Origin of the sequence: Pantoea sp. IMH, from assembly GCF_000599885.1 — a bacterium.
Lineage (GTDB): Bacteria > Pseudomonadota > Gammaproteobacteria > Enterobacterales > Enterobacteriaceae > Erwinia.
On record NZ_JFGT01000007.1, the window covers coordinates 229571 to 284539 of the forward strand.

The following is a 54969-nucleotide window of genomic DNA, read 5'->3' on the forward strand; positions in this document are numbered from 1 at the left end:
GTGCTTCCTGTACAATACTTTTATCACTCATTAACTCGCCCTCTTTTTCGGCAGCTCATCTTGCTTTGCAGAAGCGTTGCGTAATAAACGGCTGGATAACAGAATGCCCGTGTGGATTTGCTGAAGATCGTCCACGCGTGACTCCTGAGTCAGGCGGTTAATAGTGGTGTGGTCATTAAAACGGAACTGACAAATCAGCTGATTTGTTTCAGCGAGCTTGACCATTTCTGGCAGTGTCAGTTGAGCCAGTACATCGGCCATCGCTTCGTCAATACCCAGCCGGAACATGGCCGAGGCTTTTTCCTGGTTAATAAGGCGTTGTGCAAGCAACAAATAAGACAAGTTGATATCGTAAATATGTTTGAGTAATTCTGTTGTACCCATTTCTGTTCCGTCCTGACTGACACTACATAAACGTTTGCGGACAACGCCGCTACCTTGGTTGCTGCTAGGTAAAGCTAAAAATGGCAAAAAAATTAGTGGCAGAAGCCAAACGTTTGCGAAGCTGTAAGGTGCCTTAAGGCGTCTCACAGAAAGTAGTCATTAACCCATTTTGCCAGTTACTGCTCCTGAGGTTTTCCGGCTCTTCCCTATCGTTTTCTTACGCTCTTTTAAGACTAATCCGAAAACAAGGCAACTCTATCTGCTCTGATTTCGACATACAACGTGAGCCACCCTTAATTTTAGATAAAGTGTGATCCAGATCACACTTTTTGGCGATCTTTACTAAAATAACCCTTCAGCAATACTGTTGATTAGTACGCTAAGTAATCAAAAACCGCCCAATTTGTTAAAAATTACCTGTTAACGCACTTTTACAAATGAAAATCATTCATTTCACGAGCTTTGTACGGTTTAGAAATGTGATGGCGATCTTATTTAGTTATTAATGCTAGCTTACCTTAAATTATAGGGGTTAAATTCTGATAACAACCCGGCGTAACGCATATTAAATAATCACTAAAGGTGACAATTGAGGAGGTAAAAGAAGACAAAAATGTGACAGACATCAACAATTGCTGGGAGGGTGAAAAGGTTTTGTAAAGCCCGGCAGGCTTGTGTTTACGGCCTGACAGCAAATGTAACAGGGGGTATATTAAGGATATGAATGTTTGGGATGAGGTTTGAGGTAACCGGGGTTAGTATCGGCGTCTGCGCTTAATTCTTTAGTAAACAGACATTTTTTTACTTTTTTCTTTTAAAATGGCCCTCTTTTGCCTTTGTCATGCGGATTTCCCACAGGTGAACTCACAAAAAAAGGCGATCTGAGATCGCCTTTTGTGTATACATGGCATGGCTTATGCTAGTCGCGGAAAGGTGGCCACTTTACTGGCCTCTCCTTGCTCTTTCGTCCGGACTGGAATAGCCAGCAAATCTTTCATATATGACTTACGCCAGTGGGTTATATCGTTCTTACGCAGTATCGCCATCATATCGTTATAACGAGAGATACGCTCATTCAGCGGCATCGTGGCTGCCTGATTAAGGGCAGCGGCCACTTCGTCGCGATCGTAAGGGTTAACGATAAGGGCCGAGGTCAGCTCATTCGCTGCACCGGCGAAGCGGGAGAGCACCAGCACGCCGGGATCTTCCGGGTCCTGTGCTGCCACATACTCTTTAGCCACCAGATTCATCCCGTCACGCAGCGGCGTTACCAGGCCGATATCGGTCAGGCGGAAAATTTTCATCAGCAGACGGCGATCGAAATGCTGATTAAGGTAGTAAAGCGGCGTCCAGCCCAGCGTGCCATATTTACCGTTAATACGGCCGGCTTCCGTTTCAAGCTGATGGCGGATGTCCTGATAGGCCTGCACATCGCCACGGGAGGTCGGTGCGATCTGAGAGTAACGGATATTGCCGCGATGCTCAGGATAGTTTTCCAGCAGCGCTTCGTATGCCAGGAAGCGTTCCGGCAGGCCTTTCGAGTAGTCCAGGCGTTCGCAGGCGATAATATTTTTTGCATCGCCCAGTTCGCGTTTCATCGCGGCCATTTTCGGCGGTAGCGGGCCTTCAGCCATCTCTTTGATGCTGTCTGGCTCAATGCCGATCGGATAGACTTCTGTCGCGAAACTGTTGCCAAACGCACGATGTTTTTTCCCGTCACTCTGCACCTGGGTCAGCAGCGAGAGGCTTTCAAGAAACGCGGTACGATCGCTTTCCGTCTGGAAGCCCAGCAGATCGTATTCACACAGCATTTCCAGTAATTCTTCATGGGGCGGTAACGCGTTGAAAATTTCCGGCGTTGGAAAAGGAATGTGCAGGAAGAATCCGATACGGTTATTCACGCCCAGCTTGCGTAACGCGGCGGCGAACGGCAGCAGATGATAATCGTGTATCCATAAGACATCATCCGGCTTGAGTAACGGCAGCAGGCGCTGGGCCAGTTGGGTATTTACGTCACAATAGCCTTCCCACGCCTCGCGCTGGAAGTTAACCAAATCGAGTCTGTAATGGAAGGCAGGCCAGATAACGGCGTTGGAGAACTGCAGATAGTAGAGATCGTAATCGTGCTGATTGAGTGCAAAGGAGGCGTAAGTCACATTATCCTGCTCAAACAGGTTCAGCTCCTCGCTTTCTTCCTCACCCTCGTTGATATCGCCGTTCCAGCCGAACCACAATCCTCCGGTGGTCTTAAGCGCATCCATAATGCCCACGGTCAACCCGCCCGCGCTGGTTTTGGAACCGTCAGGAACTGCGATGCGGTTAGATACGACTACTAAGCGACTCATAACCTTGACTCCTTACCGACGATTTATCGTCTTGATCTAATTGTAATAATGTTTGATTTAGCCAGTGATGGACCGATGCGACGTCAGGTAGCCGGTATGCCGCCTGTGTCTCGCCCTCACCCACTTTAATAGAGATCCCATCCATGGCATTGACCGTATTAAATCCTGCCTCATCGGTCAAATCGTCACCAATAAATACCGGCGTTCTGCCGGTAAACGGCGCCTGCTGCATAAAATCATTCAGCGCAGCGCCTTTATTCACACCCTGCGGTTTGAGTTCCACCACGCATTTCCCCGGCTGGAGCGCCAGCATGGGATAGCGTTTGGTCATTGCTTCAGCAAGTTCACATATGGCTTGCTGATAGTGTTCGGCCTGACGGTAATGCAGTGCAAAGGCCATCCCTTTTATTTCAAGCTGCGTGCCCGGCATCTGCGCCAGGGCGTCGCCGAGTAACACTGCAAGTTCGCCACACACGTTATCCGGTAGTGAAATACATTCGGTTTTGCCATTAATATCACGTCGTTCGGCGCCGTGAACGCCCGCCAGCGGAAGCTGAAGCGGCGCAACGAGCTGATCGAGTTCGGCGATTGGGCGGCCAGAGACCAGCGCCAGCGCGCCCTCATTCACTTCAGCCAGTTCTTGCAGATTCGCGATCACGCCTTCAGGGATAAATACGTCATCCGGGCGAGGCTGGATAGCCGCAAGTGTTCCATCGACGTCGAGGAAGAACGCATAGCGCTTGTCCCGGAGAAGCTGGGGGCCAGCATCTTTCTGGATGTTCACTGGATTCCTCCTGATTGAAGGGTTAAAGAAATAACGGAGTTGACGCTGGCGTCCTGGGCTGATCGTAAAAGTGACCCTGGCAGAGGAAGGTAAAGAAAGGCGGTTATATCATTCATCGTTTATCTGGAACAAAGTCCTTTCCGTTGCGGATTGCTGTCTGAGAGCAGCAACTCCGTCGCATTATCCACACGCCATCGCGTAACCATTTCAGCCTCAAGTATAGTCGCTGATCCGCACTCTGCCAGACGAAACGGCGGGAAGACGCACTCTGCGGGGCCATTAGCCTGCCAAAATACCGGCAGAAAAGCGCCAGGAATATGATGAATTAATCTGAGTATTTTGATGGAATGGGCAGGAATGAACAGGGAAGCCGCCCGCTTTTGTGCGGCGGAACGAGTCCGCCCTGAGGTCACTCAGCAGGCGATCGGCTGCATCCAGAGCGCGTTGATGTCGATATCACCCCAGTTACTCTTTTCTTCCGGTCCGCTGATGCTGTCCCAGCAGAAACGATCGGCCAGGTCAACGATCTCGGGCCGGGTGCGCTGATTGCTGGCAAGCGACCAGAATACGCAGACTTTTGGCGTTAACAGGGAATCATCGCCAGGCTCGGCCACAACGGCAATACGTCCTGACGCCAGTCTTACGACCGACCCTGGCGGATAAATGCCAACGGCTTTAACGAAGGCGTAAAACACCTTGCGATCGAAGTGTCCGTTCCAGCTCGCCATTTGCCGCATCGCGCTGGCAGGGTTCCAGCCGCTTTTATAGGGGCGATCGGAGGTGACCGCGTCATAGACATCACATACCGCTGCCATTCGCGACAAGAGCGAGATGGCTGGCCCTTTCAGCCCGTGCGGGTAGCCTGACCCATCGATTTTTTCATGGTGATGCAGCGCCACATCCAGCAAGTCATCATCGCCACCGCTTTTGCGCAGCAGCGCTTCACCCAGCACCGGGTGCTGTTTCATAATGCGGAATTCGTCATCGGTCAGTTTGCCCGGCTTGTTAAGGATTTCCAGCGCAATTCCGGCCTTACCGACATCGTGCAGTAGTCCCGCCGTACCTGCTCTGAGAACCAGTTTTTCATCCAGGTTAAGCTGTCGGGCCAGCGAGATCATTAGCGCGCAAACCGCGACAGAGTGCAGATAGGTATAATCATCATGTGTTTTGAGCCGCACCACGCTGAGTAACGCGGCGGGATGGCGGCTGATAGAGCCGCCGATCTCGTCCACCAGCGGCAGTGTACTGACCGTATCAATGGTTTTGCCGAGCCGCGCATCGCTGAACATGTCCATCACCTGCCCTTTTGCATTGAGGCAGATCGCCTGCGCCTGCGCCACTTCTTCACAGAGATTGCGACGTCCGGAGACCGCCGTCAGTACAGGCGGCGTTGACGGCCCGGTGCGTTCCGGGTGGACACCTTTATCCAGATCGATCCAGACTTCTTTAATGCCGCTCTCGATGATTGTCTGAATCTGCTCCTGTTGCGTGAGCAGCATATCATTATGCACCTGCGCGTGTTTCAGCCAGAACACCTCCAGCTTGTGCACATACATGCCGGTGCGTAACTCCGCTACCGGAATCAGCTGTATCATTTTTTCTCTCCCGCCTCCCCTGTCTGTTACTCCTGTTATCAGTGATATCGGCTTATCCGGATAAACCTTCACCCCCAACAACGAGGATCGGCGGTTTTGCACCGCTTTTTACAAATCCCGACGGAGGTAGGGATTAGAAACGGTGGGAGTCGCGAGGCGGTTGAACGCCCAAAATCCGTTTACGCTGCTGGTTTTACACATCGGCTTACCGGTCTTTTACGTCTTTCTTTCATCAGATCTTTAATGAGGCTACAGGAAAACGTCTTTGATATGACGACTCTGCCGTTTGGCGTTTTACTCGCACACAACTGAACCGGCCAGGGTGACTGCCCCCTGGTTAAGCAGCGGTTTCACCACATCCAGCGGCTGCGGCGCAGTAAAAGATAGCGCCGAAAAAAAGATGTTCAGAGAATTATCTTGAGATAAAGCTTGCTAATGCGGCTCAGGCATGACTAAATAGCGTCATCGGTTTGGAAGACAGACCTTATGAAAGCAGTTTTAGTAAAGCAGTTCTCAGTTCAAGCGTTATCCACAGATACCCCTTCTTCGTGAGCCTCCTCCTAAGTGCCCAATAAGTTATCATCTGCTGTACAGGCCATCTCTGCCGCTTACGTGGCTCAAAATTAAGGAAGTATCTATGTCTGGTAAAATGACTGGTTTAGTAAAATGGTTTGATGCGGGTAAAGGTTTTGGTTTTATCGCGCCTCAGGACGGCAGCAAAGATGTGTTCGTTCACTTCTCTGCAATTCAGGGTTCTGACTATAAGACCCTGGACGAAGGCCAGAGCGTTGAATTCACCATCGAAAATGGTGCCAAAGGCCCTTCAGCCGCTAACGTTGTTGCCCTGTAAGGGAACATCGTCTGTTACCTGACTTACGATAGCGATGAAGGCATCAGCCTGAGCAGTTAAGTTAAGGTAACGAATAAAACCCGCCAAGGCGGGTTTTTTTGTTTGTCGATAATGTGCGTCTCTGGAAACCACGCCTTTTCGCCCTCTTGCTGCTCAAGGCTTTGCGGGTAGATGACCGACGCAAATGTCGTGCCTGCACTTTGCGGCATCGTCGCTCAACGGTGACAGACAACGAAAAGCCCGCAACCTTTGAGGGTGGCGGGCTGTATACTGTCGTTCACGGTTAACCGGGCACTTTAGCTACGGCCGCTGGACTTACCGCCTTTTTTGCCCGCTTCAGAGGCTTTTTCAGGATTATCTTTGAAATTCCCGCCGCCGCTACCACTACCGCTGCTTTTGCCGCCTTTTTTACCGGCTTCTGATGCTTTTTCACGATCTTCGGCAAAGTTGCCGGAATTACCACGATGCTGAGTCATAAAAACTTCCTATTCGTGTTTAATTTATTCCACCGAAAGCGCAGGACGTTAATAATTACGTCAGCCATCGGTAGCCGTGATGCCTGAATAATTGTAGTCAGGCTGCGCTATTCACGCCATCAAAGCGGCAGAGTTATTTCGATAATTCCGCAAAGGTAATTTAACTCACTGTGAATTAACGCGTTTAATATTCTCCCGTTTCGCTTTATCGGCTGGCGGGTCCATCCGCTATTAATCTGCCTTTATTTCACTTCGGGCTAAAAAATAATCTCCTATGATTCAAAGCGCTGCGAAATAATGAATCCTTTAATGGCGGCTGTGCGAGGCCGCTCTGGTTTTTGCTTCAGAAAATACCCGTCCCGCCGCCTGACTGACCGCCTTAAAATGCGTTCTGCCAATTGCCCTTCGGGCTCCAGTAAGCATTTTAAGGTTTAGTTGCGGCAACACGTTCAAACTCCAGCGCATCGTGACTGCAAAACAGTGTCAGCCCTTCTGTATGTGTGCAGGATAGCGCCCTGAGCTTCTGCTGGTTGAGGCGACGGGCTTTATTGTCTTGCGCCATAAACCATTGATAGAAGCGCAGGCCTGGCGTGCAATGTCGCTGCGCCTGATGCATTTCCCCGCGAAAAAACCAGGCATCTCCGCCATGCAATGTCCAGCCGCTGGCGGTGCGTATGGCAATCCCTGCATGGCCTGTGGTATGTCCGGCAAGCGGGATCATCAGAATTTCCGGCGGCAATCCGTTCAGCTGATTTACCGCGTCAAACCCAAACCATTTTTCGCCGGTGGCCTGATAGCCCTGCCATCCTGATATTCCTCCCCATTGCGCGGGTCGGTAGCGCTGCGTTGTCAGCCAACTGTGCCGCTGCCGGGCGGTGTTTATCTCCTCTTCCATCAGATGTACCCTGGCATGAGGAAAGTCGCTTATTCCCCCAGCGTGGTCGAAATCGAGATGGGTAAGGATGATATGCCGTACGTCCGCTGCATCAAAGCCGAGCGCCTGAATTTGTGATAGTGCGGTTAGCGACCTGTTTCGCTGAATATTATTGATTGCGCGGAAAAAGGGTGACAGGGTTGTGGCCGGCGCCTGCATATCTTTATGACCAAAACCGGTATCTACCAATACCAGCCCGTCACGGTCAGTCTCGATCAGCAGGCAATGGCAGATCAGCTTCGCTTTTAATCCCCTGCTGAACCCGTCATACAGCGCTCCGCCAGCAGGACACATGCAGCCGCAATTAAGATGGTGGATTTTCATGCAGGTATCCTCGCTCAAGTGAATCAATTTGCTTTGGCCGGTAATTATAGACAACACTTTCTGGATGCGATTACACGCCTTGCAGAAAGCGAGCTAACTTATTGAAATTGGTCTCCGTCTGGTCCTTTTCTGCCTTTCTTGTTTTTCTGGAGTCCATGTGCCAGTTTTATTTATATCGGGAAAAGCTGGCTAAAGGTTATTTGAAAATTCTGGTTATCTGTGCCTTACCCGCTCCGGGGGCCTGCGCCGTAAGAGTTAACTTTTTTTCATTAACAGGGTGATGACGATAATGATCCAGGATCCAACAAGAATGGTATTACTCTATTTTATTCTGCCGCTGTGGCTGCTCGCCGGGTTTTGCGACTGGCTTTGCCACCGCGCGACCGATATTGCGCATACCACCGGCAGGAAGGAAACGTTAATCCACTTTCTGATGTTTGCCGAAGCGGGTATTCCGCTTATTGCAGCCCTGCTTCTGGAAATTAACGCGCTGATTATTGCGGTGATGATCGTTCTGTTTTTTATTCATGAAATGACGGCCTTGTGGGACGTTAACATCGCCATCGCTTCCCGCTACGTTTCTCCCTATGAGCAGCATGTTCACAGCTTTCTCGAAATGCTTCCACTGATGGCCGTTCTGCTGGTCTGCATTTTACACTGGCCACAGTTTCTCTCCCTGTTTGGTGCGGGCGATGTCCCGGCTGACTTTACGCTCAGAATGCGCGAGGAACCGCTGCCTGTGTTCTATATGGTCAGCATCTTTCTTGGCATTATTCTTCTTGAACTGATCCCTTATGCAGAAGAATACCTCAGGGGGCGTCGGGCCAAAAAAGGGTAACAACCGGCACGAGCCGGGCAGGACGTTCGTGCCGGTTTTATGCTTACGCGGCCATTTTGCGGCATGCATCGGCGCAGTGGTGGCAGGCTTCAGCACATTGCTGACAGTGATCGTGCTGATGCTTCGCGCATTCGTCACCGCATTTCTGGCAAACTTCCGCGCACAACTGACAGAGCGTGGAAGCAAATTCGCTTTCCAGCGCCATAAACTGAGCGGCAAGGCGGCAAAGGTTGGCACACTGGGTATCAAGGCGTATGCACTCCCGCATCATTTCCAGATCCTCTTCCTGCAGACAGGAGGCGGCACAATGATCGCACGCTGCGGCACAGCGATAGCAGGCTTCCAGAGAGTTCATATAAGATTCGTTCATTTCTCCTCCTTCATATGAGCTAACGTTACCCTGATAAGCCTGGATCATCTTCACGGTGCTTTCCAGAAAAGATCGCCCGTTTAATTTTTGTTTCACCTGAGGCCCATCTTTTGGTGGATCGGGATAAGCCGCTCCCGGACGCGAAACTGAAAAAAGCAGGCTTTGCACGCGCGTTTTTTGAGGTGCAGAACGTTTGCCCTGTTTCCCGTTTAGCTCCCGACGCCGGGGCCACTAACATCTATGGTTTTCAACAGAATTCCCGTTATGTGAGTTAAAGAAACAACCAGAAACACTCTGAATTATTATACAAATAATTCCCTGGTAAACTGAGATTTTTTTATTAAATCCTTTTAAAAACATCAAGTTAACTATAACAAATATATTAATTAAGTCGCAGCCGGTGTCTTAATTCTTAACTCTATTCCTAAAATAAAACCCAGGCTGCTTTTTTGTTTTATGCTTATAAACGCAAACGTGAGATTTCTTTTTGTTAAACATTACGGAGGTCTCAATTGACTATTACCGAAGACGAAAAAAAACAGCAGGTTATGATTGGGGAGGCGACACTCAATCTTATATTTAACCACCAGGATGTCACTCCCCTGTCGCTTGTTGAGCAGTTATATGCGATGGCCGATCGCGAGCAGGATGACGATCGCCTGCTCAGTATCTGGCAAGCCAGAAAATGGCTGCAGATCTTTACTAAGGGCGCACCTTCCGGACGCCGTCCGGACTGGCTGCAAGAGATGATGTCACGCGCCTGTCAGGAGACTGTCATTGCAGCTGACGACGGGCCCGTTTCCCGTCCTTCATCGCGTTAACCGTACGACTGACCTGACCAGCAAATGCGCTTCTCCGCTGGTCAGCGTCATAAGGCTCTGCCGCCTCCGGTTGATAATCTTCATCCTCTCTTTTACATCTTGTACATGCCTTCCCCCTGCAGACCTGCAAAACTTGTCTCGTAAACCTTGTTAACTCACTGAATTCCAGTATTTAGCACTTTTTGCCAAAATGTTAATTCTTTTAAAATTCACTATTACTGTACAAGTTAACTAATTCTGTATAACTTTAGCGCAAATCATTGACTTTCAACGACCAGAGGCACAGACATGCGTAAGGATGGTACTAACCCGCAGGCAGAGAACGACATTAGCCGTTACTTCAATGACGCGGCCCTTCCTTCCCAGCAGGAGACGCTTGGTCAGGTTGCTGTCGAAATCCTGCGTTCTGGCAGACAAATTACGCGTAAAACGATCTGTACTAAACTGTTGAGACGCCTTGCGCTGGCAACCTCAGCAGAGCAGGAAAAGCATTATCAGGCGCTGATTGGCATGCTGTTTGGCCGGGGTGATTGACCGTACGACAGCCGGATGCTTATCCGGCTGATATCGTCACCCAGCGAGGATATCGCGATCAGGCTGCTACTGCTTTCTGGTCACGTTGTCTGTCCGGCTTGTGGCGGGATTACGCCTGATAGCTGAGGCTTTCTGGAAATGCGCCTGAAAAACTGATTCAGAGATGTGGGTATGTATCAAAACGATGAAGATAAACTGACCGATATTGTTCTGGGGGAAGCGATTCTTGCTCTGTTGCGGGGAGACGCCCCTGTGAGTAATGCGTCATTAATACAACAATTGCAGCAAATGAGTGCCGTCGAGAAAGATCCCGCCAGACTACGTGCCTGCCAGCTTGCTATTGCGGAAGTCAGAAATAATCGCCCTGCTTCGCCCAAGTCCGTTACGCACCGCGTACGCGATCGCGATAACATCACGCACCTTTTTACCAGCGAAGGCCCACCCGACGGCACCAAGAAGCATTAAGCCGCATCAGGTTAACGCAACGGCAGGGTAGCTGAGCAGAGGGTTTAGTATTCAGATAAGGGCAATGGCGTTAAACATTGCGCTTTATGCAGCGTATGAAGCGCGCAACTACGCCTGTTTCAGGTTCAGGCGGCGCTAATGGGTTTATTCAAGCAGCCTGCGAAACGCCATCTGGTAGATGGCTTTCTTTCCTTCCTGCGTCGACTGTGCGCTGTGAACCTGCAGCGTGATCAATATATTTTGCTTGCCCAGCGGCTCCCCCGCTTCAATCAGTTCAGAGACAGCGCGGCCTATCACCGCGTAGATAGCTTTTGAATACTCATGATCTTTGCCGTGCACACACGTTCTCACAGAGGCTGGTCATACATACAGCTTATCACTTTGCCGGCTCTATTGCATCCTGGCAATATGCCCTGATAATAGCCATGGGCCACTGTTTATCCGCGGTTATTTTATATTCCCGGCTTAGTTACATGGGTAACTTTTGAGCACATCCCGTTCAACTGGCGATTCACCTCCTGCCATGGTTCGGGGAGTATCGTCGCTGGCATGGCGTAATGCATGAACATGGCGGGCGAAGTCCTCCTGGACAGCGGGGCTGTGGATATTCACGGACGCGCCGCCATCTTCATCAATTAAAATGCGTTCGCCGTCATCTTTTTCCTCCTGCATATCTTTTCGTGACATCACATTTAAGAGGCGTTCGGGGCTGCTGAACAGGCTTTTTAACATTCTGTACATAGTTTTTTTTGAAAATGTAAGGACGGCCGGCGGGCCGTCACAGGGGATGGTCAGGATTTTTTGGCTGGCGCCGAGTCGTTTTCAATTGGCGGCACAGCACCAATATCGGTTCCGGTGACCGGGTTAACCGAGGGATCGGATGCCGTACGTTTAATCATACTTTCCAGATTAGCCTGCTGCTCAGCAGGGAGCTGCACGCTGGCCAGACCGTCGCCGCCATCCACTGCAGGAGAAGGATCGGCAACATAGTTAAAGTTTTCATCTGAGTTCCAGCTACCACGTACTTCCCCACCTTGAGACATGTTGTAGTAGTTGTTGGCGTATTGCTCGATAGGGGGCAGCTTGCCTGGCGGGAAGTTATTGCGAATCGAGTAGAGCGCCTTCTCAAAGGAGATCTGGTGCGCCACTTCGCGCGTCATCAGAAAGCCCAGCGCATCTTTTACGCCTGGATCGTCCGTCATATTGATCAGACGTTCGTAGATAATCTTCGCACGTGCTTCCGCAGCGATATTGGATCGTAAATCAGCGGTTACTTCACCGATAGTGTCAATATAGGCCGCCGTCCAGGGAACGCCGCCTGAGTTGGTCAGCGCGGGACCGCCGCCGTACAGCAGGGAGGTCAGATGACTGTCATTACCGTTTCCGGTAATGTTGCGATACATCTCGCCTTCCTGCTCGGTGCCCTCTGCCAGATCGCCTTTAGCACCTTTATTCAGCATTCCAACCAGCGAGCCGATGATTTCAAGATGGCTCAGCTCTTCAGTCGCGATATCCATAAGCATATCGCGGCGGCCCGGATCGTCATCGCTCAAGCCCTGGGTAAAGTAACGACAGGCAGCGGCCAGTTCGCCCTGCGGCCCGCCAAACTGCTCCAGTAATAAGTTTGCCAGACCTGGGTTCGGACCGGCAACGCGTACGGTGTACTGCAATTGTTTTACATGTTTAAACATGGCTCACTCCGGTTTAATAAAGGTTCCTGCTGGCCTGCCGGGAGGCAGGCCTTTCGCTGGTGCTGCGAATTATTTTTTTGCTTCCACACCGGGCGCGGCGGAGCGCACCAAGAACTGCTCTGTGACATCCGGCAGGTGATTCAGACACCAGTCCGCCATTGCCACCTCTTGCTCACGGATTTGTGCAAAGATGCGTGCACCTTCCTGATCGCCAACAACCTCAGCGGCTGCGATCAGCGAGGTATAGCTGGCTATTTCGAGGTTTTCGAAAACATAGCCGCTCATTGCCCCTTTCACGACTTCATCGTCGGCCATCATGCCACCCATCGCCTGACCCATGGCCGACAGTTTGCCCATGGCATCCTTAATGGTGGAGCTTGAGGTGTCATACCGGTCAATAACGGACTGCACCAGCGCCTGCTGATGGCGCGTTTCCTCAATATGCTGTTCAATACGGGCTTTCAGATCGGGATAATGCTCAAGCCGGCCTGCCATTTTTTCCAGCATGCTTTCTGCCTGTTTTTCCATCGCATGGGCATCTTTTACCCAGTCAAGGTAGTGTTCTTCATTCGTCATGCTGCACCTCTTACATTAGGGTTATCTTGACGTTCACGGGACTATTGCTGTTCCGCAATTACGGTCAGTTTCTCATCCGTGGTTTTTTCTTCATTCAGCGTTTCGGTCAGCAGTTTTTCCGCTTCCGTATAGCCAAGTCTCGCGGCCATGGCGCGCAGCGTGCCGTAGGTGGCAATTTCGTAATGCTCGACTTTCTGCGCGGCACCGATTAATCCTGCATCTCTGACCGGACCAGCCTCAACAGAGTCAATAATTTCCTGGGCTTCTTCGACCAGACCTTCCAGCGCGTGGCATTTCATGCGTTTGATTCGCACGCCTTCGGTACTTTCAACCAGCTGATCCAGACGCTCGATCTGCCCCTGAGTCTCTTCCAGGTGTTGTTTGAAAGCCGCGACCAGTTTTTCGTCAGTTGCGGCACGGGCCATTTTTGGCAGGGCGCGGGTAATCTGCTTTTCTGCACTGTAAATGTCAGATAAGTCATGGATAAACAGATCTTCCAGGGTCTTGATAGTCATCATTCTCTCCGTCTTTGAAATAGATAAAGATTACGAACGCATGAACGATAATCCATTTTTTAACATTACTAAGCGTAGATGCAATTCCTTGAATTTCCAGCGATGAGCATGATGAAAATTTTAATATTAAGAGTAATCTTAAAACACAGGATTTGTGAAATTACAAGGTTGAGGGAAATATTTCATTTAACATCGGCACTTAATTATTTACGTATTATCGTCAGGTAAGTACGCGAACTCATGATGTTGAAAGTCGGACTGGCATCAATCAGCATGAGCGTGAGTTTTGTCAGGTAGTGTTAATTAAATGATAAAAAAGTTGTGCTAAAAAAACCCGTTTCCGGGCATGGAAACGGGTCATATTCCGGTATGTCAGTACCGGGCAGGCCTTAGCCGGTAGCGGCGGAATCAGTCACGGCGGCTGTTCTGCCCGCCCTTCTTACCCGCTTCGGAGGCTTTTTCACGGTCGTTCTTAAAGTTACCGCCGCTGCTCTGCCCCCCTTTTTTACCTGCTTCAGAAGCCTTTTCACGATCCTCGGCGAAGTTGCCGGAATTACCACGATGCTGAGTCATATAATCTTCCTCTTCGTGTTTAACATTTTTACCAAAACGATCCCACTGCGATAATACTTTTAATCGGTAAAATTACATTAAAGGATCCAGTAAATGTCGTGCATGAATAACTCTAGCAATAAGCCTCGAGGTTTCAATAAAAGTTTGATTAAATTTACCTATTAAAATACCTCTCTGAGTAAGCTACTGAGTAGAATATAATTTTAAAGGCCAATAATTCTGGCGTACGTTTACTGGGTAATAATCAGCGCAGTTGCGCAACCAAATGTAAGAAGATATTTTTCCGCTAACTCAATAGAGAACTTTTATTAATTTCAGAGCCGGGCAGGCCTGATAAACGGGTGTCGGCCTGCCCGGTCAGAGCGCCTCAGAGAGTGGCGCTGCTAGCCCCCATTCCCGGTACCAGGATCACCTTGCGGCACTCCTCCTGGCGTTTTTCAAAAATCTCATAGCCCCGGGCCGCCTCTTCAAGAGGCATATGGTGCGTCACAATCTCTTCAGGCTTCAGGTGCCCTTTTTCGATCAGCGCCAGCAGATCGGGCAGGAAAGCGTGAACGTGGGTTTGGCCCATTTTAAAGGTCAGCCCTTTATCAAAAGCATCTCCAAACATAAAACTGTGAATAAAGCCTGCATAGACGCCCGGCACGCTCACCACGCCGCCCCGCCTGACCGCCGCAATGCACTGCCGCAGCGCCTTGCCGCTGCTTCCCTCAATTTTTAGCGTGGTCAGTACGGTTTCCGTCAGGCTGCCTTTCGCTTCAAAGCCCACCGCGTCAATGACCGCATCCACGCCGCGATGACCGGCACTGTTTTCGATAATCCAGGCGGCAGGATCGTCATTTTTATCAAAATTGATGGGGATGACGCCGTAGCGCTCTTTTGCGAAAACCAGCCGGTAGTCGTTATGGTCAATCATAAATATCTGCTCTGCCCCTTCCAGCCGCGCGCAGGCTGCACAGAGTAAACCGACCGGCCCGGCCCCGAAGATAGCCACGCTCGATCCCGGCTTGATCTCCGCGTTTTTCACCGCCTGCCACGCCGTCGGCAGAATGTCCGACAGGAACAGCACTTTTTCATCCGGTAAGGTATCAGGAACTTTGAATGGCCCCGTATTGGCCTTCGGAACGCGGACATATTCCGCCTGACCACCCGGTATACCGCCGTAAAGATCGCTGTAACCGAACAGCGCTGCGGGCGGCGTGATATTTTTCCGGTTGAGCGTGGCGCCCTTGCCGCTGTTGGTGTTTTCACAGGCCGCATACTGATGGAGATGACAGAAAAAACAGTCGCCGCAGGCGATCACAAAGGGAATCACCACGCGATCGCCTTTTGCGACGGCGGTGACCCCTTTCCCGGTTTCCACCACTTCCCCCATAAATTCATGTCCGAAAATATCGCCATGATGGGTGCCGGGGATTTTGCCGCGATAGAGATGCAGATCGGAGCCGCAGATCGCGGTGGCCGTGACCCGCAGAATAATGTCATCCGCCGCTTCAATGGACGGATCGGGCATAGTGTCCACACTGACTTTGTGTGGCCCATGATAGGTAAGCGCTTTCATCGACTTAACTCCTCCAGATATCAGGATTGACTGCGGGATGAGGTATTACAGCGTGCCGGTTCCGCCATCGGAGCACCAGACCTGGCCCGAGGCGTAGCTGTTGCTCAGGTCGGCGAGCGTGACGTAGAGCGGCGCAATTTCGGCGGGCTGCCCTGGCCGTCCCAGCGGCGTGGAGCCGCCAAACTTTTCGATTTTCTCCTGCGGCTGGCCGCCACAGCACTGGAGAACGGTCCAGTAAGGACCCGGCGCAACCGCATTAACGCGGATGCCCTCCGGCCCAAGCTGTTTCGCCAGCGATTTGGTAAACGCGGTGATAGCCGCCTTGGTCTGGGCGTAATCCAGCAGAATATCGCTGGGCTTATCCGCCTGAACGGAAGAAGTATTGATGATGGAGGCTCCGCGCGGCAGATAATCCACCGCAGCCTTGGTGATCCAGAACATGGCATAAACGTTAGTTTTAAAAGTGGCGTCGAAAGATTCGGTCGTCAGATCGCGAATCGACTCACTGTACTGCTGCCGGCCAGCATTGTTGACCAACAGATCAAGTCCGCCCAGCGCTTCCGCCGCCTCTTTCACCAGTTGCTGACAGAAAGCCTCCTCGCGAATATCACCCGGCAGCGCCACCGCTTTACGCCCTTCGGCACGAATGAGCGCAATCACTTCCTGAGCATCCTCTTCCTCTGCGGGCAGGTAATTGATGGCAACATCGGCGCCTTCCCGGGCGTAGGCGATAGCCACGGCGCGGCCAATTCCGGAATCACCGCCGGTGATTAACGCCTTGCGATCCTGCAGACGTCCGCTGCCTTTGTAGGAGGTTTCGCCATGGTCGGGTCGCGGCGTCATTCTGCCTGCCAGCCCAGGAAAGGGCTGCTTCTGATGTTCAAAAGGAGGTGACGGAAAGTGCGCTGAATCAGGCTGATTAAGGGAGGAGGCTACGTGATGTTCTTTAGTCATATTTTACTCCTGCATTTTTGACGGTTTTCGTTTCTAAAGCATAGAACGTTGTCATAAATTCAGATCGTGCTTTGTCGCAGAAGCGTAAATGGCGAGGGCTGAACGCCCGGAGTATTTCGCCAGTGGCGCGGAGGACGGCAAAAAAAACATTCTTTATTCAGGCCATTACAGGAAAAGCGCGGCGGCCAACCCGATCGTTAAAAAGCCTTACCAATACGGTAGACACACAGACAAAACTGAGAATAGTAACGATGCAGTTTATACGCCTTCCGGATAGAGGCATGGCGCTGTCGCTGTTTATCGGGCGTGTCCCTTGCGGTTTGCTCAACCCCACTCAGGACGCTACTGAAGAGCGGCTGGACTGAGTACGCTGGCAATTAGCATCCCAGCGCCACCTGTTTTGTGAAGGTCTACGGGGATGCCATACGGGGTGTCGGCATCACCGATGGCGATCTGCTGATCGTCGATCGCTCGCTGACGGCACAGCACGGCGACATTGCCGTGGCCGTGGCCGTGGCCGCAGAATTTACCGTTAAGGCGCTACGGACCCGGTTTTTTTGCAGCTTATTTCCCATTATCGCCACTACTTCCCTGTTACATGTCAAGACGCAGAAGAGCTGGAGATCTTTGGCGGGGTAAACCTTGCTTTTGCCGCTTATAAAGTCACTTTCATCCGGATCTGTTACCCGTGATCAAGAGGTTCGTGTTAGGCGGGCCTGGTGAGAGGCAGGCCCGTCAGCAAAGGGGAAAATAGCGTCTGGAGGCGCACACTTAAAACGTCCAGCGGACGCCTGCGTTGTAGTGCCAGCCTTTGGCACCGTTTCCGTCGATCTCTTTGCGGTAATCCGCTTCGGCATAGAGTGAAACGTCATTCCTGAATGTTGTGGTGCCCCCCACGCCGACGTCCCACATCTGGCCGAGTTTTCCGCTGGTAAATGCCTGGCTGCTATTGCTGTCGGCGGCGCCAATCTGAGTTTTCGCCGCGCCGCCCCAACTGTGGTAATAATTGGTCCGGATGTAGGGCGTATACTGGCGCTGGCCCTCATCCTGCCACGTCTGTTCCATCCGTGCGCCAAGACGACCCACGGTCTGGTCATAATCCCCGTACGAAACAAAAGTCCGGTCACGGTCGGTGAAACTGTCCAGATTGACTTGCAGATAGGTCAGCTGCGCCTGCGGTTCAATGCGTAACCCATTACTGAACGTAAACGGATAGCCCGACTCCAGCGAAGCGGTCCAGCCCTTACCCTTCGGCGACGCCACCGCTTTCTGACGCGCAATATCGGTTTCGCCACGATGCCAGTTCCACGCCAGCGAGCCATCAACATATAAGCCGCTGTTGCGTTGCCAGGTACCGTAAAGCGCCAGACTGTCGCTGTCAAAAGCGGTCGAGCTGTAACCATCTGCGGCGTGCGGACGAATCCGCGTATTGCCGCGCGTATAGGCGATGCCGCCGCGCAGACTCTCCTGCGCCCCGTCTATCCGGACAAGGTTGCCGCCAAGTTGCACGGCGCTGTAGTCAAGATCGACGTCATAACCGTAATCGCTCAGCCCCCGATCGCTCTGATATTTCAGGTTCGAGCCCAGGTAACGAATAAACATCTCACCGCTGGCCGCATCAGAAGTTGCCTGCTGATGACGTAACTCGCCAAGGCGTTTATGCAGATCGTCGGTGGTCATCAGCTGGTAATACGCCAGGCCAACGGGGGTGGAAAGATATGAGGGTACCTGTGGTGTGACGGCGGGTCGGGCGGCGGTCCTGTCGCTGCCGGTCTGAGGCTGACACAGCGAGCCATCTTCGCAGACGAAGGTGTTAGCAAGGCGGTAATCCCAGAAATCATCGCCGTTGCCGCTGAGCTGACGCTGGCTGGCGTCGCTACTGCCAGGCGCAAAGCTATAAAGGCTGTATTGCCATGGTCCTGATGCCACATAGCCCCGACTCAGGGCAAAGCTACCTGCAGTGGCGCTGCCTGAAACCTGAGCCAGCGTAACCCCTTCCGTCGCGGCGATGATACCGTCGCGATTGTTATCCATTAAAGGGGCGCCGGTCAGCGCGTCTTCGATAAGCGTGGTACCGCTGACATTACCATTGACGCGCATGGCATCACTCTGCGTGGCCGCTGAATTGAGCCGCAGGCGACCAGTAGCCGAAACCAGATCGCCGTTGATGGTCAGCGTATCATCCGCCGCATTGCCGCCGTTGGTCAGATCCAGCGTACCGGCGTTATTAACCACGAGGGAGGTATTTGTTGCCCCTTGCAGCTGTGGATTAACGCCATTCCCGGCAAATAGCGTCGAGCGCCTGTCAACGTTAATGGTACTGTGCGCCAGCTTGATGTCGTCCGTTAAGGTCCATTCTGTATTATAGAAGTTGAGCGTGCTCCAGCCCGCGCCAAGGTTAGTACCTTTACGCCTATCATCATCAGCGAATGAACCGCCGCGCGCCCTGATTTCATTCAGATTCAGCGTGCTCCCTTCCCCATTTTCGGTCGTGATGTGACGGGTGTTTACCAGGCTGACATTCTGCACCGTAGCGACATTATTTATGCCGCTGCCCATCGTCAGGCTACCCTCAAGCGTTCCGCCAGAGACAAGCAGTGAATCAGTGCCGTTGCCGGTATCGACATCACCGATCACTTTTCCTTCCAGCAGGGCGATGACGTCGCTGGTCGCACCGCCAGCGACGACCACAGTGTCTGGATTCGGTGCGGTAATCGTGCCTTCATTAATAAACACTGACTCGCCACCGCGCAGATCGATGATAGGTGCCACCACACTTTGTGAAACGATCGTGCCCTGGTTAATCACCTGGCTGGCCGTGCTGGTGACAATCGCCGGGCCGCCGTTGGCCGCCTGAATATCGATAGTGCCGCCAGCAATTACCCTGCCGGTCGTGTTAGCACTTATGCCAGTACCTTCACCGGGAACCACGATCGTATATCCCTGTCCGATAAACAGATCGTTACTGGTCGTCGAGCCATCTTCATGGGCAAACAGATAACCGGTCCCGCCGCTGCCGACGTAAATCTGTGCGCTGCCACCCGCATCGAACGAAACCGCCGAACGGATACCGGCACCGCGTCCCGTTTCAAGCCGGACATTTTGCAGCGCTATCCCGTCAGTTTCAGCACGGTTATTGATCGCATTGCCGCTACCGTAAGCGCCAAGCGTAATGTCGCTGGCCTGAAACCATTGCGCCCCGCTATCAAGCAGTAAGCCATCCGCGCTGCCGTTGGCGCTCAGCGTGCTGTAGCCCTGCCCGTCGCCATTAACTGACAAGCCTGCGCCGCTGCTGACGCGCAGCGCAGCGATGCCGTCATCAACACGCAGCGTGCTGTTATCAATCGGGTTGTAATAGCCATAACCGCTGGTGGCATCAATACCGATGCCCGATGCCACACGCACACTACCAAGGTTGAGAAAAGTACCGCCATCATGCACGCGGGCGCCGGTGCTGTCAGGACCGGTTAACGCCACCACGCCCTGATACTGATTAAAGATTGCGCCATAGTTGCTGACGTCAAATGCCGTGATATTGCTGCCGTTTCCGGTAATCTGGGAAGCGGCATAGATTGTGGCCCTGTCTCCTGCACTTACCGCGCCAGTGGTATTGTTACCATTGAGCACAATAGCGTTGCCGATAATCGCCTCCCCGAGATCGTAAACGCGTATCGCCGCCGCGCCGCTGCCGTTAACGTTATAAACATCGCTACGGTAGATGAGTGAGCCCTCACCGGAGACGGAAACCCCAGTACTGTCGGCACCGTTCAGCGTCACAGTGCCCGGCTGTAGTGCATAAAAATCACCGCCGTTACTGAGCTGGTACAAGGTGGAACCGCTGGTGCTGACGTTCGTGTTGCCGCCGTTGCTAAATATAATGCTGTTTCCGCCCGTGACCCGATAACCGACCTGATTATCATTATTGAATACCAAATTACTGGCAGACCCCGTGTAGATCTCTGCATTACCGGCGACAAGCGCGCCGACAGCATGCTCACCGTAGAGATTAATGGTGCCGTTCTGGTTAAGCACAGCCCGCTCGCCGCTCGCTACCGCACCATATGTCGGCTGAGCGCTGTCAGAGGTGCCGTAAGCGTTCAGCGTCCCGCTGTTAGTGATCTCGGTGGGGACCGTATTGTCTTCGGCGAACGCATATCCCTGCGAATATAAACCGATGCCGCCACGCATCACGCTGATATCGCCGCTGTTGGTCACTTTGGCACCATAGCGTGCGGCAATGCCGGTTGCACCTTCACCGCCTAACGTAATATCGCCAGTGTTAACCAGCCTCCCCTGCGCCAGCGCCAGCAGGCCAAGCTGTGAGTTTGCCAGACCGCTGATGGCGGCGTGGTTTGTCAGTAATGTGCCGGCATCAGAAGCCTCATCCGGATTAATAACGTAGCCGCGCAGATCGTGCTTATCACCATCAACCATGGCTGCGCTGGCGCCTTCTCCCGTCAGGCGAAACCGGGTGCCCGCATCAATTGTGCCCTGGGCACCGCCTTCAATCTTCACGCCCGTTCCGTAGGCGCCGATAGTAAACGTCGCGCCATCAGTGAAAATATCGCTCTCTTTGCCACTACCGACGATGCCAGTCGCGCCAGGCGCATTAAGCGAAAGCGTCATATTTCCGGCACTAAAATCCGCACCGTCGAGTAAACGGAATAAGGTGCCATTTCGGCTGGCGGTGACATAGCTGCCGTGAGCGGGCAGATTGATAGTGGCATCCGGGCCCGTGATGAAAAAACTGATCTGATGCTGGCCGTCCGCCGAATGCGGCACCGCGCTGGCCGCCACGTTAACGGTGGCATTTCCTTCTGCGCGTACGCCGATAGCCGCGTTGCCGTTGAGATTAATCGGCCCACTCAGCGCTGCTTTCGCCATGCCTCCGCCCTCGCCGGTTACCCAGACAGCGGTATTATGAGTGCCGCCAGCGGCATCAGCATTGCCGTTGACGTTTATCGTTCCCGTCGAATAGGCGCTGGCGCTGTTGCCCTGCGTGGCGAGCACCTTGATCCCGATGCCGTTCTCACCGTTGAGGTTGATCGTTCCGGCGTTGCCAACGCCGCCTCCCTTGCCAGCATTGACCGCCAGCAGGGAGATATTTTCCGCCGGTTGTATCTGCGCCCGTCCGTTGACATCGATTATGCCGTTATTGCGCGTTACGGCATTTGGGCCCGCCTCAACGCGCATTCCGACGGCGTTCTGCACTCCGGAGCCGATGACGATGCGACCGTTATTGATGGCGCTGGTGTCAAGGATCTGGCGGATACCGCTGACGCCGCCGCTCAGGTTAACGGCGACATCCTGCGTAGTGTCCTGCTTATGGTTTTGTGGTGAGCGGCCAATATAAATCGTGCCATCTTCCGCATTAATAAAGCTGCCTTCACCACTGAAACTGACTCCTGCTGCCGAACTGTCGTTTCTGACATCCGCAATGCCGACATTGATATTGCCATGATTTATTGCGCTGCCGTTACCGAGCCAAATCGCATCGCTTCCCCACGCGGAAGGTGCATCCCCCACCGCAAGATTGATCACCCCATTATTGGTAAACTGACTGCCAGAAACGACCGCCACGGCTTTGCCTGTATAGCCCAGCGTGCTGGTGTCCACGCCTTCACCGTCTGCGTGATTGAGGAAACCGGCGTTGATCACACCGTTGTTAATGCCGTTGCTGCCGTTAAGCAACTCCAGTCCTCTGCTTTCTGACTGCACTGGCCCTGTGGTGGCGAGCTTGCCGTCAACGATCGCTGTTGCACCATTGCTGGCGCGAACTGCCGCACTACCGCTGTTCACCACCTCAAGCGTTTTACCGCTGGAGATCTTCACGCTGGCGCCAGGGCCATCGGCATGCAATACCACCTGGTCACCGGTTGGCTGCGCCACTTCATCGTCTGAATTATCACTGCTCATACGATAAACCACGCTGCCTTCGGACAGAGAAAAAGCTTTGTGAAACTCGTAGCTGTAATCGTCCTGGGTAATATACCCGTTTACAAGTTGATTAATTAACCAGTCGTTATAATCGCGCAGTTCATTAAGGCTGGTCACAGTAAACGTACTGATCCCTTCGGCCGTAGTGACGGTGAAAATGCCGGTATAGTGCACCACGTTGTCCATGTTATACGCCAGCCGATCGCCACCATAAGGCGGTACGGCAGCGGTAAAGGTAATACGGTTGTCAGAATTCCAGTTCAGGTGCCCGCGCTTTGAAGCGGTAAAGAGTTGACTCTGCTTGGCGGCCATTGACCAGCTATTGGTGGCAGAGTGCGTCGCTGCGCCCTGCTGGCCGATATCAACGTTAATGATGCCATTACTGACCGACGCCACCCGGGCGTCGATATACTGTCTGTCTTCGACATCATAATAATCAGGCACTTCTCTGTCAGGGTTCACCATAGGTAAATCAGCAAAGGCTGAGCTGTCATAGATGGTATAGGACTTATAGGTATTATTTTCGTAATCAGGAATGATGACACTTAAGTTTTGCTGCCCGACATTAAGGCGTTGCTGCCCCGTCAGATTATCATTGATAATCCGGCCTGTGCGTTGCAAATCGCCCAGCGTCACGCGGGTCGCCCCGCTTTCGCCCGGGGCAAACTGCGGCAGCCCGTTTAATAGCTGAGTGCTGCCATTACACAGGCAATACACGCCCGCTTTATAATCATTATTTTCAGGCGCATAGGGTTTTAATATCGCCGCCGATGCGCTTAATACCGGAAAAAGCATACCTTGCGCAGCAATAAGGCCCAGAAGCACAGGATTTAATTTAAACACCGTATTTTCCTCAACAGAGAAAAGGCAAAGCCCGAAAGCACGCAGCGTGCAGTTTCAGGCGTCATTAAAGGCATTAAAATTGACGGAGAAGAGTGGAGTTTGAATGCAATGAATCACATCACTTTGCTAAATTAAAATCCAGCAGGACTTAACAGTCAGCCTCATAGAAAAAGACTTTTAAGACTAATCGCGTAAAAAAAGCAGTAAGCGTGGATCTGAATTAATATTCTTATCAATTAAATATCAATTATATAGAATCTATTAAAGCACCTGCATTTACTGAATTTGATTTAGGTTTGCATCAGAAGAGAAGCGTGAGTTTTTAGTTATCGTTAAAACTGGACCTGAAACCTTAACGGACTTTTTTTATTTTCTTTGCGAAAAGAATTCCACCACTCTCCCTACCGGCGGGACTGCTATACGGATAATACCGGCCAGCGCCCTGGCCCTGGAATGAATCTGTGATGGTGGACGCCGGAAGGTATCTCTTATCGATCGGAGAGGTGAATGGGAATAGCGGGAGCCTGAATATTACTTTGCGACAGGAAGGTCTGAATATTTTGTTGTGTACGCTGGAGAGAGCATCTCACGCTTCATTGACCATGTTTTCTGAATCCCTTGTCCTGCGAACCATAATTTCCCTTTGCCACTCTGGTTCAGGCCGTCAACGACACGCATCAGCGCCTCACTGTTTGCCTGAGGTTTACATTCGTCAAAAAGATTCAGTTGGGATACACCCTGACTGAAGAAGTCACCCAGAATCACACCCGCTTTCATATAGCGATGGCCATCCAGCCAGATGCGATCGAGCGCATCCATCGCCATACGAATGATATCGCGCGTATCGTTTGAAGGTGTCAGCAATGTCCCCATCGCCTGATTGCCGTAAAAGATCTCACCTGGCGTGTGCGGGCTGGTCCGGATAAATACGGCTATCTGTCTGCAATACTGTTTTTCACGCCGAAGTTTTTCAGCGGCTCGTTCTGCGTAAGCGCACACCGCCTGCCGCATATCACTGTACTCCGTGATACGTGAGCCGAACGAGCGCGAACAGACGATCTGCTGTTTGGCTGGGGCGAATTCTTCCAGTGTAAGGCAGGGTTCCCCGCGCAGCTCACGAACGGTTCGTTCCAGTACAACGTTAAAATGCTTGCGGATAAGAGAGGTGCTTTGCTCCGCAAGATCTTTCGCCGTCATGATGCCCATCGCATTCAGTTTCTTGCTGATGCGCCGGCCCACTCCCCACACCTCCTCCACCGGCACCAGCGCCATCAGCTTCTGTTGGCGTTCACTATTCGACAAGTCCAGTACGCCGCCCGTCTTCGTCCACTTTTTCGCGGCATGATTGGCAAGTTTAGCTAAGGTTTTTGTCGGCGCGATACCGACGCCGACCGTCAGATGCGTATCGCGCTTCACCCGCGCCCGAATCTCGCGACCGTAATCCTCCAGCCCCCGGCCATGATGAACGCCCCTCAGGTCCATAAAAGCTTCATCAATTGAATAGATTTCGACAGACGGTGCCATATTTTCAAGCGTGGTCATCACTCTGCTACTCATATCCGCATACAGCGTATAGTTAGAGCTAAACACATGGATTTGATGCTTTTTTATTTCATCTTTAAGCTTGAAGTAAGGTGCGCCCATGGGGATGTTGAGCCTTTTTACTTCTTCGCTCCGCGCAATTATGCAGCCGTCGTTATTACTCAGGACGATAATCGCTTTACCGCGCAAGTCAGGCCGGAAAACGGCTTCGCAGCTCGCATAGAACACATTCACATCCACCAGGGCAAACATCAGCGACTTATCGTTTTAATAACATGTTTCACCACCCCGAAGATTTCAAACTGATCGGGGTCGGTAATCGGGATAATGGCATGTGCCGGATTCATGGGCTTAAGGTGCAGAAAAGGTTTTATCATGAGCTGTTTGACAGTGAACTCGCCTGAAAACGCCGCCACAATGATATCCCCGTGCCCGACTTTCAGTGAGCTGTCGACCACCAGCATATCCCCTTCGTTAATCCCCCCGTCAATCATGGCGTCACCGCTGACCCGGATGAAATAGGTTGAGCTTGGATGGCTCACAAGCAACGTGTTCAGATCGAGGCGCTGCTCAATGTAGTCCTGTGCCGGTGAGGGAAAACCGCAAGGAACCCGCTCACTGTACAAAGGCAAGGCTAACGCGCGGATTTCCGCAGGATTGAAAAACTCCATGACAATCGTCCCAATCAATACTGTATATATAAACAGTATTATCAATTTATAATTGAGATCAAGTTAATTTCTGGAAATTTTAGTGAAGGCGTTGGCGAGCAAGGATATTTAGTTAACCGGCCCGGCGCATGGCCGGGCGAAATGGATAAATATTGTGCGACAGCAACAGGAAATAACCCTGCCGGTCTGGCGGGCCGTTTATTTTATGAACACGCTGTTCATCCTGAAATGCATTTTTTTTTACCCGTTTGGGTTAAAAACCTGAAACAGACGCGCCTCTCCATCAGAGGGAGAGATATCGCGAAAGGTCGTCGTATGCGTCTCAATCCATGTGTTGGCAGCGCGAAGCGTGTAATGCCAGTTAAGGCGGCCCAGCTCTTTTACAAAGTCGACAGTACTGATGGTGTAGCGTCCGGCGATATCGCGCTTAATCGCCCGTCTGAAAGCAAACATAATTTCATAGTCACGAGGCATCATCTGCACTCCCGCAATTAACTGTATATTAATACAGTAGTATCGATCGACTATGCCGCACAATACGCAGCCTGCAACAAAATTGTAAAGTCTCTGATTATTCATGAAAATAATTGTTGAGGCGGTTTATCTGGGAAGGCATCTTTGATGCGGCGGTCAGTCAGATGAGCAACCAGAGAGGCGTCGTCGGCCGGGCTGCGAAGACCCCTGGCAGCATGGTTTGGTTTTGATATTAAGCGAAGGTAACGCTGTACAGATTATTAACGTCAGGCGGTTTATCGGCGCCCTTACCGTTACCTGTCCTGATACAAGCGGGACGCAAGTAGGATTCATCATATAGTCACGTGTTAACGCCCGCTTAATACTCATTATAAAACGGCTACTGTTTTTATCCCTGTCGATACGTTAGCCCAATTAATGATATTCAGACGTATGACTGCTTATTGTGCGCAGGATAAATATTCAATTTGCCTTAATTCCGCTCATTAGCGGTAATCATCGCAGCAGAGGGATAAACTTTATAGGGCGTTACCGGCGCTCGCTTTAAATTCATCCACCCCACGCGGGCGATGTACACCATGATGAAAAGATCCCGCCTTATAACCGGCAGAATACGTTTAATTCTGCCCTGAAATTTAGGCTTTTCGCTTCGCCGGTAAAAACCCCGGGGGCCGGGGTTTCGATAAACCGTCAACGCATCAGCGGGCTGTCGGTGAAGAGGAAAACCGCAGTATCAGCATGCCCATCACCCCGGCAATGATGGAGCCAGCCAGCACGCCAATTTTCACCTCATCAATCAGCGCCGCACTGCCTGCAAACGCCAGATTGCCGATAAACAGGCTCATGGTAAAGCCGATGCCGCACAGGACCGACACGCCGTAAACCTGCATCCACGAGCTGTTATCTGGCCGTCTGGCCAACCCAAGCAGGATGGCCAGAAACGACAGGCCGAAGATGCCAATCTGCTTACCAAAAAAGAGACCCAGCGCCACGCCCATAGGAACCGGCGAAGTCAGATCGCTGAGGGTGACGCCAGCGAGTGATACGCCAGCATTGGCGAAGCCAAACAGGGGAAGCACCAGAAACGTCACCCAGGGGGCAATACCATGCTCCAGCCGATCCAGCGGCGGCGTTTCACTCCCGGTTTTTCCCTGCAACGGGATGAAAAACGCCAACAAGATACCCGCGATGGTCGCATGCACGCCGGATTGCAGCATAAAGAACCACAGCGCGCAGCCTGCCAGCAGATAAGGAAGCAGCCTGGTCACCCCTTTCCGGTTCATGATAAACAGGATCAGCACGAGGAACGCCGCGGCGGCCAGCATCAACACGTCAATATTGCTGGTGTAAAACAGTGCGATAATCACCACCGCGCCCATATCATCCAGGATCGCCAGCGCCGACAGAAAAATCTTCAGCGACGTCGGCACGCGGCTGCCCAGCAGAGCCAGTACGCCGAGGGCAAAGGCGATATCGGTCGCGGCAGGGATAGCCCAGCCGGAAAGCGATTCGCTGTTACCGGCGTTAAGGCCAAGGTAGACCAGCGCAGGCACCGCCATTCCTCCCACTGCCGCAAAGCCTGGCAGTGCGCGCTGGCTCCACGTGGCCAGCTGCCCGACAAGCAGCTCACGTTTAATTTCCAGTCCCACCATCAGAAAAAATATGGCCATCAGGCCGTCGTTTACCCAGTGTTCAACGGAAAGCCCGCCCGCCTTGTATTTCAGCATCCCTGCATAACCTTCGCTGAGCGGAGAGTTAGCCACAACAATCGCGGCGGCAGATAAAAGAATAAGAATGATGCCGCCAGCACTGGGCGAGCTGAAAAAGGTTAAAAGCGGGCTTGCGGAATTTTTGTCACGCGGTGTGGAATGTTGTGTCACGACGCCTCCCTGTTACGGTAAGAAGATAAGATCCAGTGTTCTTCGGTAAAATTTTTCGTTGTGCCCTCTCACCAGCAACGATTGGGCACCCTTTTACAACTAACTCTATGAAAAATTTTGCATTTAACACTTATTGCAATGTGTGTAATTTTAACACACCAGGGCGTTCGGACGACTTGAGAGGGGTAAATTCAGGTAAAGGTAAGGCGCTCAGATCATTATCTCTGACGTGGCGCGATAAAAGCGGCAACGCAGGCGACGAACGCGAAGATGAAAAGCGCGGTCATCCAACCGATGGAGGCAAGTAAAGCGCCAAAGAGCGGATTACCCACCGCCTGCCCTATCGCCACCGCCAGAAAAGGGATGCCTAACCCCAGATCGGCACGATCGGAAAGCAGTCCTGTGCCCTGAATCAGATAAACGCCGGTCGACACAATATAGGCCGCACCAAACAGGCTTACGGCGAGAAAGCCATAAAGTGCAGAGAAAGATGCCATCACCAGCCCCGCCGTTGCCGCCGCCATTGCCAGCAGGGAAAAGAGATGTACCGGCCGGGGACCAAAGCGGTTCGTGAGCATGCCGGTCAGGGCGCCTGCCAGGCCAGCGAAGCCCAGCGCCACCCACACCAGCGCGACGGAAGTGTCCGTAAAGCCCGCGTTATCCCGCAAAATGTCCGCGCTGAAGGTCCAGATAGCCGCGCTAGAGATCCCCATTAAGAAAGCGCTCAGGCATAGCGTCACCAGTCCGGGTCGTTTCAGGAGGGAGAGCGAAAAATGGCTGCCGGCAGCCGCGTTCAGATGACGGGGAAAAGTGAACCACAGCCATAGCGTAACGGCGGCTCCCAGCAGCGCGAAAACAAGGTAGATTTCCCGCCAGGAACCTACTGCCAGCCAGGCGGCTATACCGGAAAGTACAATCCCGGCTGCCGTGCCTGCGTTAATCGTTCCGTTCGCTTTGGGCTGGTTTTGATGATCAAACTGACGGGAGACGGCGAAAGCAAGCGGCGGTGACGTCAGCCCGGTGCTTAACCCCGCCAGCACGATGCCGGCACCCAGCACCCACGCGGAGGCTGAAAGTCCAATCAGCAGCATGCCCAGCGTGGCGCTGAAGCCTGCCAGCAGAGCGATGAGCCGTGGATTGATTTTGCCCGAAGTCAGGAGCGCGAAGCTGATACCGCAGCAGTAGGCAGCAAAAGCGCTGCCTCCGATAAAACCTGCCACGGTCAGAGTGATGGAAAGATCTTCCCGGATCTGCGGGAGCAGAAGTCCGTAAGCAAAACGCGCAAGGCCGTAGGAAAGCGCGGTAAGCGAAAAAGCGGCGGCGACGAAACTGTTGCGGCTGTTCATCCGTTACGCCTCCCGGCAGCGGCAAGCAGCAATAGCGCCGCGTCCCTCGCCTGATCAATAACGGCCACCGTCGCCAGACCGGCTGCCGCTGTGGCGCCCTCAAATAACAGCCAGATCTGGTTGGTCAGTACCTCATCCTCCTCGCCCAGCGCGATCCGCACACGCCTGGCAAGCTCAGCGCGAAACGCACTTTTCTGTCCGTTTACCAGCGAGACAATGTCAGGATTCGCGCAAGCATATTCGCTGCGCGCCCGCAGCAACATACAACCCTGAGTACCATGCCCGGCCATCCAGCCTCGCAATGCCTCAAAAACGCCCCCAACAGGATCCTCATCGCTGTATTCCGCTGCAAGCTGCGCCATAAAGGCGCTGTGCCTCGCTTTCAGCACAGCCAGTACCAGGCCGTCGCGGGAGCCAAAATGCTTGTAGAGCGTCCGCGTCGAGACGCCGGAAGGGGCAATTACACGGTCGATACCGACGCCCCGGAAGCTCTCCTGATCGAACACCTGCATCGCGCTGGCGATTATGTCGTTTTGTTTTTTCATTCCTGAATTGTAAAACGATCGTTTTACTTGTCAAGCCGGGTTCGGACACAGACGGTGAAAACTTGTGTGCCGTACAAGCGATTACCACGCTTTAACAGCGACGAAGTCTGTTTTATCGACGGCCTTATTTTCGGCTGATTGTCAGAACGAAATCGCCCGTTCCTGTCCATTTGTCACGCTTATCAAGGAAGGGATAAAAGAGCAGCAGTCCAGTGAGTAAGGGCGGTACTGTGAGGAGCAAACGGGGAAAAACGGCTGAAAGGAGAAGCTGAAGCACACATTAATAGAAAAAAAGTCCGGCAGAATGACCAGACGCTGAACAGCAGTAACGACTGTTAGTGATACTGCCGGATGCGATCGCCATTGCATCACGGCGTCAAAAAACCTGAAAGCCGGAACAGAAATAGCACCGGATAATCGTTTAATTCAGCTAACAGTCCTCTTTTTAGCGCTGACTTAACGCAAGCCTCGCCGCAAATAACATAAAAACGCCGCCGGTAATACGATCCATCCATTTGACAACGGAAGGCACTTTCAGCACGCCTTGCGCGTAACCTGATGCCAGTATCAAGAATGATGACCAGAGTGTGCCTGTCACAACATGAATGGCGACCAGCAGAAAAGTCCAGATCACAGGCGAATGTCCGGCGGGAATAAACTGAGGCAGGAAAGAAACATAAAATACGCCGATTTTGGGATTGAGCACATTACCAAGCATGCCTCTTAAAAACCAGTTATGTGAAGCCGCTGGCCGGGCCTGATCTGCGGTAAAAGCCTGACGTGGTCTGATAAGCAGTTGCAGTCCCAGCCAGCAGAGATAGGCCGCACCACAAAATTTAAGAAGATCGTAAGCCAGTTCAGAAGCGGTCAGTAAGGCGCCCAGCCCGAAAGCAACCAGCGCCGCCCAGATGAAACAGCCGGTATTGATGCCGAGTGCCGCCTGGAAGGCTTTTTTTCTGCTCTCCACCGTCACAGTGCGCAGGATGAGCGCGGTATCAAGCCCGGGTGTCAGGGTGAGAAGTAAGGCGGCAAAAGTGTAAGCCAGCAGAGAATCTGTAACAGACATTTTTCTCTCCGAAAACGTGAATTCTAACCAGAATGCGGCTGATAATAAAACGCTACAGCATAAAAATAACCTGGTGCGCGTAGCACCGTTCCCTTCAGCTCTTCCTTTTCAGTCTCCGGAACATTTCTGATAGCCAGCCCGGCTGCTATGATTTCTCTTTATCGGGAAATGTCCAAATAACGGGCTGAAAGTGCGGCTTATAATGCAATAAGGATGGCGGTGTGAATAAAATAGTCCGTAAAAATTATCCTGAACTCGGTGAGGTTAAGGCGCCTTACGTTCACGCAGTAAAGCATAATAATACCCTCTATATTTCAGGCCTGACGGCTTTTGGCACCGCCGCACAGCAGGCTGGCATGGCTGAGCAGGCGGAGGAAGTTTTCCGCCAGCCAGACCGTGCGCCCACCGCATTCTGGATCTTCAACGATGTGCCGGATACCCCGAAAGTCCGATTGTTGCAGCAGAGCCTGGTACTCATCAGCCGCGAGGCTGGCGTGATAAAGCGGCTCCCCCTGAAACGCCCCAATGGCTTCGCCATCGGCAGGCCCGGTGTTGAACATCAGCCACGCGCCATGGCGGGCATGCGCAGCAAAAACTGTAAACATCCGCCGCTGATCGGCGCGGGTAAGGTGAAAAAAACTGTCCCAGGCGAGGATGCCATCGAAACGGCGCTTAAAATCTAACCTGCGCATATCTGCCACCGGCCAGTCGTTATCCGGAAACTTTGCCTTGCAGCGGGCAATCATCGCAGCGGAAGCGTCAATTCCCGTGACGGGAAATCCCCGCGTAATTTCTCCCGTAAGCCAGTGTTAAATAAATCGGCTTTATTGCGAAGCAGAATTTTTTCTGGATGCGGATGCGGAACGGGCTATTTACAGGTAATTCACTCTCAGCCCTGTAAAGTTTAAAAATAACCAGCACATTTACACTTATTTAATTAACCTGTTTTCATTAAGAACAGGCTGATAGTCGTAAGTAATCTCGCTGCGCGACAACTTGTTCTATTAATCAGACACTATAATCTACTTACTATTATCACGCTGGGTAAACATTATGGACATTGCGGCTTTTGATATTGGCGGGACCTCGTTAAAAATGGGCATCACTAACGCTCAGGGAAAGATTTTAAAAAGTGATAGCGTGGATATTGCCGGGCAACCCCGCGAAAAAATCCTGCAAGAGATAATGAACTGGCTGAAGAGCAATTCGCCCTGCGCCGGTATCGCAGTAAGTACGCCGGGCTACGTCGATTCTGAAACAGGTTTTATTACGATGGGTGGAACCATCCCTGAATTTGACGATTTTCATCTGAAACAGTGGCTGGAAGAGAAAACATCGCTGCCCACCAGCGTGGAAAACGATGCGCACTGTGCTCTGCTGGCAGAACACTGGTTAGGAAAAGCGAAGCAGCTTAATGATTTTCTGATGTTGACTATCGGCACCGGTTTAGGCGGTGCCGCATTTTGCAACGGCGCCCTGATTCGCGGTAACCGCAACCGCGCCGGGGAGTTTGGCTGCCTGCTGACGTCACGTCCCAAAGACAGCGATATAGCGCCTCATACCATGGGGGCCCGCTGTACGATGACCGCGCTGCGGGAAAATTACTGTCAGCGTACGAAAAAATCCACCGATGAGATAAGCGGCAAAGATGTGTTCGATGCGTTCGATAATGATGACGCGGATGCCAGAAAAGTGGTGGACGAGTTTTATGACGATCTTTCCGCCTGCCTCTATAACCTTGCCAGCGTATTTGATCCACAAACCATTTTTATTGGTGGTGGTATTACCGAACGGGAGTCCTTCCTGGACGAGCTTGCCGGGCATCTGGAAAAATATGATATCGATATCCGTATTGAAACCGCCACGTATGGCAACGATTCCGGCATGCTGGGCGCATCCTGTCACTTTCTGCAAACCCAGCAGGTGAGCGAAAAATAATCCGGCAACGCGCCACGACTGGTCCCGGCTCCCGGGCCGGTTGTGGCTTCCCTCCTCCCTGACGTCACGCAAAAACGGCCTTTGCTGCGCGCATCGCCGAAAACGGGAAAGCTTTATAAGCTATTCAGTCACTAAAACAGCAATCAGCGTGAAAACCGCACCGTTATAATTGAACTCCTGTTTGTCTCAACTACTGTTATTTATTAGCTCTGCTTACAGATAACGGACTACCAACAGGAGAATGCTGTGTCCTCTGCTCACCCGACAAAAGACCTGCGGCGCTCAATGCTTGCCGCACTCCCGCTTGGCATTGGCGTGATGGCCGCCATTGATGAGATTGTCTTTCACCAGATACTGGCTTGGCACCATTTTTTTGACTGGTCCACGCCCATGTTCGGCCTGTTTTCGGATGGCCTGCTCCATTCCGCCGAGCTGATCCTCTTCGTGCTCGGTTTTTTTATGTTTAACGAGCTGCGAACGCGAGGCGCGCTGGACAAGACCTCGGCAAAAGCGGGGTTTTTTCTCGGGATGGGCGGCTTCCAGCTTTTTGACGGCATCATCGATCATAAGGTCCTCAGGCTGCATCAGATTCGCTACGTCGACAATATCTTGCCTTACGATCTGGTTTGGAACGGTTTTGGCCTCCTGCTGCTGCTGATCGGTTTCTTTTTCCTGCGCCGTTCACGCGCGACCGTACGTTATGTGGCCGGGAAATAAATCATGGAGCATATGGCACATCATGGAAGCATGGAGAGCTCAACGTTGCTGCTGGTGTTACTCGTATTTCTGCCTGCGCTGCTGCTTTGCCTTTATCTGGTTGCCGCCGTGCGGCTGCGTCAAAAAGCCCGCTGGAGCCTCTGGCGCATCGCAAGTTACACCAGCGGCACAGCATTAATCATTGCGGCGATGCTGCCGCCGCTGGCGGCGTGGGCGCATCAGGATCTGCGTGGTCATATGGTTCAGCATCTGTTTCTTGGCATGTTCGGCCCGCTTGGCCTGGTTTTTGGCGCTCCCGGCACCCTCTTGCTGCGCAGCATTCCCGCCCGGGCCGCACGCCGCATGATGGACTTTCTTAAGATCGGGCCGGTCCGGTTTCTGATTCATCCGGTAACGGCGGCCATGCTCGATATTGGCGGGATGTATCTTCTCTATCTGACGCCGCTTTACCTTTACTGTATGACCCATCCTGGGATGTTTATTTTTCTCCATCTGCATTTTGTTATCTCAGGTTATCTCTTCACCTGGTCCATTGCAGGTCCCGATCCCGCGCCACGCCGCCCCGGCTGGATAACCCGTCTGACGGTGGTTTTTGTGGCGACCGCCGCTCATGCGATCCTCGGAAAACTGATGTTCGGTTATGGCTATCCGCAAGGCACACCGGCCACGCTTGCTGAAGTTCAGAGTGCGGCACAATGGATGTATTACGGCGGCGATCTGGCGGAGTTTTTACTGATCGTCGGCTTCTTCGCGATGTGGTTTCGGCACAAAAACAGGCTGCCGGCAGCATTCGTGGGTGAAAGCGCCGTGCGATAAGCTATGAAGGGTCACGAGGGAATCTCCAGGCGTCTCGTCACCACGCGGCCCGCTTAATGCGTTGAATCAGCGTCCTGTTCGCAGGCATGAACCAGCCAGCTGTGTCAGCTTCACCAGTCAGCGAGCGCGCTGGGCTACAAGTGAAACGGCGCCTTATCGTCAATGCGTTTCAGTTTTCTGCGAGCGACGGCGCGAAGAATAAAACGGAACAAGGATCGCAAATGAGCAATGGGAAAGAGATCTACTGGAACCCTATGGTGCCTGAACTGACCGTAATGGACTTCCCTGCGTCTTTGCATTTTTACGTCGAGGTGATTGGCTTTAGCCTGATGATAAGACGCCATGAGCCGGAATTTGCCTATATCTGTCTGGGCGAGGCGCAGCTGATGCTTGAACAGTATCATGCACAAGGATGGAACCCGGCAGAGCTTGAGCGCCCGCTGGGACGCGGGATAAATTTCCAGATTGAAGTGGATGATGTCGCGCCCCTGCTGGCGTGTCTGCAGACGCATAACGTTCCGCTCTACCGTGATGTTCGCGATAACTACTACAACACGGGTGATAAGGAAGCCTGCCAGCGAGAATTTCTGGTTCAGGACCCGGACGGTTACCTGCTTCGCTTCAGCCAGTACATAGAATAAGGAGAGTAAAGGCTGGACGCGACGATGTGTACGGCACTTTTAGTATGTTGTAATTAATCTGGCCTGTTTTGTCTCACCGGTGGGGATTGCGCTATAAACCCAGGGGGGAATCCGCTTCTCTGTTCCGGTTTAGGGGAAACACACCGCGCATTGATGCAACTGTGCCCGGTGATTTCCTGTAACGCCGCAGCTTACCTCGCCAACACCAGAAATCAGGAGCATATGAAAACCGAAGCTGCATTAACCCGTTTAACCAGCAATAGCTTATCCCTGATATCAAGCCGACGTCTCACAGGCTCAGAGCGCTAATCCTCCCGACGCGGCGCTCGCTATACTGTTATCGCAACTGAATCTCAGCAGAGGACATATTTTGATTAAATACAGCGTAATGTATCCGAACATTGAAAACGGCACCTTCGACCACGATTACTATCGTGACGTGCACCTTCCTCTCATCGAAAAACGCATGGGTGATTACTGCCTTGCCTGGTCGATCGATAAAATCACCACCACGCCAGGTGAGCGTCCAGCGCCCTACGTTGCCGGCTGCCATATTTTCTGCGCATCGCTGGAAGATCTGGAAAAAGGCATGGCGGAACACGCTGACGAGCTGGTTGCTGATGTCGCCAATTTCAGCAATATCACGCCGGTAAAATGGCTTTCTGAGGTCGTGGAATCCACCGATCCGCGGTGATAAAAGCCAGTCGGGGCTGATTCAGGCGATGAATCATCTCAAAGTGAAGGGAATCGCGGCTGGGAAGTAAAACGTCCCGCGCTATCAACGGCGCGGGACGAGCTATCAGGAAGGATGCCTGGCGCGTCTTTACGATCGCTCTGGACTGCCTGCGCAGAGCGGCGCTCAGCAAACAAAATCGCGCTTCAGCGCTTTTTTACCCGACAGGCCTACAGCAGCTTTTTCTCTGCCAGATCGAGCGCAAAGTAGCTGAAAATCAGATCGGCACCGGCACGCTTAATGGCGCCAAGGCTTTCCAGTACCACATCTTGCTCGCTGATCGCCCCTGCCTGCGCAGCAAACTTAATCATCGCGTACTCTCCACTCACCTGATAGGCGGCCAGCGGCAGGTTGGTGTGCTCACGCACGTCGCGAATGATATCCAGATAAGCACCGGCCGGTTTTACCATCAGCGCGTCGGCGCCCTCACCCTGGTCGATCAATGATTCACGAAGCGCTTCACGGCGGTTCATCGGGTTCATCTGATAGGTTTTACGATCGCCTTTCAGTGAGGTTCCCGCCGCTTCACGGAATGGACCGTAGAACGAGGAGGCGAACTTAGTGGAATAGGACATGATCGCCGTCTGGGTGAAGCCGGCGGCGTCCAGCGCCTGACGGATCGCGGCAACCTGCCCATCCATCGCGGCAGAAGGCGCAATGAAATCGGCGCCGGCACGCGCGGCGGCAACGGCCTGCCTGCCTAAGTTGACCAGTGTTGCATCGTTATCCACGCCATGATCGTGCAGCACGCCACAATGTCCGTGCGTGGTGTATTCACAAAAACAGGTATCGGACATCACGATCATTTCCGGCACGGTCTCTTTGCAGATGCGTGACATCCGGGAAACCAGACCATTCTCCTGCCAGGTATCGCTGCCATCCGCATCCGTATGATGGGAGATGCCGAAGGTCATAACGGAACGGATCCCGGCTTTCGCAATACGTTCGATTTCATACGCCAGCCGCTTTTCCGGAATGCGCATCACGCCCGGCATAGCCTGGATCGCTTTGTAGTCATCAAGGCCCTCCTCAACAAAGATCGGCAGTGCCAGATCGTTAATGCTCAGGGAGGATTCCTGAAAAAGCGTGCGGAGCGATGGGGTCTGGCGCAGACGTCGTGGACGCTGACTGAGAGAAAAAGTGGACAAGACTACCTCGATTTAGCAAAAAATCACCGGCCAACAGGCGTTCGCGATGACAAAAAATGAGTCTGCTAACAGTATACCTCTGAAGAGGTCATGACAATGCTTGCCGCCTGAGCGGGCGGTCAGAGGGCACAGAAAGCGTATTGCTTCTGCTGCCAGCGGCGAAAACGGATGTATCAGGCAGGCTTATCCCCCTTCCGCACAAGCAAGAATGTGCTTTTCAGCGCGGCTATCCGGTACAACGCCGAGATAGCGTCCATACTGTTAACGCAAAAAACAGAGGAGTGAAGTAAAAATGGGTTTTCTTGGCTGGACCGCCGCAGTAGGCGGATTGCTGTTAATAATGTCGCTGGCATCCGGCTGGATTAAGCGCGGCCCGATCACGGTCTTTGCCGTGTATCTGATCACGGGCGTGATCTGCGGCCCCTGGGTGCTCGATCAGCTCCGCATCGATATTGCCGCCCATGCGGAACTGACCAAAAACCTGACCGAAATCGCTATGGCCGCCTCGCTGTTCATTACCGGTCTTAAACTGAGGCTGCCGCTGAAAAGCGCTGGCTGGAAAACCGGGCTGCGGCTGGCATTTCCCGGCATGCTGCTGACGGTGGCCGGTGTGACGCTCGCCGCCCATTACCTGTTCAGCCTGCCCTGGCTGATGTCGCTGGCGTTTGGTGCCATCGTGGCCCCAACCGATCCGGTGCTGGCCAGCCTGATTTCCGTTAACGACGCCCGGGATAATGACAGCCTGCGCGTTTCCCTTTCCAGCGAAGCGGGCCTGAATGATGGCACGGCGCTGCCGGTGCTGATGCTGGCGATGCTGCTGATGACCAACCCGGATGGCTTCACGCTGGCAGCTATCGGTCACTGGGCGCTGATTGACGTGCTGTGGGCGATCCTGGGCGGGCTGGGCATCGGTTTTATGATGGGTCGCTTTGTCGGCCAGTACATGACCCATTTGCGTCATGCGCATCAGGATGTGGCACCTAATGATTTTCTGGCCCTGGCGCTGATTGCGCTTTGCTACTCCCTCGCTCAGGAGCTGGACGCGTCGGGCTTCCTGGCCGCCTTCGCTGCGGGCGTCGGGCTACGCTGTGCTGAAATCCGGGTGACCTACCGCCTGCCTGCGGATAACTTTTCGGACAGCGAGCACCGCCCACCGGCGGAGATCATGATTAATCCCCATATCCGCCATCAGGAAGGAGAAACCAGCCCGGCCAGTTCCGCCGGCCTGATCGTCGGTGATGCGCTCTCATTTGGCGATACCGTAGAACGGCTGCTGGCTGCCATCATCATTATCGTGCTGGGGGTTACCCTGGCGCAGCACTGGGATCCGCAGGGGCTGTTGATGGCCGCCCTGCTTTTTGTGGTTATCCGCCCGCTTTCCGTCTGGATCGTTACCATGGGGACAAAGACGCCGCCAAGGCAGCGGCTGGCGCTGGGCTGGTTAGGGATACGGGGCATCGGCAGCATTAACTATACCGCCTGGGCTTATACCCATGGCCTTGCCGGAGAGGACGCGACGCGGATAGCCAATATGGCGTTTACCCTGGTTGTCGCCAGCGTGTTGATCCATGGTATTTCCGTTACGCCGCTCCTTAACTGGCGGGAGGCAAAGCTGGCGGAGAAAGCGCAAAAAGTAAAGTAGTCCTGAGCGGAAGCGAGCCCGCAACGGGCTCTGCTTCAAATAAGTGCTATCTGTAATGTGAGGTTTCAGACAAGTTGTGATGATACGGTGTTATTGCACCTGCTGAGCGTTCCCGGCAAACCTATTACGACGTAATGCAGGTGATTATTGTCTGGGATTTCTGATTTTGTTTTCTGTTAAATGCACACCGTAAGTTTCCGCTAGTATATCAGGGGCTGCGCTTAAGTCTGGCAAGGTACTGGCATTAAGTTACACTTTCCGTTAATTAATAAAATCGCCCTTCCAGATAACCTGTTAACGGCCATCGACAACTTATTTATTAATCATTTTAAAGCCATTCATTCAATAAATAAGCACATCGATGCTGATGCGGGCACCCCTTATTCCTCAGGTGAACAGAAACAATAACAAACATGAAACACGCAACCTCATTTGAGGTAAAAAAATGGACGCCAAAACCATAAAAAATAATGAAGCACATTTTATTCCTGCTAAATTACACCCAATCTCGTCTTATCAACCAGCCCCCCTCACTCAGGGCTGATTTCATAAATATGGATAATGTTTTGATGTTTACAGGGAGCGTTTTGTAAATGAAGAGAATAAACAGGAATTGTTTAACGCCGCTGGCGGTACTAATAAGCATGACGTTAAGCGGCACGGCTGCCGGTGAAAATATTGGTAGCCAGTACGGCACCTCTATTGTGCTGAACGATGGTGATGTGTTAACCGGCGATAGCCTCTATTCGGGGGGACTCTATGGCATAATGAACCCCTATCCTGATACAGGTAAAATAGCGCTGGGAAAACACTCTGTTATCAATGTTACTGACGAAGATAACTATGCAAGGGGTGTGATTATCTGGGGGCGTAATAGTACGCTGAACGCAGACGATCTTGAGGTCAATGTTAGCGGCGATCGGGCAAACGGCATTAATCTTATTGGCAGCAAAGTTATCGCTGACCTGGGGACGGGAAGCCGCATAAATGTGACGGGAACCGGTGATAGCGTCGCCTCAGGTATCAAGGTTGAAGTCGGTTCCTCTCTGACAGCCGATCGCTTATCCATTACGACTAAGGGGTATAACGGCATTGGGCTGGCGGTGGAAAATGGTGGCAGCAGCGCTGACCTGGGAACCGGAAGTATCATTACCACCAGCGGCAACCACAGTAACGGCATTCTTGTTGATGCGCTTAACGGTCCGTCAGCGGGTTCCCTTTCAACGTTAAAGGCGGATCAGTTGTCTGTCACCACGCAAGGTGAGTTCTCCTATGGTATTGAGCTGCAGGAAAATACGGCCGCGGATTTAGGATCAGGTACTTCAGTGCTGACCTCGGGGGCTGGCGCGACAGGTATCTTCGGCATGGGCGAATTATCTGCCAGCAACTTAACTATCGCGACTACCGGTAGCGAAGCCATTGCTCTCGAAATACGTCTGAAAGGCGTTGCCGATATCGGAGCGGACAGCCATGTCTCCTCAGCGCAGGCAGGCGGGATAGTTGCCAGCGGTACCCATGCTGTTATCAATTATTCAGGTACGGCTGACAAACGTAATACGATTACCGCTGGCGGCTCTTATGCGGCCTCTGCGCAAACTTCCACGTCACAGGTGAACCTGGCTGAAACCGATATCGTCAGCCAGAAAATGGGCCTGTGGGCGATTAACGGCGGTACCATTACCGGTAATAACCTCTCCATCGATAACGCATCACCCCAATACGCCGCCGTCTATGCCATGACCAACAGCGAAGTTGATTTAACTGGCGATACCACCATCACCGTCCCTTTCTCTGATTACTACGCGCTTGCCACGCAAGACGATGCCGGTTATGCCGCAAGCCGCATCAAGCTGGAGGGTAAGGTCAATATGAAAGGGTCGGTTTATGCCGACGGTGGACAAATTGATCTGACGCTGACGCCCGGATCCGTTTGGGAAGGAAGCGCCTTTAGCAACGGCGTCAATCAGGGCTATTTAAATGCAAGCTTAGATGACAGCTTATGGAACGTCAGTGCAAATTCAAATCTGGATCTTTTAGCATTAAATAACAGTAGCGTTGACTTTACTCACCCCTCATCGAGCGCTGAGGGTTTCACAACGCTAACGGCCGCGGATTTGCAGGGTTCGGGTAATTTCAACATGCGGGTCGATCTTGTGGGTGAAGGCGACGGCGTCAATAACAGCGGTGATAAACTGGTCGTCACCAACAGCAGCGCAGGTAATTATACCTTGTCATTTGCCAACCAGGGCAGCATGGCGACAACGGGTAATGAAACGCTCACTGTCGTCGAAACCGCTGACGGTATGGCGAATTTTAAAGCCGCTTCGGATGTTGAACTGGGAGGATATCTCTACACGGTGCATAAAGTCGGCACTGACTGGGCGCTCTATTCATCTGGTGTTGCGCCTGAGCCAACGCCTGCTCCGACACCTGAGCCAACGCCTGCTCCGACACCTGAGCCAACTCCTGCGCCGGCGCCTGAACCAACCCCTGCTCCAGCGCCTGAGCCAACCCCTGCTCCGACGCCTGAACCAACGCCTGCTCCAGCGCCTGAGCCAACCCCTGCTCCGACGCCTGAACCAACGCCGGCACCGGCAAATGGCGGAAATACTATTACTACCACTGCCGATGCTGGTGCCAATTTCCTGCATGTCGGTTATCTGTTGAATTATGCAGAAACGCAAACCTTACTTCAGCGTATGGGCGATATTCGCCAGAGTAAAAATAGCGGCAACGTCTGGCTGAGAGGCTTTGGAGGTAAATTTGACTCTTTTCCTGGCGGCAAACTCAGCCAGTTCAGCATGAGCTATAGCGGTTATCAGTTTGGTGTAGATAAAAATATTGCTGAGGATCAGAATCTGTTTGCCGGGCTGTTTATGGGCGCAACGACTGCCTCACCCAATTATCGTGGCGGTGACGGCAGCGCAGAGTCTCAGCATTTTGGCGCTTATCTGACCTGGGTTGCCGACAATGGTTTTTACATTGACCAGCTGATTAAGTTCGATCGCTTAAGTAATCAATTCAGCGTGAAGGACAGTCAGAATAATAGCGTGGCGGGTACAGGCAAAACCTCAGGATTCAGTGCTGCCATTGAAGCCGGAAAACGCTTTAGCTTCGCACCTGATAATCAAGGGTTCTATCTGGAGCCACAAATGCAGTTAACGGCAGGTAAACAAAAAGGGACGGAAATCAAAGCCAGCAACGGTCTCAGGATCTCATTTAAAGATTACGATTCTGTTATTGGCAGGGTCAGCGCGCTTGCTGGCTACAGCAGCGATACGGAAGCAGGCCAGCTCAATGTCTATTATAAGACAGGGATCGTACGGGAATTTTCGGCGAATACCGAGTACAGACTTAACGGTTCGCCGGAGAAGAACGATTTCCGGGGTAACTGGTGGAATAATGGCATTGGCGTCAGCGCCAGCCTGAACAAAACCCACAATTTTTATCTGGAGGCCGATCTCTCAACCGGCCATCGGTTTAATCAACGCCAGGTGAATGCAGGTTACCGTTTTTCATTCTAACCAGTATCTGCTGCCCTGCCTTTACGGGCAGGGCAATCTGAGCCTGCATGGCTCACGCCTCTCCTCTGCAGCCTTAACCGAATAAGACAAACCGCCCACTTCTCCCGTCAGCACTGTTTTCCAACCTGGCCCGTGTCTCTCGCCCTGCACTGCCCTTTTTTGAAGGATATCGTGCAACCCCGCAAAGACCAGACAGAATCAGCAAAGGGTTTTTATGCTAGCCTCAAAGAGGATGAAAGCAGCGCGGTACGCGCAGAACGGATTGATAAAAAATGAAAATAACCGACAACTTCCGCACGCATTTTATGCGCGAGATCCTTCTTCCCCTTGTGGTGGTGCTGGTTATCACATTCATTGCTGCCGGTTTTACCGTTTTCTGGGCAACGGCAAGGAGTAATGAGGATGCCGCTGCCCAGCAGCAGCAGATTATTCAGACCTCGCTGAGGCAGAGCCTTGAGGAAATGGCTGAGCAGCACCGCAGCCTGGCGCTCTGGCTGCCGCTCGGAGAACATCTGGCCCGGGCGCCGGACAGGAACTGGCTGAATCAAAACGTGGGCGCCTGGCTCTCGGCCATGTTTGGCCACCAGCTGGTTTACGTGCTGGATCGGGCAGGTCATCCGCTCTATCAGTGGGAATATGGCAAAAATGTGCCGCCTGCCCAGTTTGCGCACTTACGTGAATCAGTCGCGCATTTACGCAGTAAATTCAGTATGACGGACACGAGACCCCAGCAGGCGATCGATTACACGTTGATTGATAATCGCCCGGCAGTGATGGTGGCGGGAACTATTGCGGAGAATGCAGCGTCACCCGGGCGCTTCACCCTGGTCAGCGTAAAATTCCTCGATCGCCACAATCTGGACTCGCTCTCCCAGCGCAGCCTGCTTAACTCACTTCGTTACGTGGACGGCAACCCAACTCGCCAGGGCGCCAATTACCTGCTTACCACTCAGGAAGGCCAGCCTCTCGGCTATCTTGCCTGGCAACCCGACAGGCCTGGTACGCGTATGCTGCATGTGCTCGGCCCGCTGGTTTTCATCGTTGTGCTGATCATTGTGTTGATCTGTGCCGTGATGTTGCGCCGTCTCTGGCTCTCTTCACTGACGCTTTCCCAGTCTTTACTCCAGCTGAGCGCCAGCGAGGCGCAGGCGCAGCATCTGGCGTTTCACGATGTGCTGACGGGCCTGCCGAACCGCGCCCTGGTGGAAGAGCGGCTGACTCAGGCGCTGGGCAAGCTGGCGCATCACGACCAGCACATTGCCCTGCTATTGCTGGACCTCGATCGCTTCAAGCTGGTTAATGATACTTACGGACACCATGCCGGGGATGAGTTGATTATTGAGGTGGGGCACCGGCTGAATGAACTGGTGTCGGAAAACGATACCGTTGGCCGTCTGGGCGGCGATGAGTTTGTGGTGGTCGTTACCAATATCCATTCGCCCGGCGGCGTCCAGGCGCTGTGTGAGCGGATCATCGCCGCCCTTTCCCTTCCCTTTACCCTGCTGGGTAGCGAAACCTGGATCGGGGTGAGCATTGGTGTATCGATGGCACCGCAGGACGCAAGCGATCGCAGTGAAATGATGCGCAAAGCGGATATTGCGCTTTATGAAGCGAAAAGCCAGGGGCGCGGACAGTACCAGCTGTTTGAGCGAGCCATGGATGAATCGTTAAAAACGCGTCAGCAGGTTGCCTCCGATCTGCGGATAGCGCTGCAAAACAAACAGGATCTGGCGGTCTACTATCAGCCGCTGATGGATATTTCAGGCAAAAATGTGGTCGGACTTGAGGCACTGATGCGCTGGAATCACCCCGTGCATGGTGCCATTTCTCCCGCCGAGTTTATTCCCCTTGCGGAGGAGATGGGGCTGATCATCCAGATAGGTGAATGGGTGCTGCGTGAGGCGTGCCGGGTATCGCTGGCCTGGCCTGCGTTGACCATTGCCGTCAACGTCTCGCCGCTGCAGTTCAGGGCCGCCGGTTTTGTCGAGCGGATTAAGACCATCGTGGCGGAGGAGAAAACGCTGCCGTCACGTATTGAGCTGGAGATCACTGAGGGCGTGCTGATTGAGGATGAAAAAGGCGCTCAGGATATTATGGCCAGCCTGCGTGAAGCCGGGTTTCGCATCGCGCTGGATGACTTCGGCACCGGCTATTCCAGCCTGAACTATCTCAGCCACTTCTCCGTCGATAAGATCAAAATCGATCGCTCCTTCACCCAGTCGCTGGGCATTACAGAGAATTCAGGCGCCATTATTGAATCTGTGATCAGGCTGGGACAGGCGATGGGGCTGACGGTTACCGCAGAAGGGGTGGAGACCCGAGGCCAGATGGCAGCACTGGCTGAGGCGGGCTGCAATCAGCTTCAGGGTTATCTTTTTTCTCAGGCGGTACCGGAAGCGCAAATCAGCGAACTGCTCTCTGGTGGTAATACACCTGACAGGACGCCGCAACCTTTGCCGGGAAAAGCGGATTAAGCTGAGTGTGAAAGAGGGGAACGGGCCTGGCCGTAAAACGCAAAAAGCACCGTTCCGGATTATCCACCCTGCTCTTCCCTGTCACGGGGCGTTTTACTTTCAGTTGCTTATTCTGTCGCTAAGGTGAGTCAGTAGTCTGACGGACCGCTGAAAGCGGTCCGTCAGGAGTGACTCAGAAAAAGCCCAGCGGCTGAACGCTGTAGCTGACCAGCAGGTTTTTCGTCTGCTGATAGTGGTCCAGCATCATCTTATGGGTTTCACGGCCAATGCCGGATTTCTTGTAGCCGCCGAAAGCCGCATGTGCCGGATAGAGATGATAGCAGTTAGTCCAGACACGGCCTGCTTTCAGCGCACGTCCGACCCGGTAAGCCCGGTTGATGTCGCGCGTCCAGACGCCTGCGCCCAGGCCATAAATCGAATCATTGGCGATAGCGACAGCTTCCGCCTCATCTTTGAAAGTGGTAATCCCGATCACCGGCCCGAAAATCTCTTCCTGGAACACCCGCATGCTGTTATTCCCTTTCAGCAACGTTGGCTGAATGTAGTAGCCGGTAGCCAGTTCGCCCTCCAGCTTCTCAACGCCGCCACCGGTCAGCACTTCCGCGCCTTCCTGCTGTGCAATCTCAAGGTACGACAGGATTTTATCAAATTGCTGCTGAGACGCCTGCGCGCCAACCATCGTGTCGGTATCCATAGGATCGCCACGTTTGATGGCTTTTACCCGTTTCATCACGGCCTGCATAAAGGGTTCATAGATGGATTCCTGCACCAGCGCACGGGAAGGACAGGTGCAGACTTCTCCCTGATTCAGAAAGCCCAGCACCACGCCTTCCGCTGCCTTCTCAATAAAAGAAGGCTCAGCCTGCATGATATCCTCAAAGAAGATGTTGGGTGACTTGCCGCCCAGCTCGACGGTTGACGGTATCAGGTTTTTCGCCGCCAGTTCCAGAATATGCCCGCCGGTGGCGGTGGAGCCGGTAAAGGCGACTTTAGCAATGCGCGGATTACCCGCCAGCGCTTCGCCCGCTTCCCGGCCAAAACCGTGAACAACGTTCAGCACGCCCTGCGGCAGTAAATCGGCAATCAGCTCCACAAACAGGGTAATGGAGAGCGGCGTCTGTTCCGCCGGTTTCAGAATGACACAGTTCCCCGCACCCAGCGCCGGCGCCAGCTTCCAGGCCGCCATCAGCAGCGGAAAGTTCCACGGAATGATCTGCGCCACCACGCCCAGCGGCTCATGGAAATGGTAGGCGGCCGTAAACTCATCGATCTCCGCCGCCGATCCTTCCTGCGCGCGCAGACAGCCGGCAAAGTAACGGAAATGATCCACCGCCAGCGGCAGATCCGCCGCCAGGGTTTCACGTACAGGCTTGCCATTATCCCAGGTTTCGTTGACGGCGATATATTCCAGGTTCTCTTCAAGTCTGTCGGCGATTTTCAACAGTATCAGCGAACGGGCCTGAACGGAGGTTTTACCCCAGGCTTCCGCTGCTGCATGGGCGGCATCAAGCGCTTTTTCCACATCCTCCTGGTCAGAACGGGGGAAGTCACCGATAACGGAACCATTAACCGGTGAGGTGTCAGAAAAATATTGCCCGTTAACCGGCGGCACAAACTCACCGTTGATAAAATTGCCATACTGCGGCTTAAGCACAATCAGTGATTCATCGCTGCCTGGATATTCATAACGCATCATTATTCTCCTCTGGGATTAGCCCGCACAATCACAACAATGCATTAACCTTTAATTAACACATTCGATAGCGGTGAGCATGTCAGAGGGACGCGTCAGAAACTGTGAGCCAGCCAGAAGCCGCAGAAAAATTCACGTAGTTTGTGAGCTGTCGCACAGACGGACAGCATGAGGAGTCAGTCGTCATGCTTCTGACAAGCCAGAAACATGACGACTTGACGGGAAGGAGGAGCGCGTAGCCGGCGCAAAAATGCACCTGAACGACGCAATGCAATAAAAAATTTCCATGCTGAGAAATCATAATTCCGCCGTTATCCCCAGGCAGCGCAACGGTTCAGCGGAAAAAAATCCCGCCATCTGGCGCAAAAAGAGCGGAAATCATGCCATCATAGAAAGGTGATATAACGCACATAAAAGGACTGTCTTGTGGCACTGCGGCATTTTTTCATGATCTTATTTGTGGTAACAACCTGGGCTTTTAACAACGTTGCCATCAAATGGGGTTTACTTGATCTCCCCCCTCTTTTTCTGACCATGATGCGCTTTGTCGTCGTGGCTGTCATTCTGGTGCCGTTTACGCGGATAACCCGCCAGCAGCTGCGCTATCTTATCCCGCTCGCCTTTACCTTTGGCTTTATGCATTTTTCACTGCTGTTTGTCGGCCTGAAATATACCGATGCCGGAACAGCCGCCATTGTTGTGCAGCTTGGCACGCCGTTTGCGATGATTCTGGCAATGATACTGCTGAAAGAGAAGCTCACGCTGATACAGATGCTGGGTATCGCCATCTCGCTGACCGGCGTATTTGTGCTGACCGGCAGCCCGACGATTCCTTCATGGTGGGTGTTGTGTCTGCTTTTATGCAGCGCGGCGGGCTGGGCAATCAGCAATATGATCGTGAAGAAGTCACCCGGCATTAAGCCACTGACCATGACCGGCTGGCTCTCCTTTCTGGCAATCCCGGTGGTCGCGCTGGCGTCATTTACGCTGGAAACCGGCCAGATGGAAAGCCTGATGCACGCCACCTGGCGTGGCTGGTTCGCCATCTTTTACAGTGCAATTGGGTCTTCAATTGTGGCTTATTCAATCTGGTATGGCCTGCTGAGGAACTATAACGTTAACCTGATCATGCCCTATTCGCTGCTGACGCCGGTGTTATCGGTGGTGATGGGCGTGCTGGTACTGGGCGACAGCCTGAACGCCTTCAAGGTTTCCGGCGCGCTACTGGTGATAGCAGGCACTGCCATTGCGGTGATCAACCTGCGCAACCTGCGTATGCACGTCCGTCTACGGAAATTCAGCCACAAGCGTTAGTGCCAGGCAAAACCCACTTTTCGTTGCTAAGGTGTACAGGTGAACGAGGGGAATGGCGATGGATAATGGGTTAATGGCACTCCTGTGGCAGCAAATGTGGTCCGGCCTGCGTGGCGCCAGTACACCGCTGCCGGAAGTCAACTTTACCGGGACTCAGCGTTTCAGTTCCGCCTGGCCAGTGACTGAACTGGCGAGCGCCAGTATTGCGCTCGCCGCCCAGGCCGCCGCCGATCTGGCTGGCATCTCCCATCGACTTGAAGTTGACAGCCGCCTCGCCTCCCGCTGGTTCCAGCGCTCTTTTATTCCCATTAACCGCGCCGCACCAGCCCTGTGGGATCCCTTCGCTGGTGATTACGAGACGCAAGATGGCTGGATCCGCCTGCATACAAATATGCCTCATCACCGGGCTGCGATGGAGCAGATACTTGGCGCACATCCCAGCCGGGCCACGCTGGAAAAAACCGTGCGTGTCTGGGGTAAAACCGCGCTGGAACAGGCTGTTGTGGACGCCGGAGGCTGTGCCGCCGCGATGCAAAGCCTGTCGCAATGGCAGCAGCATCCGCAGGGAATAAGCGTGGGAAGTGAGCCATTAATCGCGCAGACTTTGCAGCCTGAAGCCTCTGCGCCCTCCTGGCCGCTTTTTCCTGCGCGTCCGCTCACCGGCGTGCGCGTGCTGGATTTAACACGGATTATCGCCGGTCCGGTAGCAACCCGCTTTCTTGCCGGACTGGGCGCGGAAGTGCTGCGTCTCGATCCGCCAGGCTGGGAAGAGCCGGCGCTGGAGGAGGAGTTTACGCCCGGTAAACGCTGCGCACGGCTGGATCTGAAATCCCCGGCAGGCCGCGAGCGTTTCGAAGCGCTGCTGGCTCAGGCCGACGTTCTGGTTCATGGCTATCGCGCCGACGCGCTCAGCGCGCTGGGCTACGATGCTGAAAGCCTGCAAAAATTGTCACCTGGTCTGGTTGACGTCGCCCTGAATGCCTGGGGATGGAGCGGCCCCTGGCGCAACCGCCGGGGCTTCGATAGCCTGGTTCAGATGGCAAGCGGCATCGCTGACTTTAACCGCCAGTGGATAAAAAGCGCCTCGCCTGTGCCGCTGCCGGTGCAGGCGCTTGACCACGCAACAGGCTATCTGATGGCGGCGGCGGTACTCGAGGGGATGCGACAGCGCCGTTTGCATCATACCGGTTACTCCGCGCGCCTCTCGCTGGCAAGAACTGCCGCGCTGCTGACCCGCTTTCCTTATCCCGACGCGCCGCGTACTGAAAATCTGACCTCCCAGCCTTATGATGAGAGTGTGGAAACCGAAATCACGCCATGGGGAATTGGCTACCGGCTGCACTCGCCGGTCTGGCTGCCCGGCACGCCGCTGGTCTGGTCCCGCTCCGCTTCCCGACTCGGTACTGAAGCCCCCTGCTGGAAACACTGACGCTATATAGCGATATTGCTTATCCTCCTCCCGGCATCAGCGGCTCAGAGGCGTAGAGTTAACCGGTAAGTGATTCAGATATACCCTGGCTGGTATTTAAGGCGGCTGGAAAGGCGGGTAGCTGGAAAAAATGGACGCACATAAACGCAAAAAAGCCCGACGGGAAATCGGGCTTTTCGCTTATTCCTGGTGCAGTTGGTGGCTGCGCTGGAACGTACTGCTTGCATCTGTACACACTTTAATATTATCACTTCTGGTCACATCGTCAACTGCTCAAAAAAAACCGGAAATTCTCTGTGCATCAGAAAGCTGATGATATACTGTATGTGTATACAGTTGTTGGGTGGTTGATCAGTGCGCGACACAGCATCAGATTTTACCCAACCGGAATACAGGTGGTGCTGTCCGGTTTGCCTCCACCCAGGAGTGCTGCTCTGCATCTGTACACACAAATGCGCGTAGTGAGGGTGAAAGTAAAGGCATAAGCTACGTGCGGTGCTCTCCGGTAAAGGAGATTGCCTCAGTGATTACTCTGGCCATCGTCTTTTTGGTGCTAAAGATTGTGTCGGTGATCTTGCAGATTACTTTGCAGATCGTGGAGTTAATCCTTGCGAAACGCAAGTGAATGACAGCCGTCAAACGCTGACATAACTGGATCAAAGGCCGGGGAAAATACCACCCCGGCCTTTTTTCATCTGTGGAAGCCTGGCCGTTTACGCAGGCATTAACGGACTCAGTTTTCCCCTTCTTCTTCCAGTTCATCACGCATCGCCTGAATAGCTTCACGCGTCAGGGCCGAAAGCGTCCGGTAGAAAGCCGTGCCGGCGTGGGCTTCCACTTTGCCGAGAAACTGGCCACACCAGGGCATGATAAATTCATCAAATAACCTGATTTGCGCGTCGGACTCGTCAGCCTCTGAACGATCTTCAAGCCATGAAGCGGCCAGCAGCAGCGCGCCGATATGGTCGGTTGGCGTCTCGCCCAGCGGCATTCCCCGGCTCTGCAGGAAAGCGCGGACGTCACCTTCCTGCGGGCCATTTTCCCAGAACGATCCGTAAGGCGGAACCTTGCAGTCGCTGCCAACAAACAGCGCATTGTAATCCGCGGCCAGCGCCTGCGGATCGCTGTTTTGTTGCAGACGGGTCAGCAGCTCATCCTGCTCCAGGGGCCACTGCTGCTGCAATTTTCCCTCCCGCAGTAGGGTAAAAAGCGGCATCAGCAGCGGATCCTGGGGCTGGCGGTTATAGAGCGAGCCGAGGATGCGGCAGATGACGGAAAATTCATTCATAGCAGTCAATCCATTCAGAGGTAAATGTGACAACGTCACATATCAGCAAATTCAGCGATGGTTTTCCCCGTACGCCTTTCCAGAAAATCGAGCAGGCGTCGCGGCGTGACATTTAATACGCGATCCTCAGGAAAATCCACCTCCTTCATAATCCGCAGGCAGTGTTCGAAGTTGCCGAGCGTGAAGGCAGTATGGGAATCAGAACCACATGAGATAAGCCCGCCAGCATCGCGCACAGCCTCAACGATAGCGCGACAGTTCGGCTCGCTCCCCAGGCGGGAATGCGTAAACGAGGAGTTATTCAACTCCAGCGCCACCTCATATTCAGCCGCGGCTTCGGCGATGGCCGGGATGTCGACCGGATATCTTGGGTTACCTGGATGACTGATAATATGCACATTGCCGCTGGCCATGGCAGCAATCATCGCTTCGGTATGGATCGCTTTGTCACGCGGCGCAAAAACCGGCTCGTGAAAGCCCGCCACCACAATGTCCATCGATCCCATCATCGGACCGGTGCAGTCGATCTCACCCTGAACATTCTTGATATTGGCCTCAATGCCGCGCAGGATCCCGACGCCCTCAACGAGGCGCGGCCAGACACGCATATTAACGAAATGCCAGTAATGCGGCGCATCGGCCATATCCGGGCCGTGATCGGTGATCGCCAGCAGCTTGATGCCGCAGGTTTGTGCCTGCTGAACATAATCGCGAAGAGTACTGTAAGCATGGGTACTGGCTACGGTGTGCATATGAAGGTCAACGGGATACATAATTTTCTCCTGATTGCTTCAGGCAAGAATAGCACCATTCCTGCCCTGACAGACGTTAATAGCCGCGGCTGAGGTCGACCCGGCCCGCAGGCGTTTCTCCCTTTTCACACTGTGCGATGCCAGCGGCGATATAACGCATAGCTTCCTCCGGCAAGGTGACAGCCGCATTATGGGGCGTGATAGCAATATCAGGGTGCTGCCAGAAGGGGTGCTGTTGATCCAGCGGTTCAGTGACGAAAACGTCCAGCGCGGCCGCTTTCACTTCCCCGGCGTCGAGCGCAGCCAGCAGATCTTCCTCAACCAGATGCGCACCGCGTGCCAGGTTAAGGATGAACGCCTGTGACTTCAGCTGACTCATCAGTTCACGATTGATGATGCCAACCGTCTGCGGCGTATTGGGAAGAAGATTAATCAGTACCTGCGTGCCGGAGAGAAAATCAGGCAGCTGATCGTTGCCGTAAAAACTGGTGACGCCCGACATCGCTTTAGGCGTTCGACTCCAGCAACGTACGGGGAAGCCCCATGCTTTCATACACTCCGCCACGCTGCGGCCCAGCACACCAGCGCCCAGTATGCCGATAGTGAAGCTCTCGCGAGGATAAGCGGGCAGATGCTGCCAGCACGCCTGCTGTTTTTGCTGCTGATAGTCGGTAAAGCGACGAAACCAGCCGAGGACGTGATAGAGGGCATACTCCTGCATCTGAAGGGCCATGCCGGTATCTTCGAGGCGAAACAGCGGGACGTTGGGGGCGAGCAGATCGGGATGCTGGCGAAGCTGGCTGAGAATATCGTCAACGCCAGCGCCCAGGGCAAAAACGGCCTTAAGATCGCGGCGCCCCTTGAGCATCTCCTCCGGCGGCTGCCGCACCAGCGCATAGTCAGCGTGTTGCTTATCGCCGGGCGTCCACTGGCGGACGCGAGCGTCAGGCAGAAGCGCCTGCAACCCCTCTACCCATTTCTGCGGGTGAAAGGATGAGTGATAAAAAATAATGTCCACGTTTGCTCTCCTCTTTTTTCTTCAGGCTCGGGAAAAATGGCGCAGCTGGCAAGAAAAATATGTTGGAATACAACGCGTACCCCAACCGAGCATCAGCGAGTGGCGTCAGGCTGAATCAGCTTACGCAGCAGCGGCATCAGCAGCAGCAATACCAGACCGACCGCCGCACTGCCCCAGCCAAGCAAGGTGAAAATATGGCTGTAGCCTGGATTGGTCAGCACCGGCGTACTGCCGCTGTTTACCGGCATCAATCCTGAGACGTATCCCGCCAGGACCGAGGCGACGCCCGTTACCATCATCCAGCAGCCCATCATTACGCCCTGGTAACGTGCCGGGGCCAGCTTACCAATCATCGCGTAGCCGATAGGTGAGATCAGCAGTTCGGCGATGCTCTGGAGGACGTAGCTGATAACGATCCATTTAAATGCCACCATGCCATCGCCTCCGGCAAGCATAATGCCCAGCGGTAATACCAGCATGCCAAGTCCGATGATAAAGAGCGATGAAGCGAACTGGAGAGGAATATCAATACGCCATCCGCGTTCGCGCAGGTTGCGAAAGCCCACCGCAAGAAGTGGTCCGCCGAAAACAATCACCAGCGTGTTGATATTCTGTACCCACTGGGGCGCGACCTGAAAACCGTAAACGTTAAGATTGATATTATGTTCAGTAAAGAGCATCAGCCCCATGGGGGCCAGTTGATAGAGCATCCAGAACACCAGCGATCCCATGGCTAACAGCAGATAGGCGCTCATCCTGCGCCGTTCATCGCGATGTTTGTGACGCAGCGTGATAACGCCAAGCAGCAGAAAAATCATCATGCCAAGGCCAATTACAAAGCTGCCGGTAAAGTCCGCATGGGTCAGCATCACGCGGATCAGCGGCACCAGCGCGATGAGAATGGCCAGACCGGCCACCATCCGTAGCCGGAACTGCTGTTTACTGACGTAAAGCAGCGGCGTGTCGATATCCCGTAATATTTTCCAGCGCAGCAGTGAAACAACGATCGCCACGGCATTGCCCAGGGTTGCGAACAGAAACAGCGCTTCGTAATGTTCCGTGAGCTGGAAGTAACCTGCTCCGGTAAAACCGATAAAGAACCCAAGGTTCATCCCGGCATAGTTCCAGAGAAAAGCGCTCTCGCGCCGGTTATCTTCAGGCGCGAAACGTTGGGTTAGCATCATATTGATACAGGTTACGTTGAGGCCGCTGCCGGTAAGGAACATCGCCAGGCCCCAGTAAAGCCCCTCCGCACTCTGACCGGAAAGCACCCAGCAGCCTGCCACCTGAAGCAGCATTCCCAGCACAAACAGATTACGGTTGCTGAGGTAGCGGCCGCCAAGATAGCCGCCAAACAGATGCAGACCATAGTTAAACGCGCCGAACACGCCCATCATGGCGTTCGCCTGCCCTTCGCTAAAACCGAGGCGTTTAGTGGCGTAGAGCACCAGCGTGGAATAGAGCACGGCAAAACCGAGCGTGGCGAAGATTTGAATAAAAAATAGCGCACCGGTGCCTGAAGGCGTAGCTTCAGCGGCTGTCCTGGAGGTGTTCACACCTGACCTCAACAATGTTTATGCAAGTTTATACGCATTATTATGCATGTTGTGCGTTGGGATTACTGTCCGAAAAAGGCCTTTAGCTGTCTGACGGCAGCTGACTGCCGAATTAAGCAACAAACTGCTGTAAAACTGGCTAAACGCGCGGAAAAATGCAGAAAGGGAGTTGACCGATGGATGGCTTTTCCCTACATTACCGGCCACGCAATGCAGGTTGCGTAAACAATATGGTGAGGTGTCCGAGTGGCTGAAGGAGCACGCCTGGAAAGTGTGTATACGGCAACGTATCGAGGGTTCGAATCCCTCCCTCACCGCCATATTTAAAGAGAAAGCCTGAGCGAAAGTTCAGGCTTTTTTTATGCATATTTCCCATGAGGGAGGGTGAGAACACTCGACAGGGTTCGACAAAACGGCAGGGATTGCCGTTTTGCACAGCTCCGCTGCCCGCAGGGCGAGGCACATGGACGAGACGGACATGTGCCTCGTGACATCCCTCCCTCACCGCCATATTTAAAGAGAAAGCCTGAGCGACAGTTCAGGCTTTTTTTTATGCATATTCCCCATGAGGGAGGGTGAGAACACTCGACAGGGTTCGACAAAACGGCAGGGATTGCCGTTTTGCACAGCTCCGCTGCCCGCAGGGCGAGGCACATGGACGAGACGGACATGTGCCTCGTGACATCCCTCCCTCACCGCCATATTTAAAGAGAAAGCCTGAGCGACAGTTCAGGCTTTTTTTTATGCCTGTGTTAAGGCGGTTCCGTGGTTCTGCTCCGGTAAATGAGCTGCTGAGTAGTCTGGTTGTATTCTCTGTGATAGCGGAGACCGGCTCCGGCAAGAGCCAGAACACCGGGACGCCGTCAATCCTTCCCTGGAGGCTTCGCTGCCGCCTCCCTGCGGCAGCGACCCGGCTTATCATTAGCTTTTCATTTTCAGATAACGCATTCGTAACTTCAGCAATATCATCAAGCTAATTAAAAAAGCACACACTTCCGGTCATACGCAAAGGTAGAGCCTGTAAGTTGCCGATATTGAATTGTATTTCGATGACGCTAAACAGATCCGCTCACGCCTTAACCAGATATAACGAAAGGAAAAAATTCTGCTTGACCCTACCCGTCCGACTCCCTATAGTAGCGCCCCGTCGCCCCTGAGGGCGAAGCAGTATAAAATATGGTGAGGTGTCCGAGTGGCTGAAGGAGCACGCCTGGAAAGTGTGTATACGGCAACGTATCGAGGGTTCGAATCCCTCCCTCACCGCCATATTTAAAGAGAAAGCCTGAGCGAAAGTTCAGGCTTTTTTTTATGCCTATTCCCCATGAGGGAGGGTGAGAACACTCGACAGGGTTCGACAAAACGGCAGGGATTGCCGTTTTGCACAGCTCCGCT

At 53.2% G+C, this 54969-nt stretch carries 45 protein-coding genes, 2 tRNA genes and 3 pseudogenes (1 of these 50 running past the window's edge); 19 read left to right on the forward strand and 31 right to left on the reverse strand.

Annotated elements, in window-relative coordinates:
* The 5 genes from flhC to EA20_RS0119145 form a co-directional block, all read right to left on the reverse strand.
* Nucleotides 1–31: the 5' portion of a flagellar transcriptional regulator FlhC gene (gene flhC / locus EA20_RS0119125; RefSeq protein WP_024968365.1), read on the reverse strand. Its footprint begins 548 nt before the window's first position; only the first 31 of its 579 coding nucleotides appear in the window; it begins with the start codon at nucleotides 29–31; its stop codon lies off the left edge, out of view.
* The gene (flhD, locus tag EA20_RS0119130; RefSeq protein ID WP_024968366.1) at nucleotides 31–384 is read right to left on the reverse strand and encodes a flagellar transcriptional regulator FlhD; all 354 of its coding nucleotides are present in this window, start codon (nucleotides 382–384) and stop codon (nucleotides 31–33) included. The genes flhC and flhD overlap by 1 nt, the downstream gene beginning before the upstream one ends.
* Before the next feature lie 914 nt (nucleotides 385–1298).
* Nucleotides 1299–2729, reverse strand: coding sequence for an alpha,alpha-trehalose-phosphate synthase (otsA, locus tag EA20_RS0119135; RefSeq protein ID WP_024968367.1), 1431 nt, complete (start codon nucleotides 2727–2729; stop codon nucleotides 1299–1301).
* Entirely contained in the window at nucleotides 2704–3513 is an 810-nt protein-coding gene (otsB, locus tag EA20_RS0119140) for a trehalose-phosphatase (RefSeq protein WP_024968368.1), read from the reverse strand. The genes otsA and otsB overlap by 26 nt, the downstream gene beginning before the upstream one ends.
* 413 nt (nucleotides 3514–3926) lie before the next feature.
* Complete coding sequence (locus tag EA20_RS0119145) at nucleotides 3927–5108, reverse strand: HD-GYP domain-containing protein (protein WP_024968369.1); 1182 nt, start codon at nucleotides 5106–5108, stop codon at nucleotides 3927–3929.
* A 637-nt stretch (nucleotides 5109–5745) separates the two neighbouring features.
* On the opposite strand from EA20_RS0119145, the gene cspA reads away from it, so the two are divergent.
* Nucleotides 5746–5958 (forward strand): RNA chaperone/antiterminator CspA, encoded by a 213-nt coding sequence (gene cspA, locus EA20_RS0119150; RefSeq protein ID WP_024968370.1) that lies wholly within the window; start codon nucleotides 5746–5748, stop codon nucleotides 5956–5958.
* Nucleotides 5959–6254: 296 nt separating this feature from the next.
* Here the strand turns inward: cspA and EA20_RS0119155 are convergent, their stop codons facing one another.
* On the reverse strand, nucleotides 6255–6434 hold the full coding sequence (locus tag EA20_RS0119155) for a general stress protein (protein ID WP_024968371.1): 180 nt from the start codon (nucleotides 6432–6434) through the stop codon (nucleotides 6255–6257).
* A 424-nt stretch (nucleotides 6435–6858) separates the two neighbouring features.
* On the reverse strand, nucleotides 6859–7692 hold the full coding sequence (locus EA20_RS0119160; protein ID WP_024968372.1) for an MBL fold metallo-hydrolase: 834 nt from the start codon (nucleotides 7690–7692) through the stop codon (nucleotides 6859–6861).
* Between the two features lie 310 nt (nucleotides 7693–8002).
* On the opposite strand from EA20_RS0119160, the gene EA20_RS0119165 reads away from it, so the two are divergent.
* On the forward strand, nucleotides 8003–8530 hold the full coding sequence (locus tag EA20_RS0119165; protein ID WP_235192678.1) for a diguanylate cyclase: 528 nt from the start codon (nucleotides 8003–8005) through the stop codon (nucleotides 8528–8530).
* A gap of 43 nt (nucleotides 8531–8573) precedes the next feature.
* Here EA20_RS0119165 and EA20_RS0119170 read toward each other — a convergent pair whose 3' ends face one another.
* Nucleotides 8574–8900, reverse strand: a complete 327-nt coding sequence (locus EA20_RS0119170) for a four-helix bundle copper-binding protein (protein WP_024968374.1) — start codon at nucleotides 8898–8900, stop codon at nucleotides 8574–8576.
* 512 nt (nucleotides 8901–9412) lie between these two features.
* Between EA20_RS0119170 and EA20_RS0119175 the strand changes: the two genes are divergently transcribed.
* The 3 genes from EA20_RS0119175 to EA20_RS0119185 all read left to right on the forward strand — a co-directional run bounded on the left by EA20_RS0119175 (nucleotide 9413) and on the right by EA20_RS0119185 (nucleotide 10720).
* Nucleotides 9413–9721, forward strand: a complete 309-nt coding sequence (locus EA20_RS0119175) for a hypothetical protein (RefSeq protein WP_024968375.1) — start codon at nucleotides 9413–9415, stop codon at nucleotides 9719–9721.
* Nucleotides 9722–10009: 288 nt separating this feature from the next.
* Nucleotides 10010–10255: a regulatory protein YcgZ gene (ycgZ, locus tag EA20_RS0119180; RefSeq protein WP_024968376.1), complete on the forward strand. Its 246-nt coding sequence runs from the start codon at nucleotides 10010–10012 to the stop codon at nucleotides 10253–10255.
* A gap of 171 nt (nucleotides 10256–10426) precedes the next feature.
* On the forward strand, nucleotides 10427–10720 hold the full coding sequence (locus tag EA20_RS0119185) for a hypothetical protein (RefSeq protein ID WP_024968377.1): 294 nt from the start codon (nucleotides 10427–10429) through the stop codon (nucleotides 10718–10720).
* A 144-nt stretch (nucleotides 10721–10864) separates the two neighbouring features.
* On the opposite strand, the gene EA20_RS0119190 is transcribed toward EA20_RS0119185, so the two are convergent.
* The 8 genes and pseudogenes from EA20_RS0119190 to EA20_RS0119225 form a co-directional block, all read right to left on the reverse strand.
* Entirely contained in the window at nucleotides 10865–11059 is a 195-nt protein-coding gene (locus EA20_RS0119190; protein WP_024968378.1) for a hypothetical protein, read from the reverse strand.
* 213 nt (nucleotides 11060–11272) lie between these two features.
* Nucleotides 11273–11461, reverse strand: a pseudogene (locus EA20_RS19920) (hypothetical protein); the annotation flags it as partial.
* A gap of 50 nt (nucleotides 11462–11511) precedes the next feature.
* Nucleotides 11512–12411: a manganese catalase family protein gene (locus tag EA20_RS0119200; protein ID WP_024968380.1), complete on the reverse strand. Its 900-nt coding sequence runs from the start codon at nucleotides 12409–12411 to the stop codon at nucleotides 11512–11514.
* 69 nt (nucleotides 12412–12480) lie between these two features.
* Nucleotides 12481–12987 carry a ferritin-like domain-containing protein gene (locus EA20_RS0119205; RefSeq protein WP_024968381.1) on the reverse strand — a complete coding sequence of 169 codons (507 nt, stop codon included), beginning with the start codon at nucleotides 12985–12987 and terminating at the stop codon, nucleotides 12481–12483.
* A 41-nt stretch (nucleotides 12988–13028) separates the two neighbouring features.
* Nucleotides 13029–13502, reverse strand: coding sequence for a ferritin-like domain-containing protein (locus EA20_RS0119210; RefSeq protein ID WP_024968382.1), 474 nt, complete (start codon nucleotides 13500–13502; stop codon nucleotides 13029–13031).
* A 408-nt stretch (nucleotides 13503–13910) separates the two neighbouring features.
* A complete protein-coding gene (locus EA20_RS0119215) occupies nucleotides 13911–14075 on the reverse strand; it encodes a general stress protein (RefSeq protein ID WP_024968383.1) in 165 nt (54 codons plus the stop codon).
* A 367-nt stretch (nucleotides 14076–14442) separates the two neighbouring features.
* The gene (locus tag EA20_RS0119220; RefSeq protein ID WP_024968384.1) at nucleotides 14443–15636 is read right to left on the reverse strand and encodes a zinc-dependent alcohol dehydrogenase; all 1194 of its coding nucleotides are present in this window, start codon (nucleotides 15634–15636) and stop codon (nucleotides 14443–14445) included.
* 45 nt (nucleotides 15637–15681) lie between these two features.
* Nucleotides 15682–16590 carry an SDR family oxidoreductase gene (locus EA20_RS0119225; RefSeq protein ID WP_024968385.1) on the reverse strand — a complete coding sequence of 303 codons (909 nt, stop codon included), beginning with the start codon at nucleotides 16588–16590 and terminating at the stop codon, nucleotides 15682–15684.
* Between the two features lie 251 nt (nucleotides 16591–16841).
* Here EA20_RS0119225 and EA20_RS19925 point away from each other — a divergent pair.
* A pseudogene (locus tag EA20_RS19925) lies at nucleotides 16842–17282 on the forward strand (S24 family peptidase).
* 79 nt (nucleotides 17283–17361) lie between these two features.
* Here EA20_RS19925 and EA20_RS0119240 read toward each other — a convergent pair.
* The 8 genes from EA20_RS0119240 to EA20_RS0119275 all read right to left on the reverse strand — a co-directional run bounded on the left by EA20_RS0119240 (nucleotide 17362) and on the right by EA20_RS0119275 (nucleotide 30894).
* Nucleotides 17362–23370 (reverse strand): autotransporter outer membrane beta-barrel domain-containing protein, encoded by a 6009-nt coding sequence (locus tag EA20_RS0119240; RefSeq protein WP_024968387.1) that lies wholly within the window; start codon nucleotides 23368–23370, stop codon nucleotides 17362–17364.
* 531 nt (nucleotides 23371–23901) lie between these two features.
* Nucleotides 23902–25164, reverse strand: coding sequence for a translesion error-prone DNA polymerase V subunit UmuC (umuC, locus tag EA20_RS0119245; RefSeq protein WP_024968388.1), 1263 nt, complete (start codon nucleotides 25162–25164; stop codon nucleotides 23902–23904).
* Nucleotides 25164–25583, reverse strand: a complete 420-nt coding sequence (gene umuD / locus EA20_RS0119250; protein WP_024968389.1) for a translesion error-prone DNA polymerase V autoproteolytic subunit — start codon at nucleotides 25581–25583, stop codon at nucleotides 25164–25166. Before umuD ends, umuC begins: the two co-directional genes overlap by 1 nt.
* A gap of 240 nt (nucleotides 25584–25823) precedes the next feature.
* Nucleotides 25824–26057: a hypothetical protein gene (locus EA20_RS0119255; protein WP_024968390.1), complete on the reverse strand. Its 234-nt coding sequence runs from the start codon at nucleotides 26055–26057 to the stop codon at nucleotides 25824–25826.
* Between the two features lie 698 nt (nucleotides 26058–26755).
* Complete coding sequence (nhaA, locus tag EA20_RS0119260; protein WP_024968391.1) at nucleotides 26756–27937, reverse strand: Na+/H+ antiporter NhaA; 1182 nt, start codon at nucleotides 27935–27937, stop codon at nucleotides 26756–26758.
* 218 nt (nucleotides 27938–28155) lie between these two features.
* Nucleotides 28156–29283, reverse strand: a complete 1128-nt coding sequence (locus EA20_RS0119265; RefSeq protein WP_024968392.1) for an MFS transporter — start codon at nucleotides 29281–29283, stop codon at nucleotides 28156–28158.
* A complete protein-coding gene (locus EA20_RS0119270) occupies nucleotides 29280–29828 on the reverse strand; it encodes a TetR/AcrR family transcriptional regulator (protein ID WP_024968393.1) in 549 nt (182 codons plus the stop codon). The genes EA20_RS0119265 and EA20_RS0119270 overlap by 4 nt, the downstream gene beginning before the upstream one ends.
* A 445-nt stretch (nucleotides 29829–30273) precedes the next feature.
* Nucleotides 30274–30894, reverse strand: coding sequence for a LysE family translocator (locus tag EA20_RS0119275; protein ID WP_024968394.1), 621 nt, complete (start codon nucleotides 30892–30894; stop codon nucleotides 30274–30276).
* Nucleotides 30895–31115: 221 nt separating this feature from the next.
* Here EA20_RS0119275 and EA20_RS19930 point away from each other — a divergent pair.
* Nucleotides 31116–31283, forward strand: a pseudogene (locus EA20_RS19930) (RidA family protein); the annotation flags it as partial.
* Here EA20_RS19930 and EA20_RS20685 read toward each other — a convergent pair.
* Complete coding sequence (locus tag EA20_RS20685) at nucleotides 31209–31640, reverse strand: trans-aconitate 2-methyltransferase (RefSeq protein ID WP_081772602.1); 432 nt, start codon at nucleotides 31638–31640, stop codon at nucleotides 31209–31211. The pseudogene EA20_RS19930 and the gene EA20_RS20685 sit on opposite strands and share 75 nt — an antisense overlap.
* 307 nt (nucleotides 31641–31947) lie before the next feature.
* Here EA20_RS20685 and EA20_RS0119285 point away from each other — a divergent pair, with 307 nt between their 5' ends.
* From EA20_RS0119285 to EA20_RS0119305, 5 genes are all read left to right on the forward strand, one after another.
* The gene (locus EA20_RS0119285; protein WP_024968396.1) at nucleotides 31948–32832 is read left to right on the forward strand and encodes an ROK family protein; all 885 of its coding nucleotides are present in this window, start codon (nucleotides 31948–31950) and stop codon (nucleotides 32830–32832) included.
* Between the two features lie 246 nt (nucleotides 32833–33078).
* Nucleotides 33079–33549 carry a DUF2243 domain-containing protein gene (locus EA20_RS0119290; RefSeq protein ID WP_024968397.1) on the forward strand — a complete coding sequence of 157 codons (471 nt, stop codon included), beginning with the start codon at nucleotides 33079–33081 and terminating at the stop codon, nucleotides 33547–33549.
* Between the two features lie 12 nt (nucleotides 33550–33561).
* Nucleotides 33562–34365, forward strand: a complete 804-nt coding sequence (locus tag EA20_RS0119295; RefSeq protein WP_235192679.1) for a cytochrome c oxidase assembly protein — start codon at nucleotides 33562–33564, stop codon at nucleotides 34363–34365.
* Between the two features lie 221 nt (nucleotides 34366–34586).
* Entirely contained in the window at nucleotides 34587–35006 is a 420-nt protein-coding gene (locus EA20_RS0119300; RefSeq protein ID WP_024968399.1) for a VOC family protein, read from the forward strand.
* Between the two features lie 370 nt (nucleotides 35007–35376).
* Entirely contained in the window at nucleotides 35377–35700 is a 324-nt protein-coding gene (locus EA20_RS0119305; protein WP_024968400.1) for an EthD family reductase, read from the forward strand.
* Nucleotides 35701–35909: 209 nt separating this feature from the next.
* Here the strand turns inward: EA20_RS0119305 and hemB are convergent, their stop codons facing one another.
* A complete protein-coding gene (gene hemB / locus EA20_RS0119310) occupies nucleotides 35910–36887 on the reverse strand; it encodes a porphobilinogen synthase (RefSeq protein WP_024968401.1) in 978 nt (325 codons plus the stop codon).
* Nucleotides 36888–37179: 292 nt separating this feature from the next.
* Between hemB and EA20_RS0119320 the strand changes: the two genes are divergently transcribed.
* From EA20_RS0119320 to EA20_RS0119340, 3 genes are all read left to right on the forward strand, one after another.
* Entirely contained in the window at nucleotides 37180–38529 is a 1350-nt protein-coding gene (locus tag EA20_RS0119320) for a sodium:proton antiporter (protein ID WP_024968402.1), read from the forward strand.
* A gap of 644 nt (nucleotides 38530–39173) precedes the next feature.
* On the forward strand, nucleotides 39174–42053 hold the full coding sequence (locus EA20_RS0119330) for an autotransporter outer membrane beta-barrel domain-containing protein (RefSeq protein WP_024968403.1): 2880 nt from the start codon (nucleotides 39174–39176) through the stop codon (nucleotides 42051–42053).
* 272 nt (nucleotides 42054–42325) lie between these two features.
* Nucleotides 42326–44527, forward strand: a complete 2202-nt coding sequence (locus EA20_RS0119340) for a bifunctional diguanylate cyclase/phosphodiesterase (RefSeq protein WP_024968404.1) — start codon at nucleotides 42326–42328, stop codon at nucleotides 44525–44527.
* 172 nt (nucleotides 44528–44699) lie between these two features.
* On the opposite strand, the gene EA20_RS0119345 is transcribed toward EA20_RS0119340, so the two are convergent.
* A complete protein-coding gene (locus EA20_RS0119345) occupies nucleotides 44700–46220 on the reverse strand; it encodes an aldehyde dehydrogenase family protein (protein WP_024968405.1) in 1521 nt (506 codons plus the stop codon).
* Nucleotides 46221–46646: 426 nt separating this feature from the next.
* Between EA20_RS0119345 and EA20_RS0119350 the strand changes: the two genes are divergently transcribed.
* Both EA20_RS0119350 and EA20_RS0119355 read left to right on the forward strand, forming a co-directional pair.
* Nucleotides 46647–47534: a DMT family transporter gene (locus tag EA20_RS0119350; RefSeq protein ID WP_024968406.1), complete on the forward strand. Its 888-nt coding sequence runs from the start codon at nucleotides 46647–46649 to the stop codon at nucleotides 47532–47534.
* Nucleotides 47535–47592: 58 nt separating this feature from the next.
* Nucleotides 47593–48963: a CoA transferase gene (locus tag EA20_RS0119355; protein ID WP_024968407.1), complete on the forward strand. Its 1371-nt coding sequence runs from the start codon at nucleotides 47593–47595 to the stop codon at nucleotides 48961–48963.
* A 733-nt stretch (nucleotides 48964–49696) separates the two neighbouring features.
* Here EA20_RS0119355 and EA20_RS0119365 read toward each other — a convergent pair.
* The 4 genes from EA20_RS0119365 to EA20_RS0119380 all read right to left on the reverse strand — a co-directional run bounded on the left by EA20_RS0119365 (nucleotide 49697) and on the right by EA20_RS0119380 (nucleotide 53577).
* Nucleotides 49697–50251: a molecular chaperone gene (locus EA20_RS0119365; RefSeq protein ID WP_024968408.1), complete on the reverse strand. Its 555-nt coding sequence runs from the start codon at nucleotides 50249–50251 to the stop codon at nucleotides 49697–49699.
* A 35-nt stretch (nucleotides 50252–50286) separates the two neighbouring features.
* Complete coding sequence (locus EA20_RS0119370; RefSeq protein WP_024968409.1) at nucleotides 50287–51024, reverse strand: phosphatase; 738 nt, start codon at nucleotides 51022–51024, stop codon at nucleotides 50287–50289.
* A gap of 55 nt (nucleotides 51025–51079) precedes the next feature.
* Nucleotides 51080–52021, reverse strand: a complete 942-nt coding sequence (ghrA, locus tag EA20_RS0119375; RefSeq protein WP_024968410.1) for a glyoxylate/hydroxypyruvate reductase GhrA — start codon at nucleotides 52019–52021, stop codon at nucleotides 51080–51082.
* Nucleotides 52022–52113: 92 nt separating this feature from the next.
* A complete protein-coding gene (locus EA20_RS0119380; protein ID WP_024968411.1) occupies nucleotides 52114–53577 on the reverse strand; it encodes a peptide MFS transporter in 1464 nt (487 codons plus the stop codon).
* A 232-nt stretch (nucleotides 53578–53809) separates the two neighbouring features.
* Here EA20_RS0119380 and EA20_RS0119385 point away from each other — a divergent pair.
* Nucleotides 53810–53897: transfer RNA gene (locus tag EA20_RS0119385), tRNA-Ser, on the forward strand.
* Between the two features lie 858 nt (nucleotides 53898–54755).
* Nucleotides 54756–54843, forward strand: a tRNA-Ser gene (locus EA20_RS0119390).
* Nucleotides 54844–54969 lie beyond the last annotated feature (126 nt).

Excerpts from the sequence above, each read along its gene's own strand:
- otsA (WP_024968367.1), bottom strand. The coding sequence starts at position 2,729 with ATGAGTCGCTTAGTAGTCGTATCTAACCGCATCGCAGTTCCTGACGGT.
- EA20_RS0119365 (WP_024968408.1), bottom strand. The coding sequence starts at position 50,251 with ATGAATGAATTTTCCGTCATCTGCCGCATCCTCGGCTCGCTCTATAAC.
- EA20_RS0119145 (WP_024968369.1), bottom strand. The coding sequence starts at position 5,108 with ATGATACAGCTGATTCCGGTAGCGGAGTTACGCACCGGCATGTATGTG.
- EA20_RS0119185 (WP_024968377.1), top strand. The coding sequence starts at position 10,427 with ATGTATCAAAACGATGAAGATAAACTGACCGATATTGTTCTGGGGGAA.
- ycgZ (WP_024968376.1), top strand. The coding sequence starts at position 10,010 with ATGCGTAAGGATGGTACTAACCCGCAGGCAGAGAACGACATTAGCCGT.
- EA20_RS0119275 (WP_024968394.1), bottom strand. The coding sequence starts at position 30,894 with ATGTCTGTTACAGATTCTCTGCTGGCTTACACTTTTGCCGCCTTACTT.
- EA20_RS0119330 (WP_024968403.1), top strand. The coding sequence starts at position 39,174 with ATGACGTTAAGCGGCACGGCTGCCGGTGAAAATATTGGTAGCCAGTAC.
- EA20_RS0119155 (WP_024968371.1), bottom strand. The coding sequence starts at position 6,434 with ATGACTCAGCATCGTGGTAATTCCGGCAACTTTGCCGAAGATCGTGAA.
- EA20_RS0119220 (WP_024968384.1), bottom strand. The coding sequence starts at position 15,636 with ATGAAAGCGCTTACCTATCATGGGCCACACAAAGTCAGTGTGGACACT.
- EA20_RS0119200 (WP_024968380.1), bottom strand. The coding sequence starts at position 12,411 with ATGTTTAAACATGTAAAACAATTGCAGTACACCGTACGCGTTGCCGGT.
- EA20_RS0119255 (WP_024968390.1), bottom strand. The coding sequence starts at position 26,057 with ATGCCTCGTGACTATGAAATTATGTTTGCTTTCAGACGGGCGATTAAG.
- umuD (WP_024968389.1), bottom strand. The coding sequence starts at position 25,583 with ATGGAGTTTTTCAATCCTGCGGAAATCCGCGCGTTAGCCTTGCCTTTG.
- EA20_RS0119285 (WP_024968396.1), top strand. The coding sequence starts at position 31,948 with ATGGACATTGCGGCTTTTGATATTGGCGGGACCTCGTTAAAAATGGGC.
- EA20_RS20685 (WP_081772602.1), bottom strand. The coding sequence starts at position 31,640 with ATGATTGCCCGCTGCAAGGCAAAGTTTCCGGATAACGACTGGCCGGTG.
- EA20_RS0119345 (WP_024968405.1), bottom strand. The coding sequence starts at position 46,220 with ATGCGTTATGAATATCCAGGCAGCGATGAATCACTGATTGTGCTTAAG.
- EA20_RS0119265 (WP_024968392.1), bottom strand. The coding sequence starts at position 29,283 with ATGAACAGCCGCAACAGTTTCGTCGCCGCCGCTTTTTCGCTTACCGCG.
- EA20_RS0119355 (WP_024968407.1), top strand. The coding sequence starts at position 47,593 with ATGGATAATGGGTTAATGGCACTCCTGTGGCAGCAAATGTGGTCCGGC.
- EA20_RS0119370 (WP_024968409.1), bottom strand. The coding sequence starts at position 51,024 with ATGTATCCCGTTGACCTTCATATGCACACCGTAGCCAGTACCCATGCT.
- flhD (WP_024968366.1), bottom strand. The coding sequence starts at position 384 with ATGGGTACAACAGAATTACTCAAACATATTTACGATATCAACTTGTCT.
- cspA (WP_024968370.1), top strand. The coding sequence starts at position 5,746 with ATGTCTGGTAAAATGACTGGTTTAGTAAAATGGTTTGATGCGGGTAAA.
- EA20_RS0119295 (WP_235192679.1), top strand. The coding sequence starts at position 33,562 with ATGGCACATCATGGAAGCATGGAGAGCTCAACGTTGCTGCTGGTGTTA.
- EA20_RS0119300 (WP_024968399.1), top strand. The coding sequence starts at position 34,587 with ATGAGCAATGGGAAAGAGATCTACTGGAACCCTATGGTGCCTGAACTG.
- EA20_RS0119165 (WP_235192678.1), top strand. The coding sequence starts at position 8,003 with ATGGTATTACTCTATTTTATTCTGCCGCTGTGGCTGCTCGCCGGGTTT.
- EA20_RS0119160 (WP_024968372.1), bottom strand. The coding sequence starts at position 7,692 with ATGAAAATCCACCATCTTAATTGCGGCTGCATGTGTCCTGCTGGCGGA.
- umuC (WP_024968388.1), bottom strand. The coding sequence starts at position 25,164 with ATGTTTGCCCTGGTGGATGTGAATGTGTTCTATGCGAGCTGCGAAGCC.
- EA20_RS0119270 (WP_024968393.1), bottom strand. The coding sequence starts at position 29,828 with ATGAAAAAACAAAACGACATAATCGCCAGCGCGATGCAGGTGTTCGAT.
- EA20_RS0119340 (WP_024968404.1), top strand. The coding sequence starts at position 42,326 with ATGAAAATAACCGACAACTTCCGCACGCATTTTATGCGCGAGATCCTT.
- EA20_RS0119170 (WP_024968374.1), bottom strand. The coding sequence starts at position 8,900 with ATGAACGAATCTTATATGAACTCTCTGGAAGCCTGCTATCGCTGTGCC.
- EA20_RS0119320 (WP_024968402.1), top strand. The coding sequence starts at position 37,180 with ATGGGTTTTCTTGGCTGGACCGCCGCAGTAGGCGGATTGCTGTTAATA.
- EA20_RS0119225 (WP_024968385.1), bottom strand. The coding sequence starts at position 16,590 with ATGACTAAAGAACATCACGTAGCCTCCTCCCTTAATCAGCCTGATTCA.
- EA20_RS0119215 (WP_024968383.1), bottom strand. The coding sequence starts at position 14,075 with ATGACTCAGCATCGTGGTAATTCCGGCAACTTCGCCGAGGATCGTGAA.
- EA20_RS0119210 (WP_024968382.1), bottom strand. The coding sequence starts at position 13,502 with ATGACTATCAAGACCCTGGAAGATCTGTTTATCCATGACTTATCTGAC.
- EA20_RS0119205 (WP_024968381.1), bottom strand. The coding sequence starts at position 12,987 with ATGACGAATGAAGAACACTACCTTGACTGGGTAAAAGATGCCCATGCG.